Origin of the sequence: Paenibacillus phytohabitans (assembly GCF_013141775.1) — a bacterium.
Classification (GTDB): domain Bacteria; phylum Bacillota; class Bacilli; order Paenibacillales; family Paenibacillaceae; genus Paenibacillus_AQ; species Paenibacillus_AQ phytohabitans.
Genome location: NZ_WHOB01000088.1, coordinates 57,672 through 115,342 on the forward strand (window position 1 = coordinate 57,672; position 57,671 = coordinate 115,342).

Annotated in this window: 37 protein-coding genes (2 of these 37 cut by a window edge); 11 read left to right on the forward strand and 26 right to left on the reverse strand. The window is 52.7% G+C overall.

Annotated features, from left to right (window positions below):
• The 15 genes from GC101_RS28830 to GC101_RS28900 all read right to left on the reverse strand — a co-directional run.
• Positions 1-660, reverse strand: partial view of a glycosyltransferase gene (locus tag GC101_RS28830; protein ID WP_246354564.1) — the 5' portion only. The gene continues 75 nt to the left of window position 1, outside the view; 660 of the gene's 735 nt are visible here — the first part of the coding sequence; the start codon lies at positions 658-660; the stop codon falls past the left edge of the window.
• Positions 641-1,990 (reverse strand): hypothetical protein, encoded by a 1,350-nt coding sequence (locus GC101_RS28835; RefSeq protein WP_171720144.1) that lies wholly within the window; start codon positions 1,988-1,990, stop codon positions 641-643. The genes GC101_RS28830 and GC101_RS28835 overlap by 20 nt, the downstream gene beginning before the upstream one ends.
• Positions 1,987-3,525, reverse strand: a complete 1,539-nt coding sequence (locus GC101_RS28840) for a glycosyltransferase family 2 protein (protein WP_171720145.1) — start codon at positions 3,523-3,525, stop codon at positions 1,987-1,989. Before GC101_RS28840 ends, GC101_RS28835 begins: the two co-directional genes overlap by 4 nt.
• A gap of 136 nt (positions 3,526-3,661) precedes the next feature.
• The gene (locus GC101_RS28845; RefSeq protein ID WP_216626788.1) at positions 3,662-4,552 is read right to left on the reverse strand and encodes a glycoside hydrolase family 43 protein; all 891 of its coding nucleotides are present in this window, start codon (positions 4,550-4,552) and stop codon (positions 3,662-3,664) included.
• A 33-nt stretch (positions 4,553-4,585) separates the two neighbouring features.
• The gene (locus GC101_RS28850) at positions 4,586-6,427 is read right to left on the reverse strand and encodes a glycoside hydrolase family 127 protein (protein WP_171720146.1); all 1,842 of its coding nucleotides are present in this window, start codon (positions 6,425-6,427) and stop codon (positions 4,586-4,588) included.
• 18 nt (positions 6,428-6,445) lie between these two features.
• On the reverse strand, positions 6,446-7,216 hold the full coding sequence (locus GC101_RS28855; protein ID WP_052770361.1) for a carbohydrate ABC transporter permease: 771 nt from the start codon (positions 7,214-7,216) through the stop codon (positions 6,446-6,448).
• 56 nt (positions 7,217-7,272) lie between these two features.
• Positions 7,273-8,160 carry a carbohydrate ABC transporter permease gene (locus GC101_RS28860; RefSeq protein WP_039307163.1) on the reverse strand — a complete coding sequence of 296 codons (888 nt, stop codon included), beginning with the start codon at positions 8,158-8,160 and terminating at the stop codon, positions 7,273-7,275.
• Positions 8,161-8,342: 182 nt separating this feature from the next.
• Complete coding sequence (locus GC101_RS28865) at positions 8,343-9,746, reverse strand: ABC transporter substrate-binding protein (protein WP_171720147.1); 1,404 nt, start codon at positions 9,744-9,746, stop codon at positions 8,343-8,345.
• A 128-nt stretch (positions 9,747-9,874) separates the two neighbouring features.
• The gene (locus GC101_RS28870) at positions 9,875-11,641 is read right to left on the reverse strand and encodes a sensor histidine kinase (RefSeq protein ID WP_171720148.1); all 1,767 of its coding nucleotides are present in this window, start codon (positions 11,639-11,641) and stop codon (positions 9,875-9,877) included.
• Complete coding sequence (locus GC101_RS28875) at positions 11,638-13,233, reverse strand: response regulator (protein WP_171720149.1); 1,596 nt, start codon at positions 13,231-13,233, stop codon at positions 11,638-11,640. Before GC101_RS28875 ends, GC101_RS28870 begins: the two co-directional genes overlap by 4 nt.
• A 589-nt stretch (positions 13,234-13,822) precedes the next feature.
• Positions 13,823-15,085: a sporulation protein YunB gene (gene yunB / locus GC101_RS37000; protein ID WP_171720150.1), complete on the reverse strand. Its 1,263-nt coding sequence runs from the start codon at positions 15,083-15,085 to the stop codon at positions 13,823-13,825.
• Between the two features lie 404 nt (positions 15,086-15,489).
• Entirely contained in the window at positions 15,490-16,101 is a 612-nt protein-coding gene (locus GC101_RS28885) for a TVP38/TMEM64 family protein (protein ID WP_042139861.1), read from the reverse strand.
• Between the two features lie 361 nt (positions 16,102-16,462).
• Positions 16,463-17,347, reverse strand: coding sequence for a glycine betaine ABC transporter substrate-binding protein (locus tag GC101_RS28890; RefSeq protein ID WP_246354565.1), 885 nt, complete (start codon positions 17,345-17,347; stop codon positions 16,463-16,465).
• A gap of 17 nt (positions 17,348-17,364) precedes the next feature.
• The gene (locus GC101_RS28895) at positions 17,365-18,201 is read right to left on the reverse strand and encodes an ABC transporter permease (RefSeq protein ID WP_039305343.1); all 837 of its coding nucleotides are present in this window, start codon (positions 18,199-18,201) and stop codon (positions 17,365-17,367) included.
• Positions 18,198-19,397, reverse strand: coding sequence for a quaternary amine ABC transporter ATP-binding protein (locus tag GC101_RS28900; protein WP_042139862.1), 1,200 nt, complete (start codon positions 19,395-19,397; stop codon positions 18,198-18,200). The genes GC101_RS28895 and GC101_RS28900 overlap by 4 nt, the downstream gene beginning before the upstream one ends.
• A gap of 256 nt (positions 19,398-19,653) precedes the next feature.
• On the opposite strand from GC101_RS28900, the gene GC101_RS28905 reads away from it, so the two are divergent.
• Positions 19,654-20,208 carry a GbsR/MarR family transcriptional regulator gene (locus tag GC101_RS28905; RefSeq protein WP_171720151.1) on the forward strand — a complete coding sequence of 185 codons (555 nt, stop codon included), beginning with the start codon at positions 19,654-19,656 and terminating at the stop codon, positions 20,206-20,208.
• Between the two features lie 99 nt (positions 20,209-20,307).
• Here GC101_RS28905 and GC101_RS28910 read toward each other — a convergent pair whose 3' ends face one another.
• Positions 20,308-25,476 (reverse strand): carbohydrate binding domain-containing protein, encoded by a 5,169-nt coding sequence (locus tag GC101_RS28910; RefSeq protein WP_171720152.1) that lies wholly within the window; start codon positions 25,474-25,476, stop codon positions 20,308-20,310.
• Positions 25,477-25,759: 283 nt separating this feature from the next.
• On the opposite strand from GC101_RS28910, the gene GC101_RS28915 reads away from it, so the two are divergent.
• From GC101_RS28915 to GC101_RS28925, 3 genes are all read left to right on the forward strand, one after another.
• A complete protein-coding gene (locus GC101_RS28915) occupies positions 25,760-26,776 on the forward strand; it encodes a LacI family DNA-binding transcriptional regulator (protein WP_171720207.1) in 1,017 nt (338 codons plus the stop codon).
• A 343-nt stretch (positions 26,777-27,119) separates the two neighbouring features.
• Entirely contained in the window at positions 27,120-27,869 is a 750-nt protein-coding gene (locus GC101_RS28920; RefSeq protein WP_171720153.1) for a helix-turn-helix domain-containing protein, read from the forward strand.
• 120 nt (positions 27,870-27,989) lie between these two features.
• Complete coding sequence (locus GC101_RS28925; protein ID WP_171720208.1) at positions 27,990-28,580, forward strand: chloramphenicol phosphotransferase CPT family protein; 591 nt, start codon at positions 27,990-27,992, stop codon at positions 28,578-28,580.
• 143 nt (positions 28,581-28,723) lie between these two features.
• On the opposite strand, the gene GC101_RS28930 is transcribed toward GC101_RS28925, so the two are convergent.
• Positions 28,724-29,734 (reverse strand): ketoacyl-ACP synthase III, encoded by a 1,011-nt coding sequence (locus tag GC101_RS28930; protein ID WP_171720154.1) that lies wholly within the window; start codon positions 29,732-29,734, stop codon positions 28,724-28,726.
• A 202-nt stretch (positions 29,735-29,936) separates the two neighbouring features.
• Between GC101_RS28930 and GC101_RS28935 the strand changes: the two genes are divergently transcribed.
• From GC101_RS28935 to GC101_RS28945, 3 genes are read left to right on the forward strand one after another with little or no spacing between them, the layout of a single operon-like run.
• The gene (locus GC101_RS28935; RefSeq protein WP_042139865.1) at positions 29,937-30,515 is read left to right on the forward strand and encodes a TetR/AcrR family transcriptional regulator; all 579 of its coding nucleotides are present in this window, start codon (positions 29,937-29,939) and stop codon (positions 30,513-30,515) included.
• A 3-nt stretch (positions 30,516-30,518) separates the two neighbouring features.
• Positions 30,519-31,022 (forward strand): flavodoxin family protein, encoded by a 504-nt coding sequence (locus GC101_RS28940; protein ID WP_171720156.1) that lies wholly within the window; start codon positions 30,519-30,521, stop codon positions 31,020-31,022.
• The gene (locus GC101_RS28945; RefSeq protein ID WP_171720157.1) at positions 31,019-31,672 is read left to right on the forward strand and encodes an NADPH-dependent FMN reductase family protein; all 654 of its coding nucleotides are present in this window, start codon (positions 31,019-31,021) and stop codon (positions 31,670-31,672) included. Before GC101_RS28940 ends, GC101_RS28945 begins: the two co-directional genes overlap by 4 nt.
• 1,086 nt (positions 31,673-32,758) lie before the next feature.
• On the opposite strand, the gene GC101_RS28950 is transcribed toward GC101_RS28945, so the two are convergent.
• From GC101_RS28950 to GC101_RS28970, 5 genes are all read right to left on the reverse strand, one after another.
• Entirely contained in the window at positions 32,759-34,102 is a 1,344-nt protein-coding gene (locus GC101_RS28950; RefSeq protein ID WP_171720158.1) for a glycosyl hydrolase family 28 protein, read from the reverse strand.
• Positions 34,103-34,247: 145 nt separating this feature from the next.
• Complete coding sequence (locus tag GC101_RS28955) at positions 34,248-35,363, reverse strand: glycoside hydrolase family 88/105 protein (protein WP_171720159.1); 1,116 nt, start codon at positions 35,361-35,363, stop codon at positions 34,248-34,250.
• A 46-nt stretch (positions 35,364-35,409) separates the two neighbouring features.
• Positions 35,410-36,285: a carbohydrate ABC transporter permease gene (locus GC101_RS28960; protein WP_171720160.1), complete on the reverse strand. Its 876-nt coding sequence runs from the start codon at positions 36,283-36,285 to the stop codon at positions 35,410-35,412.
• Between the two features lie 21 nt (positions 36,286-36,306).
• Entirely contained in the window at positions 36,307-37,275 is a 969-nt protein-coding gene (locus GC101_RS28965) for an ABC transporter permease (protein ID WP_171720161.1), read from the reverse strand.
• A 116-nt stretch (positions 37,276-37,391) separates the two neighbouring features.
• Entirely contained in the window at positions 37,392-38,951 is a 1,560-nt protein-coding gene (locus GC101_RS28970) for an extracellular solute-binding protein (protein ID WP_171720162.1), read from the reverse strand.
• Positions 38,952-40,000: 1,049 nt separating this feature from the next.
• Between GC101_RS28970 and GC101_RS28975 the strand changes: the two genes are divergently transcribed.
• Positions 40,001-40,780 carry a PhzF family phenazine biosynthesis protein gene (locus tag GC101_RS28975; RefSeq protein ID WP_171720163.1) on the forward strand — a complete coding sequence of 260 codons (780 nt, stop codon included), beginning with the start codon at positions 40,001-40,003 and terminating at the stop codon, positions 40,778-40,780.
• 102 nt (positions 40,781-40,882) lie between these two features.
• Here GC101_RS28975 and GC101_RS28980 read toward each other — a convergent pair whose 3' ends face one another.
• Together GC101_RS28980 and GC101_RS28985 are read right to left on the reverse strand one after the other, a co-directional pair.
• Positions 40,883-42,202, reverse strand: a complete 1,320-nt coding sequence (locus GC101_RS28980; RefSeq protein WP_171720164.1) for a helix-turn-helix domain-containing protein — start codon at positions 42,200-42,202, stop codon at positions 40,883-40,885.
• A 111-nt stretch (positions 42,203-42,313) separates the two neighbouring features.
• On the reverse strand, positions 42,314-43,843 hold the full coding sequence (locus tag GC101_RS28985) for an extracellular solute-binding protein (protein ID WP_171720165.1): 1,530 nt from the start codon (positions 43,841-43,843) through the stop codon (positions 42,314-42,316).
• Positions 43,844-44,028: 185 nt separating this feature from the next.
• Here GC101_RS28985 and GC101_RS28990 point away from each other — a divergent pair, with 185 nt between their 5' ends.
• On the forward strand, positions 44,029-46,368 hold the full coding sequence (locus GC101_RS28990; protein ID WP_171720166.1) for a helix-turn-helix domain-containing protein: 2,340 nt from the start codon (positions 44,029-44,031) through the stop codon (positions 46,366-46,368).
• Here the strand turns inward: GC101_RS28990 and GC101_RS28995 are convergent.
• The gene (locus GC101_RS28995; RefSeq protein WP_171720167.1) at positions 46,343-47,110 is read right to left on the reverse strand and encodes a hypothetical protein; all 768 of its coding nucleotides are present in this window, start codon (positions 47,108-47,110) and stop codon (positions 46,343-46,345) included. The two genes, GC101_RS28990 and GC101_RS28995, sit on opposite strands and share 26 nt — an antisense overlap.
• Positions 47,111-47,209: 99 nt before the next feature.
• On the reverse strand, positions 47,210-49,969 hold the full coding sequence (locus GC101_RS29000; protein WP_171720168.1) for an AfsR/SARP family transcriptional regulator: 2,760 nt from the start codon (positions 49,967-49,969) through the stop codon (positions 47,210-47,212).
• 310 nt (positions 49,970-50,279) lie between these two features.
• Between GC101_RS29000 and GC101_RS29005 the strand changes: the two genes are divergently transcribed.
• Positions 50,280-53,510 carry a S8 family serine peptidase gene (locus tag GC101_RS29005; RefSeq protein ID WP_171720169.1) on the forward strand — a complete coding sequence of 1,077 codons (3,231 nt, stop codon included), beginning with the start codon at positions 50,280-50,282 and terminating at the stop codon, positions 53,508-53,510.
• A 30-nt stretch (positions 53,511-53,540) separates the two neighbouring features.
• Positions 53,541-57,671: the 5' portion of a S8 family serine peptidase gene (locus GC101_RS29010; RefSeq protein ID WP_246354566.1), read on the forward strand. The gene runs 273 nt beyond the window's last position; only the first 4,131 of its 4,404 coding nucleotides appear in the window; it begins with the start codon at positions 53,541-53,543; its stop codon lies beyond the right edge, outside the window.

The window sequence follows — 57,671 nt, forward strand, 5'->3', positions numbered from 1 at the left end:
TTCGGGGTCAAGCTCCATGTAGCGGTCATATTTGCGGCGCAGCTCTTCGGGTTCCAGTGCCCAGCCGTAGTGCTTCACCCGCAGCTCGGCCAGGAAGCCCGGCAGAACCGCATAGGACAACGCCAGCCGGGGGACATGGTGATCCATCCGCGGGGTGTAATAATAGAAGCCGGGCAGATAGCGGACCAGTGTGCGCGTGTGCTTCATGTGGATATTCCAGTGCTCATCTTCCCGGTAATGGGTCGTGCCGCCCCAGAAATCAAACAGCCTGAACGCTACCCAGTCGTAAGCGTCCTGATCGATCAAACGCCGCATTTCCTGCTTGGCCCGGTCTTCATAGAATTCATCCGCATCTACGGACAGCAGCCAATCCGGGCCGGTAGATACCGCCAGATCCCAGAGTGTTTTGCGCAGCTCCCATTCACGGCCGAAGATAGAGTGCTCCAGCGTCACCAGCTTGCTAACCTTGGCAAAAGAGTTGCACAGCCGTACCGTACCATCCGTGCTGCCGTCGTCCACTATTACGATATCGTCGACAAATTCGCTCAACTCTTCCAGCACCTGCTCCAGATAACGGCCGGTTTCATTACGCACCTGCATCATCGCCGTCAGGCGGTTGCCGGATGCCTTGCGCAGCGGTTCATGCATGCTCTTCGCCATCCATTACCCTCCCTCTCAAGCCTTGTACGGCTTCTTCCATATCGGCCATTTCCGCAAACAGCTGTCTGGCTCCCTGGTCCGCTCCCGCCGAACGAAGGAAGCTGCGGATAGCGTCATGCCGCCGGCCATACAGCAAATGCAGTGTCCCTTCAATCACCGGAAGCTGCACTGCATCCTCAAACGCCGGAGCGGTGCCCCCCGCAAGCCCCGGAATCTCAGGAGCCCCTGCTATTCCTGCTATTCCTGCAAATCCGCCCAGCCCAGTATTCTCCGCAGCAGCCGTCCCGTCCGCCTCCATTTCCTCATAGAGCTGCAGCGCCTTCTCCCACTGAAAGGTTCCGATATAATTCAGCAGCAGCCGCTGCCGGGCTTCCGGCCCGGATAACCGGCTCAGAATCTCATTTGCCGCCGCACCATCCTCATTTACCGTGAAAATCTCTGCCCGGAGCAGCTCATGCTCCGCCTCGCCGCCACTCAGCCACTGCCTCATCTGCGCTGCCTTCGCCCTTTCCCCGGCCGTAAACGCCGTGATTTCGTATTGCCGGACGGCATGCTCCAGATTGCCTTTCTTCGCTTCAATCGCCGAGAAGAAACGGTAATGCGAATGCAGACAATCCGTATAATCATGCAGTAGCATCAGCTCGAAGGATTGGGCCAGATACAGCGAAGCGGCTTCATCTCCCCGCAAATATAAATAAGAAGCGGCTAAATAGTGCACCGAAGGCTGGAGGGGCATCTTGGCGCACATGGATATATAGAATGCGGTGCGGTGCCGGCGCTGGATGTCCAGCCAGCCGGCCTCCTCACCCGAAACCACGGGAGGCTGCCATAATTCCGTAAGCGCCCTGTTCCAGATCGCTTCGTAATCGGACAGGAAGAACAATTGCTCTTCCCGGCGGAGCAGTCCGTAGGATAAGGGCTGGTCTCCGCTGAGATACACTATCCCCTTCCGGCGCAGATTCTGCTCCAGATATATCCGTTCTGACGTGGTTCCCGCCAGATCGGCCTTCGCCGCGAGCAGCGCACTGTATTTGTCCCAGAGAACACTATCCTCCCCTTCCGGACAAAGTTCCAGCAGGGCTACAGTATAAGCAGGCTGCAGCGCCAGCACATCCGGGAGCCAATAAGGCGAAGAGACAAGCAGCGTATATTCTTTGGCATTCAGACTGTACAATTCGGCCAGCGTCACGGACCTGATCCCGCTGCTCCGCTGCCGGGCAGGCGTCATCCGTCCGGCAAAACAGACCTCCCCACGGTCCGGGAGCAGCTCCAGCATTCTTTTATACTCATAATCCTCCCAGGAAACACGGCTAAGCACGATATAGTTCATAAGTGTCCCTCCCCCTCCCCGCCGGGGGCTGACGGATGAAGCTTATCCCGGCCGCCTGCCGGCTCACCAGCATAGCCCACCGACAGATCCGGATCAGGAATAAGCGCCAGACTGCGGAAGAAGCCCTCCCGCTTCATAATCCTTCCGGGCGTGATTCCGCTTCTGTGTGCGATGCGTTCCAGTGGAAGATGCTGCGTTGTCCCGCCTGCCCCAGGCCGCTGCCCGGGGTCTTCTGCTGCATAGTCCGCACTGACTACGATATCCGCCCGGCTATGCTGCAGGACTTCCACCAGCTTCTCGATGTAACGGCTGTCATATGCCGCAGAGGCGGATAAATAGACAATGACTTCGCTGCCATAGAGAGCCGAGATATTCTCCAGCGCGTGCAGCCAGGGCTTCTCGCCATGCACAGTAATCACAGCGTCACGCTCATGCACCGGAAATTCGGGAAAAGACTGGCTCCAGCTGTCCCGGACCCACACCCAGCGGATATTGCTGTAGCTCTGGCCTTCCTGCAGCATCTGCTGCCGCTCACGCGAATCCGCTGCCGTCCAGTTTTCTTCGAAATAGACAACAGTAGTCACAAGGGGCGTCTCCGCCGTATGCCGGCCCAGCGGAATTACCGGCTGCGGCAGACAAGCGGACAGATCACCGGGAATCTGGAGCAGACCCGCATCAGCAGGACTGTCCTGCAGATTCCATTTCCGGCGGTATGCCCGCTCCCCCGCTGCTGATGACGCATTGCCTGCGTTAATCACAGCGCCTTCCTCCAGCGGGTGAAGAACATGCACATACACCGGATCACTGAGTGCAAGACTTGCCCCCTGCATCCGGGCCCGCAGACACCAGTCGGCAATGATCAGTCTGCGCTCCGCTAGTGATGAATCGAAGCCTCCTACCCTCAGCAGCAGCTCTCTTGCTATAAGCAGACAGGACCCGCCCAGTACCTCCGCATACCTCCACTCCCCTTGCCTTTTGTCCAGGATGTGGGCTGCATAAGCTGACAGTTCAGAGTATCCGGCAAAATGCAGCTGTTCCTGCCCCTCTCCCCGTTCACTGGAGGAACGGGGAGCCACCACGCCCACCGCTGGATCATCAATAGGCGGCCACAGCAAATTGCCAAGCCAGCCGGGGGACACCATCACACGGTCCTCCAGCAGAACGGCAAAAGAGGTCTCAGCATAAGCCAAGGCCTCATTCACCCTATAATTCCCGGCGGCAAAGGGGAGAAATACCAGATTCGGCTCCCCCGAGAACTGCTCTGACAACCATTGCAGCGGAAATTCAGCAGTCATCGGAACGGCAATCAGCCGCACAGAAGAACCGGAGTGCCGGAGCAGCAGCCGCAGGCACTCTGCCGACCACTGTGCATGCCGCAGCTCTACCACAAGTGTAACGCCTCCCTGCACCGGCAGCGGAAGCAGCCCCTCCCGTTCCAGATAGCTGTATCTTCCCGCCAGACGTTCCGTGCTGACAGCTTTAACAGTATTCATGGTTTCAATTGTATGGATTGCATCCATCGCTTCATAGGACATCCAGACTCACACTCCAATGGTCATAACTGTGCTGTCTATAATGTATGAGCGGGATGGGGCAGGTATCCCTGTTTATGCCGTATTCGGCAGATAGTATCCGCCAAGCGGATACCCACGTCAGCTGCGGCGGTCGCTTTTACCACCCGCTGGTCATCACTACCGGCCTGATTCCGCCGGCATCGAATTCCATTCGGTCAATACATAACATACGGTTGCCCGGCTCCGGGTCTCCGATGATTCTCCGGTGATAGACGATCAGCCATTCATCGCGGTCAGGAAGATGTAAATATCCGTGATGGCCGGGGCCTTCCGCTAGAGGCTCCTGCCTCTCCAGTATGGTTCCTTTGTTATCGAAGGGTCCCAGCGGATTATCGCTTACGCCGTAAGCCACCCGGTAGGTCCCGTTGGTCCACCCGCCCATCGACCACATCAGATAATACAGACCTTCCTTCCTGATCATGCACGGTCCCTCCACATACCCCGGCGGGGTAATGGAGCAGATCATTTGTCCGTCCGGGAAAGGGACAAAGCCCGTCATTTGCTCATTCATCCGGGCCACGTTGCAATGTCCCCAGCCCCCGTAATACAGATAGATTACACCGTCATCATCCTTGAACAGATGAGCGTCAATGGGCTGTGCGCCGTGAATAAACTTGCCGATCAGCGGCCGGTGGAGGTACCCTCTGTAGGGGCCTTCGGGAGCATCCGCAACGGCAATCTCCAGCCCTCCTGCTTCACTGTCCTTCTGGATATCGTTCGAGGCAAAGACAAGATAATGCCGGCCGTTATGCTCAATCTGGGTCGGAGCCCATACCGCTCTCCAGATCCAGGGGAAATCATCCATTTCAATAATGCTCTCATGGACCTTCCAATCGATCAGGTCTTCGGAGCTGAAGGCATCCAGATTCATCTGCCGCGTATATTCCGTAAAGGATCTGGTGGCATAAATATAATGCCTGCCGTGATAGGTCCTGGCTTCGGGGTCTGCATACCAGCCCGGCACGATCGGGTTCGTAATTCCTCGCAAGCGAACCTCCCTCCTTTCTCCGCAACCTGCAAATTAACAGCTGTATAATCCGTTCTCTTCCTGTTCCCGGATCCAGACCTGCATGAAGCCGGACGCTCTGTTGTCCCAGGCGTAATAGGGAATGAACCGGAGCGGCCTGCCCTCTTCATCCCGGCTCTGCAGCACCGTCACCCCGCCCAGCAGCTCCGGCAGATGTTCCACCCAGAACTGCGCCCCGGCCGGAATGGAGCAGGCATCATAGGACAATCCGGGATGATCCGTCTGCTCCAGACAGTACACCACGGGTCCCCGCTGAACGGCAACCCTTCCTCTGTCCGCCTCCACCTCCGGCTTGGCCCGCACAAGATTCACGGGCATATCCAGCTCAAGCACAACCCTATCTCCCGGCGACCAATGCCGGTTAAGCACCAGATACCCCTGATCCGTCAAGGCTCCGGCCCCGCTGATGCTGACGCCGCCAGCCTCCAGCCGGTACCCCCTGCACCATTCCGGCACACGCAGCCGGATGCTGAAGCCGGCACTTGCTGCAGGGTTCACCTCAAGCTCGATCCGGCCATCCCAGGGATACAATGTGCTTTGCTTCAGCCTGACGCCCAGTCCGCTGCCCAGCACAAGCTCTGCCTCGCTGTTCATGTATTGATTGACCACCAGGCCTTCTTCTGCAGACGCATAGACGTATTGGCCCAGGGAAGGCAGGAAGCGGGCCAGATTGGTCGGACAGCAGGAGGTTTCGAACCAGGGCACACGATGATGCCCGCCCTGTGAAGCAAGCGGATTGACATAGAAGTACTTATCCCCGGACAGAGATATTCCGGATAAGGCGCCGTTGTACATTTCACGCTCTACCACATCGGCGTATTTGCCGTCTCCGAACGTCAGGTTCATCCGGTGATTCCAGAACACCATGGCAATGGCGGCGCAGGTCTCGCAATAGGCTGTTTCATTGGGCAGGTCATAATCGAAGGTGAAGCCTTCATTATGCCTGGACGGCCCAATGCCGCCCGTTACATACATGTTGCGCTCCACCGTGTGGGTCCAGACCCGGTGCAGAGCCTCTGCATAAGCGGAATCCCCTGAAGCATGGACAATATCCGCCATTGCCGTGTACATATACATGGCACGGACAGCATGCCCGGTCACCCGCTTAATCTCGCTGACGGGAACATCATCCTGGCAATAGGCCGGCCCCCATTCCGGATTGTCCCAGATCGCGCCCGCGCCATATCCATGGCCGCGCTCCTCCAGCAGCCACAGCGCAAGCTTCCAGTAGCGCTCGGCCCTGGTCACGCGGTACAGCTTCACCAGCGCCAGCTCAATCTCCTGATGCCCTTCCACCCAGTGCCGCTTGCCGGGGCCAAACACCTCATCATAATGATCGGCCAGACGGCAGGCCACCTCCAGCAGCCCGCGCTTGCCGGTCGCTTCATAATAGGCAACCGCCGCCTCAATCAAATGGCCGCCGTTATACATCTCGTGCTTCTCCATATCCGTCCATTTGCCCTGCGGATGCTCCAGTGTGAAGTAAGCACTAAGGTATCCATCCGCTTCCTGCGCTGCCGATATCAGCACGATAATCCGGTCGGCTTCAGCTTCCAGCGCCGCATCCCGCCTGGGCATCAGCGCATAGGCTATGCCTTCAAGCACCTTGTAGACATCCGAGTCATTATAATATTTGCCTTCGTAATGCCCCTCCATCAGGCCCCCGGCCTTGGCGAAGTTATCGATGCGCCCGGTATCCTCACATTTGGACAAGCAGTCCGGCAGAGTGGTCTGCCGGAGCACCTCCAGGCGCGGCCGCCAGAAATGATCATTAATTGTTATACTCGTAAAAGACATACCCTGCCAGGCATGCAGCTTCGCTTGTTGCTCTGCCATTTCCGTTCCCCGCCTCCTTTATCCTTTTAATCCTGTTAAGGTAATGCCCTCCAGAAAGTAACGCTGCCCGGCCAGAAACACAATGACGCAGGGCAGAACGACGGTGGCCGAGGCCGCCATCAGCAGATCCCACTGCGCGGTGTAGGTACCCTGGAACATTTGCAGACCCAGAGCGAGAGTAAAGAGACTGTCGCTTTTCAGGTAAATCAGCGGGCCCATGAAATCGTTCCAGGAGGCCAGAAAGCTGAATAAGGCAACCACGATGATCGCGGAACGGCTTAAGGGAAAGATGAGCCGGGTATAGATTTGCCAGTAATTCGCCCCGTCCACAAAGGCCGCTTCATCAAAGTCTCGCGGAATCGTCAGATAGAATTGCCGGAGCAGGAAGATATTGAAGATTCCGCCGCCGAAATAAGCGGGTACAATCAGCGGATACAGCGTATCGTATAGACCCATCAGCTGCCAGCCGAGAAAGCTCGGGATAATCGTCACCGCCGCCGGCAGCATCATGCTGGTCATCAGGATGGCAAACACCGTATCCCGGCCCTTCCACTGAATCCGTGAGAATCCGAAGGCCCCGATACTGCTGGTAATTACGGTTCCCACAAGCACCGTAACCACGATGATCAGTGTGTTCTTGAAGAAAACATCGAACGGCAGCACCGTAAGCGCCTTATGAAAATTGCTCCACTGAAACGGCTTCGGTATCCATTCGGGAGGCATGGTAAAAATCTGCGATAAATTCATCAGCGAGCTGCGGATCAGCCAGACAAACGGAATGACGAACATGGCAGAGATCAGGATAAGCGCTCCGTAGCTTGCGGTAAGTGATAGCTTCGATGGCCTCAAGCACGGTCCCCCCCTTCGTAATACACCCATGACTTCGAGGTTCTGAAGACGATAAAGGTAAAGAACAGAATAATGATGAACAAGATCCAGGCCAGCGCGGACGCATATCCCATCTCGGCATCCCGGAAGCCCGTTCTCCACAAATAAAATACATAGAACAGACTCCGGTTGTTCGGTCCGCCCTGCGTCAGAATATAAGCTTCGTTGAAGACCTGGAAGGAGCCGATTATGGTCATGATTGTATTGAAAAAAATCGTGGGGGTGACCATCGGAACTGTCACGTGGCTCAGCTTGCGGAACCAGCCGCCTCCATCCACCTCAATCGCTTCGTAATACTGCCGGGGGATACCGGAAAGTCCGGCGAGAAAAATAATCACCGTGCTGCCGATGCCCCATAGCGTGGTAAGAACCACTGACGGGATGACACTGCTCTCCCCGTACAGCCAGTCGCTGGTCGGCAGATGCAGCCGGCTGAGCAGTGAATTGATGAGGCCCAGATCGGGATTGAGCAGCCACATCCAGATCATGGCCGAGGCCACCGCCGGAACAATGCTCGGAAGATAGATAATCGTACGGAAGATGGCTCTTCCCTTTACATTGAGATTGAGCAGAAGCGCGATGCCGAAGGAAATAAGAATAACTGCAGGCACACGCAGCACGACGAAATAAAAGGTGATTCCCAGCGATTTATAGAACAGCTCATCCTCACCTGAGAACAGCCGCACGAAATTATCCAGACCGACAAAAGACGTCTGATCCTTGAACACATTATAGTTGGTCAGGCTGAGCACCAGGCTTGCGATCATGGGACCCAGCGTAAAAATGGCAAACCCAAGTATTGCGGGGGCGGTGAACAGCAGCCCATAGAACATTCCCTTTCGCATACCGGCCTCCAGTCTCGAATTTCGCAAGTAGAAACGGCTTTGCCGTCCTTTAGACGGACGGTACCGTTTCAGCGTGAAATAGAAGGATAATTTAAAGTGTAAGCATATAAATTCTTATATTTGCAAAAAGAACGGCGAACGAGGTATCGGACGCCGCTCCTTAGTACTAGTTTCGCAGTTGGTTATTCCTTGATATCGCGGCGTCCCTTAACTTGGGCCTGGGCCTTTACGGCAATCGAGTCCATCGCTTCCTGGGCGGTTTGCTGGCCGAGCCATACCTTATCCAGGGCAGGATTAACCAGATCCATAATATTGTTGAAATTCTTCACATAGCCGGTCGGCGTCTGATGCCCTTTGGTCAAGATTACATCGACGATGGCTTCTTTATAGCCGGAGGGTCTGGCATCCAGATTCTCCGTCCATTTGGCGAGTAGCGCCGGATCGGTGTACCAGTCCTTGGGAGAAGGCATCCAGGTTCCGGCTGTAAGCATATCAATGGAGGCTTCAGGATCGAGCAGCGCCTTCAGCAGCTCCCAGGTCTCCTGTGGATGCTTGGTGGATTTGAAGATCGAGAACATGCCGCAGACCACGGTGGTTACCGGCTCTTTCATTACAGGCATGACCCCCACGTTAAAGTTGAACTTCGACTGGGCGAGGCCTGCGCTTGCCCATTGCCCGTCCACCGTCATCGCTACCTTCTTGGTCTGGAGAGCTACATTCGTTGCCGGAATATTCTTCGACTGCACGGGTGAAGGGGATACGTGGTGCACATTCATCAGATCGGCTATTTTCTGGAGGGCTTCAACAGCTTCCGGCTGGTTAAGCGCGAAGGTCTTGCCATCCGCCGAGATGAAATCCCCGCCATTTGAATAGATAAAGTTGCTGTATACCCCCCACCAGGTGGAGAGATTTGCGCCATATTGCTTAATTTTTTTGGGATCGAAGTCCGGGTCGGCTGCTGTTTTGCCATTGGTGTCCACAGTCAGCTTCTTGGCAACCTCGACGAATTCATCCCAGGTCCAGGCATCCGCCACATTCGACGGGGGAGGCTCTATTCCGGCTTCCTTGAAGATATCCTCATTGTAGAACAGTCCGAAGGATTCCGGCCCTGGTCCGATTCCAATTACATTGCCCGGCTCCAGTGAATAGGTAATATTGGGAACCAGCGTATCCGGACTGATGTCGGCATCCGTATCGAGAAATTCCTGGAGATTATAGAATTTGCCCTGCTCCGCCATCGGAAAGGCAATCGTACCCGATTCCATCATGGCAATATCCGGAACATCATTTCCGGCGACCATGGTCGTCAGCTTGGTATCATAATCAGCGGCAATATGCTGAAGCTCAACCTTGACATTTGGATGCTTGGCCTCGAAGTTCTGGATGGCTTTTTTGTAAGGAGCCACTTCTTCCGGTGATCCCCATACAGTCATCCGCAGCGTAATGTTCTCCTTCGATCCGGCATTCCCGGAAGGCGTGGAAGTCTCAGGGCTTGCTGTACCCGACTTCGAGCACGCAGACAGCACAGCAGCTAGCATCAGAATCAGAGCCAATGTAATGAAGACCGGTTTTCTTGGTAGCAACATATTCCGAGCCCCTCTCGATTTCTAAGTTCAACGGGTTCATAGCTGCAGTCTATGATGCCTTTATTATAAATTACAGGATAGCGCTTACATAACCCTAATCTCTTTGGATTGGTGGACTGTGATTGGGTTTACAGCGGGAGTGTAATGGCCACCTTTGTTCCTTTTCCCGGAGAAGAGAAGATGGAGATTCCGTACTCGCCGCCATAGGTCATCTGAATGCGGTCAATGGTATTCTTAATGCCCACGGAAGATGCTTTCTGGTGCAAAATCGCATTTACAGTCGCCTGGCTCATGCCACGGCCGTTGTCGGCCACCTCGTAATGCCGGGTTCTGCCGTTAATCCAGCCGCGGATTCCGATGATGCCGCCCGATTCGGTCTGATCGAAGCCATGCAGAATCGCATTTTCCACAAAAGGCTGGAACAGCAGCCGTGGCACATCATATTCGAAGAGCCGCGGGTCCATATCATACTCTACAGTGAACTTGTCCTCGAACCGGATCGACATAATATAGAAATAGTTATTCATCCAGTTCATTTCTTCGGACAAAGGAACGGCGCCCCATGTCTTCCTCGAAGTATAATGCAGCATATTGGACAGGCAGACAAGCATTTTGCTGAGCTCCTGCTGATCATTCTCAATCGCCGTCCAGTTCATCACATTCAGGGTATTGTACAGGAAATGGGGATGCATCTGCATGTTCAGCGCCTGAATCTCGGCTTCCTTTTCCTTCAGCTTGGTCTCGTAATTCTCTGTCACGAGCAGATGAATCCGGTCATTCATCCGGTTAAAGCGCTGCGTTAGAATGCCGAATTCATCGTTGCTTACCACATCCACGCGGGTCTGGAAATCGCCTTCGCCCACCGATCTCATCGCGCTTAACAGCCGCTTGATCGGTTTGGTAATTTTGCCGGCAATGAAAAAAGCGAGGATAAGCGCCACTATCCCCATCACCACGGCCATGACAGTAATGGAAGCGCGGATCACCGGCACAAAGCTGCTCACCAGCCCTGCTTCCGGAATCCACACGACAGACATCCAGCCGGTAACCTCCGAGCGGTCAAAGCAGACGATCACCGCCTCGCCGTCCAGCGTCATTCTCCGCGCCCCGCTTTTCTCCTGCTGCAGCTCGTCCAGCCACGCCTCCTTATAGGTCTGCGCAATAGCCCCCGGCTCACTGCTGGCGACCACCTTATCATGCGGATCGAGCACCATATAGCGCGAGCTTCCCGGTATGCTGTCCTCATACAAGGATTTAAGCACCTCGGATTTGAAGCTAATGGCAAGTACAGGGCGTTCCACCCCGGCATCCATTTTCTCCAGCTTCGTATTGCTAAGATAGGTGAAATCAAGCACGCGTGTGGCCGAGAACAAATAACGGAACTCCAGATTCCCGTCCTGCAGATAAGGCTGGTTGAACATAGATACGAAATCATAGGTAGGAATCCATACCAGCTTCCCCCCTGCCTGCCGGGCCAGATCGTATATATCCGATTGAACCGGGTCTCCTTGCGGCAGCGTTTGTCCGAAGGTAAAGTAGGAGGTCCATAGCTGGTAGGCATAGATATCCTGGTTCTGGGAAAAGGTTTTGCCGAGCACTGCCGTCACCTGCCGGTCCGCTGCAAACAGCTCCACTTGGTTCGCGGGGTCCAGCTGGCTGAAAATGCGGAACAGATCCTTATCGAGAAATAAGGACATGCTGTTCTGGTCCACGATCCGCAGCTTCGTGTCCATGACTTCGTTATTTTTTTTGACAATCTCATACACATTCTTCTGCGCCTGCTCCGTGATAATCTTCAGGCTGGTCCGATAGAACAATGCCCCGAGTACGAGCAGGGGAACCGCGATCAGCAGGATGTAGCTTGCCAGCAGCCGGTAACGGAAGGTGATCTTCATGCCTCCCGTTTCCTTTGCGAAAGTGCGTGCTTATAAGCTTTTGGCGACATGCCATGATATTTCTTGAATACACGGCAAAAATATTTCGTATCCTGAAATCCGCATTCCAGGGAAATTTCGTATACTCTGAACTGCTCCGCTGCAAGCAGCTCTTTGGCCCGCTTCATACGGACCGCCGTCACATGCTCGGAGAAGGTTTTGCCCGTCCTGTTCTTGATCAGCGTACTGAAATAGGAGGGGTTAAAGTGGAAATGCTCGGCTGCCCGTTCCAGGGTAAGGTTCTCTTTCGTATGCCCCTGTATCCAGCCCAGGCATTCCGCGATGACCACCTCACTCTTATCCTGTCTGGATAAGGCCAGGGCTAGATGCGCTTCCCGGAGCGCATGGTTAAGTTTGGTCATTAATTCCTGATATGAACGGCATGAACGGATAAGCATCGTGGCCGTATCGGTCAGCATCTGCCCCGTCTTTTTGTCCAGAATATCCTGATGGTCACTCCGGATCTGCAGCAGCATCAGCGAGGCCTGCTCCTTCAGCAGCATGGGACTGGCCTGTCCGGCATCCGCGAGCTGATAGACGGTCTCAGCGCAGACCTCCTGAACAAGGGCGGCATCGTCCATTTTCAAAGCATCATACAGCCTGCCCCAGTCAGGAGCTCCAGCTCCGGGGGTTGAAATAAGCTCATCCGCAAAAAGCAATCCCTGCCGGAAATCGTAGAAATTGTAGCTGTTGGCCGTCCTGGCTGCAAGATACGACCGCGGCGCTTCGGCAAGCAGGGAATGGCATTGCGGCCCAATCCCGTGGACAAGCTGTCCCGCATGCACCCACTCAGCCGCCAAAGACTGGGCGATGAAGCGGGCCTCCTCCCGCTTGCCTTGGGTAAGCGCTTCCAGCGTAATCAAGGTCACGGCCGCCTGAACGCCGTCCTCCATCATCCCGCTCAAGGGAACGGTTATGGCCTCTCCCCACCGACTCCAGGCCTGCTCCAGAGAGCGGACGAAGGAGCCGCTGTCCTGCTGTTCCCCGCTGTCCCGGCGGTGCTTCAGCTCCGAATATACAGCCACACCGCTCTCCCGCAGCCACTCATAACGGTTCAGCTCCTCCAGCTCCTCCGGGGCCGCACTGCCGTTGAGCCAGGACAGTATCAACCGGCTCAGGTAGGCGGAAGAAGCCAGCTTCAGGCGGTGCTGCAGCTCTTCCTCTTCGCGGTACTGCTGCTGTTCCGCTGTCAGCTGAAGGTCGATCCGGCTTAAGACCTCCGTAATTTTCTCAATCTCCACAGGCTTCAGCAGGTAATCAAAAGCGCCGTGACGAACCGCCTTCTGCGCATACTCGAACAGATTGTAAGCGGATACCATTACAACCCTGGTTTTAATGCCTTCTACCTTAAGCCGTTCCAGAAATTCAAGACCATCCATGCCAGGCATACGGATATCCGTCAATATAGCTTCCGGGCTGTGGGCTTTCACCAATTCCATGGCCGACAAGCCATCCTTCGCCGCCACCACCTGGTCCTCCGGCCGCAGCCGCCCAATCAGATTGACCATCCCTCTGAGATGTCTGGGCTCATCATCCACGATCAATATTCTCACTATGCTCAGCCCCCCAAATTGGTTTGAATTACATAACAGCCGCATCTTTGCCCTAATTATAAAAGCCGTTCCGGCTTATTCATAGTGCATTAATATTGGATTGGTGGACTATTATTGGGAGCGTGCGCGGAGTTCGGGAGAGAAGCTGTTTCTACGCCGCGTTAAGAGAGGCTAACGTTCCGGACACGCAAACAGCAATCTGGTACGATGTTTTCACGTTTCTATGCCGCGTTAAGAGAGGCTAACGTTCCTGTCCGAGCAAATACAGAAGAGCCGCCCATTTCATTGGCGGCTCTTGCTTGCAAATTATAGTCTTTTTCATTATCGCTTCAACGGCCCGCAGGCCCGCATTATCGCTGTCCCTGACCCTTCAAGGTAAGCAGTTGGATTTTCTCCACTTAATCATTCCGGTTTGCTTGCCTTACAGAATTTAATTGGATTTATGACACTTAATCCTGCCTATAACCCCGCCGTCAGCGAATCCGGCTGAAATTAAGTGCCGTTTTTCCAACTAAGTCACCGGGATCAGCGATTCTGCCAACAGCAGATGGAGTTTTTCCACTTATATGTTCTACCAAACTATATCCCATTACTCTCCGCCGCCCGCATTGGCCCCGGCATTTCCGGCGTTTGTGCTTGGCGCAGAGTTGCCGCTCCCGGCCGGTGTGTTATTCTCTCCGCTGTTCGTATTCCCGGCTCCCCCGCTTCCCTCAACAGCTGTACCGTCCACACCGGTGCCGCTCTTCTCTGTGTTCAGCGAAGGCGCCGGAATCGCGATTCCAGGTGCGCTGCTGCCGTTCTCGCCGACAGGCTGGCCCTGATTGTCGTAATAGTACATCGGGACATCGCCGACAACCATCAGGTAAGAGACAGGAATTTCTGTATCCACGATCTGCGGCTCCATATCAAACGGAATGACAACCGCTACCTCGGTAACAATATGAATAAAGACTTCAACGAGAATCATGTTGATGCCGGCATTTTGCTGCCGCGTGTTCAGTTCCACCTTTACCGCGCCCTGCGGTTCGATTTTGATCGGAATATCCGGCCCAAATGAGGCAATCAGCGGACTGCCCAGCGCCTGGCCCAGCGGGATATGCTCCGTCTGGTTATGCAGCTCCTGCAGCGTGGACTGGATGACTTCGGCCGCCTGTGAAGTAATCCGCATATGCTCCTTATAGTTGAGCATGAACCCGGATATTTTGCCGTTCTTATCCGTCTTCCAGTCAATCAGCGCTTCCGCGTTCCCGCCGTCCGCAACCTGGGAAGTAATCGCCTTGTTAATGGATTCCGTAGCGATTTGCTTCACCCGGATCTGCGCCAGATGGAGGATCGGCGGCTTCAAATGCTGCTCCACATAACGCAGCCCCTGAAGCACAGCCAGAATCAGCAGCAGGCTCAGGATGATCCAGAATCTGCCCCGGCGGCGCGGCTTCCGGCCTTTCCCTGCGCCAGCCTCCTGCTTCTTCCGCTCCCGGCCGCGGAACAGGCTGAACCCCCCGCTCCGGCTGGCTTTGCGCCAGACACGGTAGCCCGGAGCGCCTGCTCCTGCACCGGGCGAAGCCGTCTCATAACCCGCTTCCTTCCTGTCCGGACGGATTCCAGACCTCGAAGGCTTCGCCACGAATACACCGCCCCGGCTTGATGCCCCCGCCCCGGACCTGGACGGCTTCGCCGCGAATCTTGCTCCCGAACCCGGCGGCCGGAAGACTGCCTTCGACGGTTTGGCCTTGAACGCCGGGCTGCGCCCGGCCGGTCTCGGCAACCCGCTCCAGCTGAACCTCGGCAGACGCAGACGCCCGAAGATTGATACGCCTGCCCGCCGGTTCCCCCATTTTCTGATTCTGCCCATGCCTTGCAGTCCCTCCCGACATTCCTGCGGTCAAGCCGCCCATGTACTATAGGCTATTCGGGACGAACGCAAAATAACCCCACAATGTGGAAAAGCAGTGAAGACACTTATCCTTTTAACCGAAAATGAGCAGTTCCCGGTGTAACACCGAAGAACTGCTCTACGCTTCTACTTCCTTCTATCCTTTATATAGATTGAACTGGAATTTGAGTTGGAGAAGGGAGTGACGGAGGGGAATTTTGGAACTGTAGGAGCGGAAGCGTCCGCCTTTGTCTACGGATTTCTACCGCTAAAGGCGGTACAAATCAAGAAATCTGTAGACAACAGCGGCCGGAAGTCCAAATATTCACCGCAGTTACGAATACTTCTTTACTTAAAATCTTAAGTTTAATCTATATTGCCTCCTACCCCATCCGCTTACGCTTATCCTCCTGCAGATGCCCCCAGTGACGGCGGACAAAAATAGCGATCAGAATCACCATAAACACCGCATACCACGTAAGGAATCCGTTCCACTCCTCCCGGGGGACAATCAGCGAAGAGCTGATCGTTCCAAACAGCCAGATGTAAGACAGATTCCCAAGCACGGTCCCCCAGATAAAAGCAGCAGGCTTAATCGGAGAAACGGCCGACATCAGATTGATAATATTGCTCGGCACAATCGGAATCGTACGCAGCAGCACCAGGGTCCAGATGCCGTAGCGGTCCAGATACATCTGCCATTTGTCATAGCGCTTCAGCTTATATCCCCATTTCCGGTCAAACCACTCCGAAAGATAGCGCCGGAACAGGAAGTAGACGAGCACCGCACCAATATTACAGGCCAGCCAGCTGACAATCATCCCGCCAATAACATTAAATACAGAGACGTGAAGCACAATCAGGATCGCTAGTGGGAAAAATCCGAATAAACTTTGCAGTACCGCCAGCGGAACGGTAGCGAATAGAATGGAAGGGCCGCTCAATCCAAGACTCTGCAGCAGCCAGTCGATCCAGGCATTAATGGTCTCGGTCACGGAGTTCTCCCCTTTCCTGACTCCTTGCAGCAGCTGTCTCCTGATTTCATACTGAACATAAGGGAATCGCTCATTAACGTTTGTTTCGTGAATCTCAAGTGGAAACGGCGTTGCCGTCCTTTAATAAGGACGGTACCGTTTCAGCGAGAAAGATAAGGAACATTTATTACGCGAAGCATATACATTCTTATCTTTTCAAGAAAAACACCCCTCTCGGGGTGTTTGTTGAATGAGTTTGCTTATGATATGTACATCTAAAGAACAGTCGTTAGCGTACAAGTTAAAGAATTGTAGCCTATGTTCTTTCAATCATAGCACACATCGATCTTCTCTGCCAAATAGCTGATTCGCTGAACAATCTCTACAAATTCACTCCGGTAATCCACTCATTCACCTTGGCTTCATTGTTATCGACCCAATCTTTGGCTGCTTCCTCCGGCGATTGTCCGCCTTGGATCTTGACCATAACCTGAGCCATATCGTCTGCGGTCCATTTGAATTGGCTTAGGAACAGATATACATCGGGCATATCATCCTTCAGACCTTTTCGTACCATAGTATGGATCTGTTCAGCACCGCCGTATACATTCTTGGGATCATCCAGATATTTCAGATCCATATTCGCGAACATCCAGTGCGGAGTCCAGCCGGTAACTACGATCGGTTCATTGTTGTCAAAAGCTTTCTGCAGCTCCTGTGCCATCGCCGCCGAAGAGCTCTCAAGCAGCGTATAATCGCTTAATCCGTACGCTTCAATTGCCGCTTCAGTAGCCGTCATAATTCCGGCACCCGGTTCAATTCCGATAATCATATTATCCAGCGAAGCCGCAACCTCCGCATTGTTCAGATCCTCAATGGAATTGATATCCATATAAGCAGGAACGGCAAGTCCAGTCTTCGTTCCATCCAGATTCACACCGGCATCTACGATATCATTACCGTATTTCTCCAGATAAGAAGCATGGGTGCCCGGCAGCCAAGCGGCTACCATCGCATCCGCACTTCCATCGGCAATCCCTGCCCACATTGGACCGGCATCGACCTGGAGCATTTCTACCGTAACGCCAAGCTTCGATTCCAGTACTTCCTTAACCACGTTCGTGCTGGCAATTTCCGAATCCCAGGCCACATAAGCCAGCTTCACCGAAGAATTATCCTTGGACGAGCACCCGGAAATAACAACAACCATCATCAATAGCATAATCAAGCCAAGCTGGCTCAGTTTCATCGATTTAAATTTACTCATATGAATTAAACACTCCTCTATCCTTGTTGTTTGGGCTTGAACAGCTTCTGGGTCAGACGGTCCAGCAATATCGCAATAATAACAATGGCAATTCCCGCTTCGAAGCCTGCTCCCGTCTTGGCCTGTGATACCGCACGGTACACATAGGCTCCGACACCCTGGGCGCCGATCATGGACGAGATTACGACCATCGACAGTGACAGCATAATGGTCTGGTTAATACCGGCCATAATAGTCGGCAGGGCAATCGGCAGCTGCAGCTTGAACAGCTTCTGTCCTGCTGTCGATCCGAAGGCATCCGCAGCCTCCACCAGCTCCGGCGATACCTGCCGGATACCCAGGTTCGTTAGACGGATGGTTGGCGGGATAGCAAATATAATAGAAGCAATCACCCCGGGCACTACACCCAGAGAGAAGAACGATACCGCAGGCAGCAGATATACGAACGCCGGCATCGTCTGCATAAAGTCAAGTATAGGCGTAGCAATATTCTGGAAGGTCTTGCTCTGCGCACAGAGCACGCCCAGCGGAACCCCGATAATTACAGCCAGTAAGGAAGCCGTCAGCACAAGGGCCAGCGACTGCATTGAGGGGTCCCATAATCCGAGATTATCAATCAGCAGCAGCCCGATCACTGCGAACAATGCCATCCGCCATTTGCCGATCCAATAAGCCAAAGCGGCGATAAGTATGGTCAGCACAATCGCGGGCAGGAATGTTAGCGCCGCATCAATGCCGCTTACCATTCCGCCGATCACAGCATGAATGAGATCGAAGAAGGGGCCGAAATAAGTCGTCAGCCAGTCTTCGAGCCATTCTACGCCCTTTCCGAGCGGTATTTTGGGTAAATTCATGAACCAAGTCCTCCTTCCGGAACCGCATTACCGGCAAGTGCGGACAGCACGGCTCCCTTGATGACAATGCCCTTCAGCTTGTCACCCTCGTCTACTACGGCAACCGGCAGATGCGTCTCCGACATCATCTCGAACAGGTCATTCAGCAGGGTATCCGGCCGTACACGGGGAATCTCCCGCTGCATGACTTCCAGAATGCTCCGGTTCTCTTTCAGTGCCTGTGCCGCATTCTCCGCTGTAATTACACCTTGGAGCTTCATTTCATTATCCGCCACATACAGGCTGGATACTCCGCTGTCCCGCATAAGCTGCAGGGCTACCCGGGGTCCGCGTTCCGGACGGATCATCTCCGGCTGGCGCATGACATGAGCGGCGGTCAGCACCTTGGACAAGTCGACGTCCTCAACGAATCGTTCTACATATTTATTCGCAGGCTGAATGAGGATCTCTTCCGGCGAACCGATCTGGACAATGACGCCGTCCTTCATCAGTGCAATCCGGTCACCAATCCGCAGCGCCTCATCGAGATCATGCGTGATGAATACAATGGTCTTCTTCACTCTGGCCTGCAGCTCCAGCAGCTCCTGCTGCATATCCTTGCGGATCAGCGGATCAAGCGCACTGAAGGCCTCATCCATCAGCAGGATATCCGGATCATTGGCCAGCCCTCTGGCCAGACCGACACGCTGCTGCATGCCGCCGCTCAGCTGATCCGGGCGGTGATGCTCCCAGCCCTTAAGGCCGACCAGCTCGAGTGCCTCCATGGCAAGACGGGTTCGCTTGCTTTTCTCCACACCTTGCACTTCCAGTCCGTATTCAGCATTGGCCAGCACACTGCGGTGTGGGAACAACGCGAACTTTTGAAAGACCATGCCGATATTCTTGCGCCGGAACTCTCTTAGCTGCTCCGGATTCATCTGGACAACATCCTTGCCCTTGAACAATACTTGGCCCCCAGTGGGCTCAATCAGCCGGTTCAATAACCGGACGAGCGTGGACTTACCGCTGCCCGACAATCCCATAATGACAAATATTTCTCCTTCTTCAATGCTGAATTCGGCTTTATTCACGCCAACCGTTAGCTTGGCTTCCCGGGCAATCTTCTCTTTGGACCAGCCTTGTTCTAATAATGGAAGTGCCCGTACCGCATCATGACCGAATACTTTGGTAAGCTGTTTCACCTCTATAATTGCCATGGTGACCTCCTTCTCTCCCCTTAATATTTCAGGTTAGTTCTCCTGACCTAGTGTAACGGACTTGTGAAAAGAGACGCAAAGCGCATATTCGCTTAAAATTTAGTGTACAGTTTTAACTTTACGAACTTTACGTATAGAATACTCTGTTTAACGCCATATTCCGTTCTAGATGAATTCTTTACTTATAGCAGCGGATTTGATTACAATACATTGGAGAGGTTTGTTGCCTGTCAGCCTATTCCTCAGGAGGGACATCATGAATGATTTAGAGGGGCTTCTGCCCGAACAAATAGAGCGAATCAGCAAAGTCCGGGAGCGGGTCATCGATTCCATCGGTAAAAATATGGATTTGTACGGGATTACCCTCTCCATTGGGCATTTATACGGTTACATGTATTTCAATCAGGGTCCGGTTACACTGGACGAACTGAGCAGCACTATGGGTATGAGCAAGACATCGATGAGTACCGGTGTGCGTACGCTGCTGGATCTGAAGATGATCGATAAAGTCTGGGGAAAAGGCACCCGCAAGGATCTGTTCGAGGTGGTCCCCGACTGGCATCAGAACTTCAGTGACTACTTCTCCATTAAATGGAGAAAAGCAGTCGAGGGTAATATGACTGCACTTAACAAATCATTGTCCGAGATCCAGCAGATGAAGCAAGAATATGCGGACGAGCCGGACATCGGACGTCTGCTTTTGACCGATGAGGCCAAAATAGAGGAAGCGATCAAATATTACCGCTGGCTGCTGAAGCTGATCGAAGCGCTGGAGACCGGCAAGATTTTTGAATTGATCCCTAAAGAATAATATCAGCCATATACGTTAATCCTATCCGCACAAATGCAAACGGCCGCGATCCTTAAATTCAAGGATCGCGGCCGTTTATCATTATCTGTTAATGTACCGTTACGGAATATCCACCAGGCTGACATCATCGATATAAATATGGTTGCCGGCCTGGATGGCCGTGTTGGTCTGTGCGTTGTTTCCGTCAATGAGCCCCATAAGGAATACCAGATGTGCACCCGCATCGGTACTGTCATTCATAGTGAAGGTGAAGCTGTACGCCTCCATCTCACCGGTCAGAGCAATGGCTGTCACCGGTAAATACTTGTTGTAATCCGGGCCCAAGTGCTCAACGGCCACTTCAATCAGCCGGTTCACATCCGAACGGGCCTTGAAGGTCAGGGTATAGGTCTTGCCTTGCACAAGCTTCAGGTCTCTGTAATCGACCTGCGCAGCGAAGTTAGCTATTCCGGTGAAATTCAGTAAGACCGCCAGTTCGCCGTTCTGGACTGCGGCTGAGCCAGGTCCGTCGAAGTATTGCGTCCAGCCCTTAATGCCCTGATCCGCATTGAAGGTGCCGTTATCCAGCGTGCCGCTGGCAGGTTCGATGACCGGACCGCCTGTAACCTCTCTTACCACAATATCATCCAGCGAAATGGTGTGCGCAGTACCGTTGGCCGTCCCGTCTTCACCTACGGTTTTGCCGATCAGATAGTTCAGCTTCAGCGGGCTGTCATTCGTAACACTGAACTGCGCGCTGTAAGTCGCCCAGGTTGCGGTGACATCGAACTTCGCTTGAGCTGACTGGGCCGAGGTTTCGCTGTACTCCACAATAATCTGCCGCGCAACCGTAGATTTGGCCTTGAAGCTCAGCTCGTAGGTTTTGCCTGCTTCCAGCTTGATATGCTCCTGATAGAACTGTGTACTCCAGGTATCGCCGCCGGCAGCGGCAATCTCGATCTCCGCGACACCCTCGTTCACCTTAAAGTTTGAGACTCCGCCTCCCCCGGACCATGTCGACCAACCCGAGTCACCGCTTGTGAATGAACCGTTGACCACCAGATTGTTGTCATTGGCCAGAATGGCCTGAACGACACTTGAGCCTACATAACCGTCAGCTTCCACGGTAATCTTATAGCTGCCCTCTGCCGGGAATGCTGCGGCACCGATGATAATCGCGCCGGGCTTCAGACTGTAAAGTTCATCCGCGAGCGTGACACCGTCCACCTTCACGGCATTAATTTTGCCGGACCAGTCTCCCTTCTCTATGAAGGTAAGCTCGATCGGCTGTGACATCCGGTTACCGGTGCTGTCTGCGAGCAGCTCCTGCGGCTTGGCCGGCGCGTCCTTGATCTCGAACTTCACATTGTCGATGATGATGTCATGGCTCTGCGGAACGCTCACACCGCCCACCTTGCCAAGCAGGAATTTCAGCGAAAGCGTATCATTCGTTGCCTGCCGGAATTCGAATCTGTAATGATCTGTTGCCGGTGATACATCGATTGTCTTATCCATTGAAGAGATGTATTTCGCATTCTCCGCCTTCACGCTGATCTGGCGGGCAACGCTGGAGCTGGCATCGAATTCGACCACATAATCGGAGCCGGCAGCCGCCTTCAGCCCATTCTGGAACAGCATGACCGAATATGCCTGGTTACCGGTATTCGTAATGCTGAATTTCGCCGCCCCGTCCACTGCCGCCGCAGTACTCTGCCCGCCGTCTTCCGTAACCAGCCGCTCCCAGCTGTTCAGGCCGAAGCTGAAGTCCCCGTTCAGCAATGGGTAATAGGTCAGGGTAGGGTCATAATAGAAGCTGGTGCGCAGCAGAACGAAATTATCCACATACACGGTTCCGGCAGTCCCGCCAAGCCGCAGGACGAATTGACCCAGATGATCCGTTGCTCCTGCAAGGTTAGTGAACACCGCTTCTACCTGCTGTTTGTCTGCTGTAAGCTGCACGGGCTGTGAAGCATATACCTGCCCGTTATTGCCCTGCAGTTCAATTACTGCCGTCCGTGCGGAGGAGCTCTCGGCTTCAAAAGTCAGCTTATAATCCTGCCCCTGCACCAGGAAGATTCCCTTCTGCAGCAATGCAGCGTCAGCGCTGCCGCCATCCCCGCCTGAAATCTCAAGCTTCAGGACACCCGGGTCTATTACAACCGGAAGCACCGCTGCACCGCCGGCAGCCGTGGTGTGCCAATAGCTCAGCCGGTCCGGCTCGCCCAGATCAAAGCTGCCATTGTAGAGATGGTTGCCGCTGCCCAGCGGCGTTTTGGCACTGTCATGATCGAAGGGGATACTCTCAATCTCTTCGAGCCTGGCATTACCGAGCCATACCGGTGAAGCATTCGTGCCCATATTGAACTCGATCCGCGCTACGTTGTCCGAGCTCTCCTTCATTTGAAACATCGTCTCGAAATGCTGAATCTCCGCTGTCAGATCAGCTTTGAATGCCGGAGAATACGACGGGAATCCCAGCGGCGCCCCGCCTGTCAGGCGGACACTAATATCACGCGCCGTATCCGTCTTGGCATCGAAGCTCAGCTTGTAGTATCTTCCCTTCGCGACTGAGACGATGGCCTGCGGCTGAATCGAATAAGAATTTCCGCCGGCGCTGCTGATGTTCACCTTGAGGAAATTCTGCCCGCCTATCGGCTCAACCGATAGAGCTGCATCCGCTCCTTCATCCTTGTACAATACCCAGTGCGCTGTATTCGGAATGCCCATTCCGGCATCGCCTTCCACTTGTTCGGTGAAGCCGCTGTTATGAATGAAGTTGCCGTCCCCAAGCGGCAGCTTAGCTCCCTCCAGATAAGGCTCCTTCTCAAACTCAACCGGTACCGGTTCCCGGTACTCGCGTCCGGTCAGATCATATATTCTGACATAGTCAATCTCCATGGAACTCGGAAATACTGTATCCTCTGTAGGGTCACCGTCAAAGTTACCGCCTACCGCCAGGTTCATCAGAAGGTGGAATCTCTGGTTGAACGGTGCCGGATACGCATTCATTGCCGGCTGGCCGCTGCTCTTGCTGTACCAGTCATTCTTGGTGGAGAATAAGACTCCATCCACATACCAGCGGATTTCCCCCGGCTCCCACTCGATGGAGTAGGTGTGGTAATCTTCAATCGTGGAATTGCCCGGCAGCACATATTCCTTGCCGGAATAGACATTATCCGGCCACTGGGAACCATAGTGAATGGTTCCGGCAACCACATTCGGCCGGCTGCCCCAGCCTTCCATAATATCCAGCTCTCCGGAGGCAGCCCAATTGCCGTAGGTGTAATCTTCCGGCAGCATCCAGATGGCCGGCCAGATCCCCTTGCCAGTCGGTGCTTTCGCCCGGATCTCGAATTTACCGTACAGTTTGCTGTACAATCCCTTGGTTTTGATCCGTGAGGAGGTATACGATTTACCGCCCACAGCTTCTTTAAGCGCGGTGATGACCAGCTTGCCGTCTTCTTCCTTCACGTTCTTCCTGTCGTTCGTGTAATACTCCAGCTCATTGTTTCCCCAGCCCGGATTGCCGACTATGGTTCCGTCTCCAAGGTCATAAGTCCATTTAGCCGGATCAATGACATTATCATCGAATTCATCATTCCACACGAGACTCCACGGATCGCTGGTTGGTGCCGGAGTTGGTGTGACTTCCGGCAACGGGGTCGATGTAGGCAGCGGACTCGGCGTAATTACCGGTGTTGCCGTCGGTTCGGGCGTCGGCGCTGGTGTTGCCTCCGGCGTCGGCTCCGGCGTCGGCTCCGGCGTAGCTTTCGGCGTCGGCTCCGGCGTAGCTTCCGGTGTTGGCTCCGGCGTTACCACTGGCGTCGGCGCTGGTGTAGCTTCCGGCGTCTGGGTCACAGCCGGTGTAGCCGTAGCGGCAGTCTCTCCGCCGCCGGCGGCAGCAGGAGGCTGGCTGGCCTGCGGAGCAGCCGGATTCAGATTCGTGCTGCTGCCCTGCTTGAGGGCAAAGCCGCCTACAATAACATCATCCGCCTGGTTCAGCACGGTACCGAAGCTGCCACTGCCCTGGATCGCCAAGCCTTTAGCCCCGGCTTTAATGAGCAGCTCGGTCACCTGCGCTTTGTCCATCAGCACAATTGTACCGGAGGCTCCCCAGACCAGCTTAGCGAGCTTGCCGGAGATGTTCAGTGCAATGCGGCTTCCTGCCGGATCTGCGGTGGACACCACTCCATAATTCCCTTTAAGGGTAACCGTCTTCTCCCCGGCTGACAATACAACATTGGTGAATCCTTCTCCGGTGAGATTGCCTTCTTCAAGGATGGCACCAGAGTTCAGCTGTATGGTTCCTGCTGTTGTGGTCCCGCTGGCAACGATGCGGACTGTGCCGCGGGGCTTCGCAACCTGAATAGTGCCAAGGCTGCTGTCCGCAAGGGTCACGCTGTGTTCACCGCCGCCGCGGATAAAGGTTGTGCCTTTTACCTGAACACCTTGAATCCGGATATCACCTTCTCCGATGCCCTCGGTAAGATAGAGATTGCCTTCAATTACACTGTCCTTAAGTGTAGCTCCTTCATGGTTCAGCACCACATTCCCCTGTACCCTTCCCAGCTTCACTTCCCCGCCGGAGGACTGGAGCTCCTGCACCAGCGTATCGGCCATCTTAGCCAGCTCAGCGCGGGTAATATTCCCGTCCGGCTTGAATAAGCCTCCCGGATAGCCTTGAATATAACCGGCTGCAGTCAATGCATCCGCTGCTGAAATGACCTCGCTGGCTGCCCCGGCCAGATCGCTATACACCGGCCCTGCATGATTGACTGTCTCCAGCCGGAAAATCCTCTGCAGCGCCACAACCGCTTCCCCGCGCTTCAGCTTAGCTGCAGGCTGGATATGGTTATCCGCTCCTGCGCTTAGATAACCTGCCGCTACCGCCTTGGCGATATCGTTCCTGTACCAGGCTCCCGCAGGTATATCCGCCGGGAGTGAGGCTGCCGCTTCCTTGTAGCCAAATATGCGGTTGATGATGGCCGCGAATTCTGCCCGCGTCACCTGATGATCCGGCCGGAAGCTGCCGTCCCCGTAACCGGAGATCACACCGCTGCGGCTCCAGCGCTGTATGGCATCCGCCGCCCAATTGTCCGTGCTCACATCAGTAAACGCTTTCATTTCAGCGGCAGCCAAATTCCCGTTCTGCACCGCAGCTGTTGCATTCCCCGCAGCTGCCAGCTTACTCTTCGCAGGCAAGGCGTCTGCAGCTCCGCCGCCCAGCGGTGACAATAGTCCGGTAATGATCACAGCGGCCGCTAACACCGCAGATACATTTCTTTTCATTCCCATTATGCCTCCTCTAGTTTCCAGTATCGCCCGTTCCGCAATCACATGGCCGGGTATTTCACAGCTGCAATAATCGAAATCGGTTTCGATAATATCCATACTTATCCCTTGAGTGCAATAAACCTTTGACTTGTTTCGGCAAGTTGAATAGACTCTAGAAAGAACTATTTCTTAGCAGCAGCCGAGTGTCCGATGAACGGCCCTATAGCCTGAGAAACCCTGGCATACCCGTCTTTTGGCCCTGTTACAACTATTAAGCGGGGGTGACTTTAGCATGCAGATGAATATCAAAAAAATTGCCGAAATGGCCGGGGTCTCTGTATCCACAGTTTCGAAAATAATGAATAATTACAGCGATGTTTCCGAAAAAACGAAGCAAAGAGTGCTGGAGATTATCGAACAAACCGGATATACCCCCTCAAGCTCCGCCAAGACACTGGCTACCAAGAAGTCGAATCTGATCGGGGTTATTTTTGCCGGTGAGCTGAATGTGGAGTTTACCCATCCCTTTTTTGTAGAGGTACTGAATTCCTTCAAGAAGCAGATGGGCGTGCTGGGTTACGACCTGATCTTCTTTTCCAATGAGAAATTCATCAGCAGCGGCGATTATTTCTCGCGTTGCCTGCATTTCCATGTGGATGGCTGCGTCATTATTTCCGGACAACAGATGGAGCCTGCCATACAGGATCTGGATAGGAGCAATATTCCCTGCATCGGCGTTGACCTGGAGCTGACCGGCAAGAAATCCGGCTATGTGATGTCGGATAATTACCAGATTGCCTCCAAAGTGGTGGAGCATTTCTATCTGCTCGGCCACAGGGAGCTTGGCTTCATCGGCAGTACGGCCGATTCGGATATCTCCAACCGGCGCGAAGCGGGCTATGTCAAAGCCATTGCCGGTTTCGGTCTGACGATGAATCCCAATTGGTTCGTGCATGGTGATGATTTCTTCGAGCCCAGCGGCTACGCCGCCATGAAGCAGCTGATCCAGACCGGCAGTCTGCCGCAAGCCATCTTCGCCGCCTCCGATCTGCTCGCCCTGGGAGCGGTCCGCGCCTTGAAGGAGCATGGCCTCCGTGTGCCGGAGGATGTCGCCATCATCGGCTGTGATGATATCGAGGCCTGCCAGTATACCAGTCCGACACTGACTACAATCCGCCAGAACAAGGAACGGCTCGGTGTACTCGCGGCCCATATGCTGTTCGATCTCATTAACAATCAGTCGGAAGGCGGCTCCTTCGTGGTTGAGCCGGCGCTGATCATCCGTGAATCCTGCGGAAGCGGGTTGAACCGCTGAGCTGCGCCTTCTTCCGGGTGCAGCTTACTACCTCCCCTCTGTTTCATCATTCCGTGCTTACCTGAACCATACTGAAACCGCTTTCGATACTATAATCTCTCATTTGATGGGATGGTTCAAGGTACCGTTTTTCTGGTTATGGGGACCATTTTTCGGCTTGGTCCCCATTATTTGTGTTTAAAAGCGAACGGGCAGGATTAAAGTTCAAACTGGACAATTCTACCGGCAGTTGAATAAAGCGCATGTGACCCTTCAACCATCGCTTGATAGGATTGCGTTTGCGAAAATGCTATGCTGTTTTCGACAGTGCGCACTGTACATTTTGTTTCATTGGAGGTATACAATGCTCGACTTGCGTAAAATTGGAGCTTATATTTCGAAGCTTCGCAAAGACCAGGATCTGACCCAATTGGAACTTGCCGATCAACTGAATGTAAGTCATCAGGCGGTATCGAAATGGGAGCGAGGCGAATCGCTACCGGATATCGGAACGCTTCCGCAGTTTGCGAGGTTATTCGGCAAAACGGTAGACGACATTCTAAATGCAGGTGACAACACAGAAAATCGGGAGCATCAGCACCTAGGAACGATCGTTGAGGAGATCGCAGAGAACAGGCCGGACCAAGTTGCAGAGATGGTCAATACCGGTGAGGTGGAGATGGAAGAGCTTGTAGAGTTAGCGCCGTTTGTAAAAGCAAGCGCTCTGCATAAGGTTACAGAACGAGTAGACAGCAGCATCCTTAACTTAGACGTGATCATGCGGCTGGCTCCGTTCCTTGGAACAGGTATACTGGATGAACTGGTTCATCAGGCAGATGAGGGCAGCGTGAGCTGGAATTCCGTTCAGGGGCTGGCACCCTTTATTAGCAGAGAAACGTTAAGCCGCTTGGTAGAGCGGGTTACAGATGGCACCATCGATGCGAACCGGATCATGAGCCTCGCACCTTTTTTGGACAGGGAAAATCTCGAGAAGTTGATTAATGGAGTCGAAGCTGAGCAGCTTAGCCCAGATCTGCTGGCAAGCCTTGCTCCTTTTGTCGATCAAGGGACATTGAGCAGAATGGTGACAATCTTATTGAATAAAGTAAAGTAGACACGTATAGCGGGGACCGGAGAATGGTGATGCCTCACAGCAGAGCCTTATTTTTTCATGAACTTTGTGAATATGACGTTATCTGAAAGTGCGCAAAACTTATATGTGAGGGTGATTCGTTTGAAACAAGGACTTATTGTATTCTTAAACGGAACTTCAAGCTCAGGAAAGACTAGTATTTCTATGGAATTGAAAAAGCAGAAAGAGATTCCTTTTCATCATTTATCCATAGATGATTTTTTTGGTAATTACAATGATTTTATTGATAATAAATTTCCAGATATTGAACCTACAAGAGAAGTGGATAATGTCGGACAAATTCTTTTTGATCCCATAATGTCAGTGTACTATGCAACAATTAAATTATTTTCAGAAATGGGCTTGAATGTCCTCGTCGATACCGTAATCGACAATGACAAGCGGTTTAATGATTACCTTGAGCTATTGTTCGATCATCCTACATTTTTTGTATGCGTGTTATGCTCGAAAGAAGAACTTACAAGAAGAGAGCAACTCAGAGGAGATCGAGAGATTGGACTAGCGAATTCCCAGTACGACACAATATATTCCTTTGATGAATATGACCTTGAAGTAAATACGGAAGAGTTGAGTCCCGCAGAATGCGCCGATAAAATATTAAGTTATATTAAATCCGATCAGGATTACTCAGCATTTAAGAAATTAAGTAAGAGAGAGATTAGCATTTCATAGAAGGCGAAAAACAGCGGCAGTCCAGGACTTTGTTTTCTCGTCCACGGCTGCCGCTGTCTTCCATAGTTGTGGCTAGTCTAATACATATCTCACGACATCTGACGATTTAATGATTCGGAAACCGCCTTGATGCAGAGTGTATATTAAAGAGGTGTTGGGGCAACCACCTGCGGGTCCAGTGACAGGCTGACCAATTGGCCCGCGTGGGTGAGACCTGCACCGAATCCGTACAGCAATATCCGCTGTCCATTCTGCACCTTTCCTTCGCGGATGCCCAGATCGAGGGCAAGCGGAATACTGGCCGCCGAGGTGTTGCCGAAATATTCAAGGCTGTACAGCGCTTGTTCGAACGGGTACTTCAGCCGTTCACAGATCGGTTCAATCATCCGCAGATTGGCGCTGTGCGGGATGAACCAGTCCACTTCCGCAAGATCCGCTCCTGCGTTCTGCAGCACCTGCTGCACCCCCTGCGGAACTGTCCGGACCGCCCACTTGAAGACCTCACGCCCGTTCTGTACCAGCATGCCAGTAGCGGCAAGCTCCACTCCGTTCACCTTGTCCGCCAGCCCCGTGCGGTAGACATGCTGCGCTCCGCTCCCGTCGCTGCCGAGATTGAACCCTAAGAAGTGATCTTTATCCCCGCCGCTCTCCACCAGCACAGCTCCTGCACCATCACCGAACAGAATACTGGTACTGCGGTCAGTGTAATCGGTGATTTTGGACAGCGCGTCAGCGCCGATGACCAGCACTTTATGATGTAGTCCCGAAGACACCAGCGCATGAGCCGTATGCAGAGCATAGACAAACCCCGCACAGGCGGCACTCATATCTATCGCTCCCGAAGTAAGCGGAATGCCGAGACGGTTCTGCACAATGGCTGCCACGGAAGGAAAAGAGAAATCGGGCGTACTGGTAGCCACGAGAACCATATCGACATCCTGTATACTTTTGCCATAACGTTTCATCAGATCCTGCACGGCGGCGGCACATAAATCACTGGTATATTCATCTGCGCGGCTGATTCGGCGCTCCCGGATACCTGTCCGCTGAACAATCCATTCGTCATTGGTATCGACCATTTGCTCCAGATCAGTATTCGTAAGTCTCCGGGACGGCACATAAGAGCCAATCGCTGTAATTCTTGCACCCTTCATGAATATCACCTCATCATTAGTCATAGTATCTGATATTAGTACTTGGTACTAATAATAACTTAAACTGAATTACTTTGCAAAAAAATTACAGGTGAGAATGATTTCCAGATCTCCTGGTGTGATCAATGTATCTTACCATCGTAAAGATTCAGTGCTACAATCTTTACAGTGTAAAGATAACGGAAAGGAAGGCTGCAGGAAAGTGACGGATAAACCCTACCACCACGGCAATTTACGGAGCCAGCTTATAGAAGCAGGCATTAAGCTTATTAACACAGACGGCATCAACAGCTTTTCCCTGCGTAAGGTCGCAGCCGAATGCAAAGTCAGCCACACCGCCCCCTACAGCCATTTTAAAAATATAGATGAGCTGGTATCCGCCATGGGTGAGCATGTCACAGAGCAATTTATGGAGTCCCTGCGTGCATCCGTTCAAGGACAGGAGGACCGCCAGGAAGCGATGTTTCAGCTGGGGCAGGCTTACATTGATTTTTTCATGGAGCATCCGCAATATTTCCAGTTTTTATTCTACCACTCAGGCTTAGTCATTGATTTAGACAACTATAATTCCGACAGTTATCCGCCATTCGTTCTATTCCGGACCACTGCCTATCAATTGTTCACGAGCATCGGACTGCCGGAAGCAGAGTTCTCCCGTCAGTTGATTTCACACTGGGCGATGGTGCACGGTATTGCTTCACTGCTTACCAATAACGGGGTGCGTTATTCGGGGAACTGGCGTGATTTGTTAGCGCTCGAATCTGTAGTTAAGGAGACATGAACCATGAGAATGATTGTGCACGATCTGCAGGAGCAGGAATTCGCAGGATGGGCAGAGGGCGGGCAAGGAGAGCTTACTGTTATCTCGGACAATGGTACCATCCGCCAGTGTATGGGCTGCTTCGGCTGCTGGACCCGGACGCCCGGAGCATGCGTGATACGGGATGGCTATAACAATCTGGGTGAGCTGTTCTCCAAAAGCGATGAACTGATTATCATCAGCAAATGTATGTACGGCAGCTACAGTCCTTTTGTCCTGAATGTGCTGAACCGGAGTATTTCCTACGTCCTCCCCTATTTTGTCACCAAGAATGGAGAAACCCATCACCGCAACCGGTATGATCACCAGTTCGAATTATCGGTGCATTTCTATGGGGACGACATCACCGAGGCTGAAAAAGACACAGCCAGATCGCTGGTCGCCGCGAACAGCCTGAATTTGTATTCTGCAGGAAACCATGTGTACTTCCATGACAGCCTGCACAGCATTAAGGAGGCGATCCAATGAACATCGCCATGATCAACGGCAGCCCCAAGCCCGTTAACAGTAACTCAGGTATTTTGTTGAAAATGCTCGAGCCGCTTATCCGCACGGGGAATGAACTAACCTACTATAATCCGAACAAAAGACCGCTCACCCCTGCGCAATACAGCGAATTGTGCCGTATGGATGTGCTGGTGATTGCCTTCCCGCTCTATGTAGATGCCATCCCTTCACACTTGTTCAGGCTGCTGGCCACCCTCGAGGAATACCTTAAATCAGAGCAGGAGCAAGAACAGGAAGAACAGGATATCTACGTCTATGCTATGATCAACAATGGCTTTTATGAGGGCAGTCAGAATCACATTGCTCTGGATATCCTTAAACACTGGTGCACACGGACCGGTGTTCATTTCGGGCAGGCGCTGGGTCAAGGTGCCGGTGAAATGCTGGGCTCCCTGGAGAAGGTCCCTCCCGGCAAGGGTCCGCTTAAGAACCTGGGAAAAGCAATGCACAGCATGGCCGCTAATATCCAATCCAGAAGCGCAGATGATTCTATGCTGTTCAGCCCCAACTTCCCGCGCTTCGCCTGGAAATTCGCCGCGACCCACTCCTTCTGGAATGCTACCGCCAAGAAGAACGGCTTGAAGAGAAAAGATATACTCAGAAGGCTGTAAAATATACTGAACGCACGCCAGTACAAGTATTGATCGTAATGGTTGTTACGCCGGGCCTTGCGCCATACGTTCCGGGTCGCCGCCCGGCAGCAAAAGTTGCTATATAAGCTGAACTTAAGAATGACAGTTAGCCGATTAACACCCCTGTGCCGAGCAAGGAATTCGCAATAGAGCAGCGCAATAGAGCAGCGCAATACAGCAGGATAGATTAGATTCTTAAGTTCATTCTATAACTCTAGCTGACGTCCGCCTGCGGAGGCCGATGTAAATGAGGGTACTTTGACGTTGATCCGAATGCGGTTGCAAATACGGTTGCGAATGCGGACACGGTTGCAGATACATCTGCCTATAAAAGTACAAATGTTGTACGTATTACAACTCGGATACATAAATACCGGGATATTCGTAAGGATTGTTGTAGGAAATACAACAATCCTTCTGCTAAACCGCTTGAAGCAGGGGAAATGCTGCCTTTTGTACAACAATTCCGGATTTAACCCGCTATCACGAGGGAATTGTTGTATTTCGTGCAAAATTTCAGCTAACTATATTGAACTTAAAAACTGACTGGGGATTACGCTGCACACTCCGGGTTACCGCCCAACAGCAAATGCGGATGTTAGCCTGTGTTGCAGACGATTGCGCCGCAAAGCAGCTCCTCTAGAGTTAAGGAGTGCGGATGCACATTGCTGAATAGTTGTATTTCGTGCAGTTAAAAGACGGCGAAAAACCGGAAAAGCAGGAATAACTGTATTCTGTACAATTAAAATAGAGAAAAGTGTCTCTTTATAGCATAGGAGAGTTAAATAAGTGTATAGAGTGCAATTAAACCTCCCCTCGGGCAATAATTGATCATTTTAGTTGTACAAAATACAGTTATATAGAACTGGAGTGAGCGTCCAGCAGCAGACAACCTGCAACTTGCTTCCAGTGCAGCGGATGGTACAGCAGCGCTACACTGATCATACATACAAGAAGAGCCCAGTCCCCTAACAGGACCAGGCTCTTGTGTATATAGTTTTTTCACTAAGGTCAGAGAGTATCATCCGCTCTTCCCCCCATATTCCGCCCAATTGATGCCCGACTTCATTTCCCCGCCAGTTCCACCGTAACCTGCTCCACCAGCTTCTCCGGCTTCGCTGTGTTCCGCGACCGGCAGTTGAGAAACTCCACATCTTCCCCGTTCTCAACGTAAAAGGCCGGTCCTTCGTGATTCTCAATACTGACCTGCTGAAATTGCACATCGCGGACATTGCCCAGGTAGAATCCCCGGCGCTGCATGTTCTCGATGCCTGTCATCATATCAGGATGGCCGGGCACTGCATCTTTCGCCATCGAAATATCAATATTAGTGAAGGTGATTTCCGATACATACTGCTCGGCAAGCCCGTACAGGAATCCCGCCGCAGCGTGGACATTACGCGCTGTAATATTGGCATAATGAATCCGCCGGAACTGCGGCGTCTCCTCCGTTACCGGATATGGGTTCTTGTCCCAAACATACTTCTCCTTGCCCCGCGGCCCGCAGAAATAATACAGGTTAAGCGTGAAGGGACAGATCACATCCTCCATCACAATGTTGCTGACACGGATATCTTCAATGATCCCGCCGCGCCCTCTCCGCGATTTCATGCGGATGCCGCGGTCCGTCTGCTTGAACACACAATTGCTGATCGTCACGCCCCGGATATCGCCGCTCATCTCACTGCCCAGCACCACCGCACCGTGGCCGTGGACCATGACGCAGTTCGTAATCGTGATATTCTCGCAGGGAATCCGCTCCTTGGTGTCCTCGGTGCCTGCCTTAATGGCAATGCAGTCATCGCCCACATCGATATGGCAGTTGCTGATGCGGACATCACGGCAGGACTCAGGATTAATGCCATCCGTGTTCGGCGAATCCGCCGGATTCAGAATCGACAGATTATCGATCATCACATTGCTGCAGCCGATCGGATTCACGGTCCAGCTGGGTGAGTTGATCAGCTGGACATCCCTGATCGTTACCCGGCTGCAGTTATCGAAGCCGATTAATCTCGGGCGGGGATACTCCAGCTCTTCCGGGTGGTTCCGGTGCTTCTCCCACCAGGGCGCACCGTTTCCATTAATGGTTCCGCTGCCTGTGATGGAGACGTTGGTCAGATCCGCTCCATATATGCAGGCCGCGTGCACCTCCTGCTTCACCCCTTCCCACCGTGATACCACGGCCGGGTAATCCTCCGGATCGGTACTGAAGGACAATACCGCTCCTGCACTTAAATGCAGCTGAATGTTGCTGCGCAGGCGCACTGCACCTGTCACAAATGTACCGGCCGGAACATACACCGTGCCTCCGCCGGCGCTGTACGCTGCCCAGATGGCGTCCGCAATCGCTGCCGTTGCCGGAACCCCGCTATCCCGGAGCGCTCCGTAATCCGCAATATTAAACACTGCGCGCCTCCTTTCTACTAATCCACTGCTGGTCCAGGTAATCCACTGCCGGTCCAGGCAGCCTCAAGCTTTGCTGCGCTTTCCGCCGGATACAGCCACTTCAAACTCCACTACGATTCTGCCGAACCGCCAGCCTCAGGCTCTGCTACACTTTGGCCGGGTACAACGCCTGCATCTCCACACAGGCCATCACCAGCGCCCCTACTCCGTGCAGGTCATTGCTGACCTTCGGGCGGGTTACATAGTTACGGTAATCCCCTGCTGAGGTCCCGATGCAGATATCCGGCAGAATCAGCCGGTCCTGCTCATCCCACTCCAGCACCTGAATTAAGCCTTCGTAGCCTTTCCGTGCCGCCGCTGCAGCTGCAGCTTCAGCCTCCGCCGATAGAATGCCCAGCTTCACCGCTTTGGCAATCGTGTAGACGAACAGGCAGGAGCCGGAGGTCTCCAGCCAGTTATCCGGCTCATTTCCCTTATCGACCACCTGATACCAGAGACCGCTCTGCGGGTCCTGATAGCGGATCAGCGCCTGCACGAAGCCGCTCAGCTCGGTTGCCAGCTCCGCGCGCCCCGGATCCTTCTCCGGCAGCTCATCCATAAACTGCGAGAGCGCCAGCCCGTACCAGCCAAGCGACCGGCTCCAGAACTCCGGCGAGCAGCCGGTTTCCGGATTCGCCCATGGCATACGGCGGCTCTCATCCCAGGCATGGTAGAGCAGGCCGGTAGTCTCGTCTTTCATATATTTGCGCATCAGCCGCTCCTGGTGCAGCACCGCTGCACGCAAGTCTTCTTCACCATAAGCGTTCGCATATTTCAGAGAGAAGACTCCGGCCATATACAGCCCGTCGAGCCACATCTGATTCGCATATTTGTCCTTATGCCAATAGCCGCCTTCGGAGGTTCTGTTCAGCGTCCGCAGCAGATTCCTGAGCTTAGCCGCAGCCTCCCGGTACTTCAGCTTGCCGGTCCGTTCATGCAGCGTGAAGAGCAGCAGCCCCGCTTGTACGGCATCCAGCTCATCCCGGGCAAAATAGAAATTGCCGTATTCATCTACCAGATCATCCACATACTGCTGGATGTATTCGATATAGCGGTCCTCTTGGACAGCCTCCCACAGCAGCTCCATCCCGCATAGAAACACGCCTTGGTGATAATGCCAGCGGTGCGCAGGCGGAAGCTCCCCCGCTTGATACGTATCCATCAAAGAATCACAGGCCTTTTGCGCCCATTCTAAAGGTGTTTGCGGCAGACTGCCTATCATTGTTATACCCCTTTCATATTTCAGAATACCCGGCCTGCCCTCAGCATCAGCCCTTCATCGAGCCCAGCATCGCGCCTTTGGCGAAATGCTTCTGCAGGAACGGATACACCATCAGAATCGGCAGCGTTGCTACCACGATAACAGCCATTTTGATCGTCTGATCCGGCGGCGGAACCGTGCCATCGAGTGTTGCACTGTGATCCATCCCGCTCGCCAGGACGACAATCTGTCTCAGCAGGACCTGAATCGGCCACTTGGCGCTGTTATCCAGATACAGAATGGCGCTCATATAAGTGTTCCAGTAGGTCACGGCGTAGAACAGGGAGATGGTCGCAATCGCCGGCAGCGACAAAGGCAATACGATTTTGAACAGAATGCCGAAGTCGTTACAACCGTCGATTTTGGCCGATTCCTCCAGCCCTTCAGGAATATTCTGAAAGAAGTTCTTCAGGATAATCATATTGAAGGCACTGATCGCCGACGGGAGAATTAATGCTGAATACGAGTCAATCAGGCCCAGCTCTTTGACCACCAGGAACGTCGGAATCATTCCGCCGTGGAACAGCATCGTGAACACCACCAGGAAGTTAAACACCCGGCGTCCGTCCAGATCCCTGCGGGAGAGACCATAAGCCATCAGCGACGTAATGAACATACTGAACAAAGTCCCTATAAGCGTTACCCCGATCGACACACCTAGGGCTCTGAAGATCGTATTCGTTGAGAAAATAAATTTGTAAGCCTCCAGGCTCCACACTTTCGGAATCAGTACAAATTTGTTAGCGGCCAGCTCAGCGCTGGTTGTGAAGGAGCCTGCTACTACATGGACAAACGGAAGCACCGTTATCAGAGCGATGAGTGCAAGCAGTGTAAAGTTGACAGCGGAGAATATTCTGCCGCTAATCGTACGGTCTTCTACCATTTCAATTCCTCCCGCGGCATTTTAATAAACGCCTTCTTCTCCTATTTTCTTGGATACCTTGTTGACGGTCATCACCATGATCAGACCCACGATCGACTTGAAGAAGCCGATGGCTGTACTATAGCTGAACTGCCCTTGCCGCAGCCCGGCGGTGTAGACATACGTATCGATAATTTCCGCAACTTCCCGGTTCATGGAATTGAGCAGCAGATAGACGTGTTCGAATCCAAGATCGAGAACGGAACCGATTTTCAGAATAAACAGGGTAATGATAACTCCGCGGATCGCCGGCAGTGTAATATGCCAGACTTGTCTGAGCCTTCCGGCTCCGTCCATACGCGAAGCTTCATAGAGCCCGGGATCGATCGCAGCGATAGAAGCCAGATAGATAATCGTTCCCCAGCCCGCTTCCCGCCAGATGACCTGAATGATGTACATCGGTCTGAACCAGCCGGGACTCAGCAGGAAATTGATTTTGGAGAATCCGAAGTAGGCCAGCAGTTCGTTGATAATCCCCCCGTCCATCGTCACCATGACGAAGGAAATCGAAACGACGATAACCCAGGACATGAAGTGAGGCAGGTAGACCAGGGTCTGGAAGAATCTTTTGAAGAAAGTGCCTCTGAGTTCATTGAGCATTAATGCGAGAATAATCGGAATCGGAAAATAAATCAGAATATTCATCCCGAACAGAATCAGGGTATTCCCCAGAATGTTCAGGAAATCGGGTTCGGTGAACAGCCGGCTGAAATGCTTCATTCCAACCCACTCGCTCCCCGAAATCCCTTGATAAGGCTTGTAATCCTGGAAGGAGATAATCAGTCCGTACATCGGCAAATATTTGAAGATAATGAAATACAGCACTCCGGGGATCAGCATCACATAGAGTAGCTTGTTTCTCCACAGCCTTTTCTTAAGCTCACTGCTGCTCTTATAGCTCTTAGGCTTTGGTTCGGGAACTACGCGGGGCTGGGCGGTAACTTCCTGCATGATTCTCTTCCTTTCTCTGTAAATTCTTCTATATTTGAAAAAAAGGCTGCCGAAGCGCTAAGCCAAGCAGCCTTCTTTCATGTGTTCAGAGCGCAGTCAGAGCTGCGGCGTTCTGCTTATTTTTTGTACGCGGCATTGTATTCTTCGATGATTTGAGCCCCGCCCCGGCTCTTCCAGCTCTCGACTTCTTTCTCGAAACCGGCTTTATCGAGCTGGCCATACATGTATTTATAAGTGGCATCCGTAATGATCTGCTGAAGCTCAACACCCTTGGACGTATAGGTTGCCGAATCCAGCGCCGCCGTAGGATCTGCGACCCCAACCTTCACATTCTCCAGCACCAGCTCTTCCGCATGAATGCGGCCCGGCAGCACGTTCAGACTCTGGTACATGCCGTTCGTTTCGTATTCGCCGATTACGCTGTCCTTGAATCCTTTGACTTCACGTTCGATCAGCTCTTTATTATCTGTTGCTTTGGCTTTGCCGTCTTCCACGGTATAGTGTGTTCCTTCAATCCCCCAGTACATCAGGTTGGAGACTTCAGGAGTCATCATGTAATCAAAGAACTTCAGAATCTTCTTCAGCTCTGCTTCATCCTTAACCGCTGATTTCGGGAACAGCACTACGTTGTTATAGCCGGGAATCATCCACTGGGCGAACTTGCCGTCAGGTCCGGCCACCATACTGTGTGTGTCCAGCACAGCATCCGGAACGTTCTTGATCAGGTCCTTGTTCAGGGAATCGATATCCTGCATGGAACCGCCGATATATAGTCCTGCTTTGCCACTGGTGAACATATTTACCGCATCCGTTTTACTGGTTGCTGCAAAGTCCTGGTTCATGTATCCGCCGTCACGCAGGTTTTTGAAGAAATCCATAGTGTCAAAGTACTGCGGGAAGGTGAATTCCGGTGCCAGCTGGCCGTCCTTCTCCGCCCAGTTGTTCGGTGTGCCGAACCAGGAAGAGACGGTTTTGAACGCACCGTACACCAGCTCATTGCGGTCAACCACCCCGATCGTGTCTTTTACACCGTTGCCGTCAGGGTCCTGCTCCGTGAAGGCTTTAGCCATTGCGAACAGTTCCTCGGTATTGGCCGGTGCTGCGAGTCCCAGCTTATCCGCCCAGTCCTTCCGGTAGATAATCCCCTGGCGGGCCAGCGGACGGCCGATATACAGGGTATACAGCTTGCCGTCTACCTTGGTGTTATTGAGGATTTCCGGTTTCAGCTTGTTCAGGTTGGGGAATTCGCTGAGGAGCGGCCCGATCTCCCAGAACTGTCCGTCCTTGATCGCTTCCTTCATCTGCAGGAAGGTCGTCTGATTCTTCAGATAGGTAACCTGCGGCAGTGAGCCTGTGGCGAAGGAGGAGTTCAGCTTCTCTTCATAGGTATCCGCCGGGAAAAACTGATAAGTCAGCTTCGTATTCGTTAATTTCTCCACTTCCGTCTTGATCGTGTCCGGTGGAGTATCTGTCGTGTTCAGCGGGAGCATGATTTTGATCTCTGTCGGCTTCTCCGGTTCTGCTGCCGGCTCTGTAGCCGCTGCCGTGTTGGTTCCGGTGCTTGCACCTGGATCTTTGGTTGCCGCCGCCTCATTATTGTTGTTGCCGCCGCATGCGGACAGCATGCTGAGTGTCAGCAGCGAGCTGAGGAGCAGGGTGAAGGATTTTTTCGTCATTCCTTTTTGACCTCCGTTTAACTTGTATTGGTTACAAGCCTCACATTACAGTCCACGGAGGATTACGAATACAATCATTTACTCATAAAGGCGCGCTGGGGCTGGGGGTGTGGGTTAATGATTATCGTGTGATGGGGGGAGGGGGATATACATTGGGAAAACCACTTGGGAGCGGCGGCGGGCGGGACTGCGTGAGCTTTGGACTTCCGGCCGCTGTTAGGTTTGGATTTCTTGATTCGGACCGCTGCTTGCGGTAGAAATCCAAACCTAAAGGCGGACGCTATCGCTCCTACAGTTCCAAACCTCCCTCCGTCCCTTTCTGCCGCTCCACGGGTGGGCCCTTTCAATGTATATCCTTGAAAGGGGAAGCAAAGTGCATGTCCCGCCGCTTCGCTCGCGGCGGGGCTGGGATTTGAGTGCTGAGGGTAGAACCTATGGAGCTGGGAATAGATCGGCAGGGCTGGGGAGCGGCGGCGGGCGGGACTTGATTAAGAACTGGAAATAGTGTGTTAAGGACGGGGATGAAGGAGCGCCGGGGTTATGATTAGAGCTGCAGAGGGGAACGGGAGGTGAGCAAACACATTATTACTCAAAAATCCTGCACCAAATACAACATTTCCTTCAATAAACTGGCCGAATTTCAAAATTGTTGTACAGAATGCAGCATTTCTCCTCCAACTGGCGGCACAGCGGGGAAATTCTTGTATTTCGTACAACAATCCTTCGGATTACCCGGATATCTGTGAACCAAAGTTGTATTTCGTACAACAATTTTGTGGATACAGAGTGAACTTAGCTGCAATTGGCGCACTTACCACCCATTCTCACCCTCTTCAACTAACGAAACAACGCCCCTCGCCAATCAGCAACCCGAGCAACCCAAGAACTTCTTCGACTGGGCAGTTGTACAGCGGCACAATGGAGTGATGAGAATATCGTCTGCCGCTTGCGTGTTGGATTAGATTCTTCATCGCTTTTATAGTACAGAGTCGTAAACTATACGAGTATACAGTAAAATGATAGGTAATTTAGTTTTTGGAGGCGGGTATATGAAATATTATGTTGTGGATGCATTTGCGGAGAAATTATTCGAAGGTAATCCCGCGGGAGTATGTATTATGAAGGGCTGGCTTCCGGATGAGACAATGCAGCAAATTGCTGCTGAGAATAATCTCTCGGAAACAGCTTTTGCCGTCAAGGAGGGGGACCATTACCGGTTACGCTGGTTTACTCCGGCTGATGAGATTGAACTCTGTGGCCATGCTACTCTCGCAACAGCTTATGTCCTGGCTAACTTTTATGAAACTGATGCAGCAAGCTTTAAATTTCAGACGATGAGCGGTGAACTGGTTGTTCTAAGAAAAGGGGAGTATTACGAGCTGGATTTCCCCAGCAGGATGCCGGAGCCTTGGACATTAACCAGTCAAATGGTTGAAGCTCTCGGCATTCAGCCGGTAGAGACTTATTTAGGCAGAGATTTAATGTTCGTGCTGGAAAAAGAAGAAGATGTGCTTAACGCTGCTCCTGATTTCTCTAAACTGCGGCAGCTTCCCGATGGACTCGGGGTCTCGATCACGGCCAGAAGCGAAACCTATGATTTTGCTTCCCGCAGCTTTTTTCCTAAGCTGAATGTGAATGAGGACCCTGTATGCGGCTCTGCTCACTGTAATTTCATCCCCTATTGGGCAGCGCGGCTTGGTAAGGACGAATTAGTAGCCCGGCAACTCTCCAAACGCGGAGGAACATTATATTGTATAAATGACGGGGATCGTGTAAAAATAAGCGGCTCTGCAGTTTTATATGCTGTTGCTGAGCTTCAGATCGGTTAAGAAAAAACAGTTTTTCACAGTTAAGCCCCACTGCGGGCTTCTGCGGCGGGGCTGGTGATGAAACTTAAAGAGAGCATTACGGAAAGCGTAGCCTTTCAACTGCTATCCCGCACTGCTACCGGACTGCTTGAGGATTTTGGTCAATGCGCCGAGAATCTTATACTTTTCATCATTGATCCCCTGATACTTCTTAACCGATTTAGAGAGAAATTCCAAGCCGCTGTCATATTCCCCTTTAACCAGAAAATAATTGGCCAGTTCCAGCAACAGATTCGCCTGCCGGTCCAACACTAATTTCCGGGAATATCTCCCCTGGACCAGATCATTAACACTCTCTTCGATTTCCTGATTAAACTGCTGCAAGGTATCGTCAACATTAAGGTTATATTTATTGGCGGCCTTCAGAATATATAATAATCCGGTTAGTCTTTCTTCTCGCTGAGAGTCGATGTAAGCAGCATATTGCCCGATTACCGTAGAGTCCCCGCTCAGCAGCCTGGTCAAACAAACATTTGCTTTGGACCACTCTATAAACAGGTTCTTCCAATGCTCTACCTCATCTCCCTGCTCCTTTACCCAGCTCAGATCTGCATATGCATGGATGTAGGCTAAGGCCTGCTCATAATCACCATACTCATCACACACATTAGCGCGAAGCAGGTTACTGTACGCTATATAGAAAAACAAGGGTCTCCCGGGATGTTTGACCCGCTCGGATGTTCTCCGTCCTGAACTGCACTTCATATCATATTGAATTCTGGCCTTATGGCCCATTTTGGCGGCAAATTCCTCAACCTTGTCCCAGCGCTGCAAGGAACGGTATGTATTGGCAAGCTCTTTGAGTGCATCCAGCTGGTCCACTTCATCCAACCGCTCAACGAAGGGCTCGAACCGGTTAGCTATCCGCAGGTTCTTGTCTTGATCATCACTGATTGAAATCATAAATAACCTGTACTGGCATAGCGCCAGCCGTTCCGAATGCTGGAAGCGTTCGCCTTCGGCGACAATCTCATAGATTGCGGCGGCTGCCTCCATTTTCCCGGCAGTGAACAGTTCCTCCGCCGTATCAAACAACAGGGGGGCGTACATCAGGTTGTCCATAATATGGCGGGCGGTTCTCTGAATGCTGTCCAGCTTGTCCAGATCTGCACAGCGGAGCAGCAGCGGGCCAATTCTGCGCCAATCTGAAGAACCTTCGATAATATAATTATCGATATACAAGTCATAGAAGAAGCCTTCCTCCCGCCCCATCGCCCGGGTGATCCGGTCAAGCTGCTGCATCGCAATGGGCCGGTGCCCATGAACGATATTACTGAGTGTCCCGGAATGAAGCTGGGAATGCCTGGCGAATTGGGTTATCGTCAAAGCTTCTCTTTTCAAGTAATCTTCCAGTTCTGATAATATCGTGTTCATTGTCCTCAATTCATAACCACCTTTCTAACCATATTTGCGATAACTGATAATACCTTGTTCGTTATACAAAATATACCAGTTAGAAGTAGGGTGGACAAGCTTAATATGTACTTTTACCAATTATTCCTCACTAGCCCGCGCCTTAGCCTCCGCCTCCGTATATTCCTGGATGATCATACTGCCGCCGCTGGTCTGCCATTTCTCGACCTCTCCGGCGAACCCGTCCGCATCGATATTGCCCAGAATATAATTGTAGGTAGCATCTACGATAATGGCTGACAGCTCGGCGTTCTTCTCATCATAGGTAGCGGAGGTTAAACGTACTGCCGGGTCATCGACCAGGAACTGCTCATTATCCTGGCTCAGCTGGTCGGCAAGGGCCGTCAGCTGCTCCTTCTGCGCTACCTCCATAATGTTCTTGTTACCGATATCTGCAATCATCAGGGAATAGAGCGGATTCACCTCAAATACACGCAGCTGGGAGGTTTCCTCTGGAAGGATCACCTTCCCCTCCCCATCAAGCTGATAATGCCGGCCCTCGAATCCGTACACCATCAGGTTGGCTACATCCTTATCCATCGTACGGTCAAAGAACCCGAGCACCTGCTTCAGTTCCTGCTCTGTGGCAATGGCTTTTTTGGAGAAAAGATACAGGCCGTTGTACTTGGGAATCGACCATACCTTGTACCCGTCCGGCCCCTTAATCCGGTTAATCAGGGTAAGCTCCGCCTGGGGATTAATTGCCTTGGCCTCAATCGAGAGCCGCTGCACGTCTGTCATGCTCCCGATGAATATCCCTGCCGTCCCGCGGATGAACTTATCCCGCTGTACATCCTTGCTCGTCAGGGCGAAATCCTGGTTGATAATCCCCTCGTTATATAATTTGCGCATGAAATTCATCGTGTCCATGTATTCAGAGGTGGCGAATTCCGGAATAAACCGGTTGTTCTCAATCTTCCAGTTATTCGGCGTGCCGAAATAGGAGCTTAACGTCTTAAATACCCCGTACACCAGGTCATTGCGGTCTACCAGTCCGAGGGTATCGGCTTTGCCGTTCCCGTCCGGATCATTATAGGTGAACTGCTTCATCACCTCGTACAGCTCATCCAGTGTCCCCGGCGGGCTCAGGTGCAGATGCTCCAGCCAGTCCTTACGGATAATAATCCCCTGCCTGGAAGCGGGTCTTTCCGTATAGAGGCCATAAATCCCCCCGTCCACCGTGGTCTGCTTAAGGATAGAAGCATCCAGCTGGCGCAGATTCGGGAACTCCTCCAAGTACGGTCCAATCTCCCAAAAAGCGTCGGAACGGATCATATTCTTGACCGGATTATAATCGGTGAATTTCACAAATGTAACTTTGCCGAGGGCACCGGTGGTCAGCGCCGTATTCATTTTGTCCGTGTACACGCCCTCCGGCACCCAGGTAATATTCAGCTGCGTCCCGGTCAATCTCTCAATCTCGGCGATAAGATCCTTGGAAGGGGTCTGCGGGAAATGCAGCGGCGCAAGAATTGAGATGGACGGCTTCTCTCCGGCAGTATCTGAAAGGGAAGATTGCCCCTCACTGCAAGCACTTAATAAACCGAACGAGAGTAGTAGAATAGAGCAGCATATAAGAGTCACCTGCCTGCCTGCCAATCCTTTGAACATTTCATAACCTCCTAAAATCGAAATATTTATATACAATAAGGCCCTATTTATTGAATAATTTAGCATGTGTAGTGATTATTAGAGAAAATGATTATTGCGGCACCAGATGATTATTGTTATTATCCTTCGTGATGCATACACTTAAAGCAGTGATTACGACTACTCATACAAAGGTGCTGAATCTAGTGAAATCCTTAAGCTTTCTAAGTAAATTAACGATGTTCGCGTTTGCAATCAGCATCCTGCCGGTGCTGTTCATTGGTTCTTTCTCTTATTTCACATCCTCCAAAGAAATTCAAAAAAATGTTAACGAAAGCAAAATGGAACTTATTTTACAAATTACCTCAAATGTAGAACATAAGCTTACCACTGTCAACCAGACCTTGAACCAGGTAGTGAACTCATCTGTGCTGAAAAAAGCGCTCAATAATCCGCTAAATGTAACCGATTTCATTTTATATAATGACATAAGAAACGAAATCCGCAACATGCAATCTTTCGATACGAAGCTGGAGGATGTCATTCTATTAAATCAGCGGCAGAACTGGATGATCAAGAATTCCGGGCTCTACCGCCTGAATGAATACCAGAATTACGAGCAGCTCACGAACCTGATGAATATTCAAGGCACATCGTCCTGGGTGCTGAATCCCTCCTCCCTGTTCTACAGCGAAGAGAGTATTAACGTTACCGGGTGCAATTACAGCATCAGCCTGATTAAGAAGCTCCCAACCACCAAGCTCCAGAAATACGGGCTCGCTATGGCCAATATTCCCGCCTGCAGTCTCCAGGACTTCATCAACTCCGATGTGCAGCCGCTGGACAGCATTATTATGCTGGACGAATCCGGACGGATTCTGCTCCATCCTGACCGTACCCTGATCGGCCAGCCCGCCGAAGCAGGGGGATTCACGGGCTTCCAGCGGATTGCCGCAGCAGCCGAGCCCTCAGGGCAATTCAAGACCGAAATCAACAAAGAAGATTATTCCATAACCTATATGCGCTCCCAGCTTAACGGCTGGATCTACCTGTCGGTAACTTCCATTGAGAGTCTGACCCGCGAATCCGGCAAAATCGGCACCTATACGGTATTTGTCTGTACGTTCATGCTGCTGCTGTCTGTACTGCTGGCGTGGCTGGGCTCCCGGCGTATGTACACTCCGATCGAACGGCTGCTTAATCAGATGGGGCAACGCCGCCCCGGCCTGCGGGCCAGGCATACGGATGAATTCCAGCTCATCGGCGAGCAGGTGCATTCCCTGTTCCAATCCAAATCACAGCTGGAGAAAGAGGTCAGCCAGCACATCGGGCAGGTGCGGACCTTCTTCCTGATTCAGGCCTTTCAGGGCAATCTGAGGAAACGTGAGCTGCTGGAGGAACTGGAGCAATACGGGTACCGCAAGCAGGTGGAGGAATGGAAGACAATGGCTGTCATTACGCTGAGCATCGACTTCTCCGAGGAGAGCAGCTATGAGAAAAAGGATCTCAATCTGCTGTTATTCGCGGCGCATAATATGATTGAGGAATTGGTATCGGCGGATAACAGGCTGACCCCTGTGATGATGGGGCATGCCCTGGCGACCGTAATTGGCAGCAGTGACGGCAATACGGAATCTTTTCACCGTACGCTCTATGCCTTGACGGAGAAGCTGCAGCAGGAGATTAATAATTACCTGAAGCTGCAGGTCAGCATCGGGCTTAGTCTGCCGTTCCACTCTTTTGATAAAATGTCCATTGCCTACAGGGAAGGCCTGGAAGCCTTGAAGCACCGGATCACGCTCGGCAAAGGCATCATCATCCAGTACGAGAACATTAACTCCGGCAAGCATTATCTCAATCTGAACTACCCTACCCATACCGAAAATGACCTGATGGATGCCATCAAGCTGGCTGACAGCGACAAAGCGAAGGAACTGCTGCATAAGCTGTTCAAGTGTATTTTTGCGCTAGGGCTCTCACCGCAGGAATACCAGATTCCGCTGACACGGCTGCTGAACAATACGCTCATTATGATGCAGGAATCGGGGATTACGCTGAATCAGATCTATCATGCCAACGGTTCATTGTTCGAAGAGCTGACCGATCTGCATATTGTTGCGGAGATTGAAGACTGGTTCTGGACCATCGTCATCCAGCCGGTCATCGTCATCTTCCACAGCAGGCAGAATGCCCAGTATCATAACATCTCCGAGAAGCTGATCGACATCGTCCAGCATGAGTATGACAAGGATCTGACGCTGGAGGAATGTGCTTCCCGGCTGCATTATAACGCCAACTATATCAGCAGTGTGTTCCGTAAGGAGACCCAGTATTACTTCAGTGACTACCTTACAATGTACCGCTTCAAAATGGCCAAGAAATGGCTGGAGGAAACCGATATGCCGGTGAAGGATATCGCCTCACGCCTCAGATACAACAACTCGCAGAACTTCATCCGCTCGTTCCGCAAGCAGGAGGGGATGACACCCGGCCAGTACCGCGACAACTTCAGCTCGAAGCCTAAGGCTGTGCCCGATGATTATTAAGCGTAGGGTCCTCAGGCGCGGATTTGAGCTTGCGTGATTTTCTTGAGCGGATAAAGAACGTTATAAGTACGGCCAGAATCAGCAGGAGGCCGCCGCCAGCGATGGCAATATTCCGGATATCCGGCACGTATACAGCCAGACGCAGCGGCTCGGAATCCGCAAGTGAAATATGCCAGGTTAAGGTATTGCCGTCTTGTTCCGCCGCATTATTAGGTCCGTACAGATCATAGGGAATCGTTAATTTGAAATCAACGGAGAAGGTACCCATCAGCAGCCGCACAAGGGATTTAGGCACGCTTAAGCTGCCGATGCCATCAATAATTTCATCCGAATAGGCGTTCAGCTTAGGCTGGGCCACTACATCGTACCGGGTATACAGCCACCTGTTTGTCTGCCCGACCTCCGCCTCCACAATATCGAGACTACTGCCGCTGGACTGCAGCTCCTCGATCGAGGCATAGGATTTCCGAAACTGATATTCTGTAGATTTACCGCTTGCCGTTTTGTTCAGCTCAATCCCTGCGGCCGCAAGCCGCGTGGTCAGGAGCTCCTCTATTTTACCGCTGACCAGCTTCTCCGCCCGGGAATCCAGCAGCAGGCTGAAGGCCAGATCGAGAGAACCGTTCTTCTTCACCGTCATATGGGCCGTTCCCTGCGCGCAGCCCGTGAGCAGCAGCACAAGCATCATCATCATTAGCACTGTCTTAACTTTGAATCCGTTCAAGCCTCGTACTTTCAACAACTGTCCCTCCATCCGCTGCCTGTTCGCTAGAATATCTTAGAGTCAGCTTACCACAAATTCAGCTTCCATTGAATGTTACCCTCTGAACCTCCCTCTCTTTCATTCCGCCCACTCCTGGGGCATTTGCTTCATTCGTTCAGCTACCTTCGCAGCGTAGGTGTGCAGGTTGAAGTGCTGCAGCATTTTGAAATACGCCTGAAAGGTTTTCAGATTATACGGATCTTTCATACATAGTTTCTCATAATACTCCATACTCCGGTAGTAATCGCCTTGAGCGGCGAAGTACTCGGCCAGCCTGTTCAGAATTTGCATATATTTGATCGCGATGCGCTCACGTTCCCCTTCAATAAAAGACTCGTATCTGTATTCCTCCAGCAGATCCCCTCGGTACAGCTGCTCCGCCCGGATCAGCTCCTCCATATTCCCGGTCTCCAGCTTAACCTCCAGGAAGGCAGCCAGATCCAGATCTATGAGACTGGTATTCAGAGAATACAAGCCATCGACATTCTTGATATAACGCGAATTCCGGCCCGGATTGCCTCCCGGCTCCAGCGTGCTTCTGAGTACAGACAATGCCACATAGAGCTGATTCTGCGCAGAGCCGAGTGATTTATTCTGAAACAGCTCTTCGATGATGATATCCTGCGGCGTTCTTCCCTTATGGTTCACGATCAGGAAGAGCAGCAGTCTTAAGCTGGCTTTGCGCCGTACCACAATGGGCTGATCATTGAAGCTGATACTGAGCGGACCGAGCACTCCGATCTGCAGCAGCGGTGCGGCCTCCGCTTCCATTAATATTGCAGTTCCACCCCGCTGCTCCTGCTTATAGCGGTCAGCAATGAAGGGATAGCCGTTCTTCTCACAGACTTCATTCAGCTCCAGCCACTTCACATCTGCCGCCCCGGTCGCCTGCTGCTTCAGCAGCAGGGCATACTGCGCAGCGAGTACATGCGCGAACAGGAATTTGAACGAATGCAGCACCTGATAGGCGATTTCGAGGCAGGGTCCGGCTTCCTGCAGACGGCCTGCACTCACATAGGCTCTGGCCAGATAGATATTGGACAAGCCGACATCACGGTCAAATCCGAAATTCTCGGCAAGCCGGACCGTTTGCTGCGCCCATTCAATAGCCTGCGGGACATCGTGGACGAGATTGTAGAGCTTGCATCTGCTACAGAAGAGGAAGAACTGGAGTGCATCATCATTGCCCGGACTGCGCTCCAGGGCTTTCTCCAGATATTCAACAGCTTCAGGTGCCCCGTCTTCAATGAGTGTGTCTGCTATTCCGCTTAATGCATAGGGAAGGAATTGCAGATCCCCTTCCGATTCTGCCAGGAACAGGCAGCGCTGCGCACAGGCCTTAGCCTCTGCGGTCTGCCCCAGATTCAGCAGCAAATCCGCCTGAAAATTAAGGCTGAGCATGATCATCGGCGGATCCTCCACCTGTTCGAAAGTCTGCAGTGCAGCTTCCGACAGTGCCTTGGCTCGTCCGAGGTCTCCCGTCAGCTTATAGATACCGGCCAATTGCTGGCGGATCAGAGCGGCCCACATCAGCTGCTGCCGTTCATCCAGGCTGGCCAGGTTCTGCTCCAGCTGCCCGATCAGTTGATGCAGAACATACAACGGGATGCAGCGGTACAGAAAGATGGAGGATTCGATATAATGGTGGTCAAAAAATTCCTCCAGCCAGCTCTGCAGCAGCACCATGAATTCCTGAGGCTGATAGCGGACCTGAAGCACCCGCATCAGTCTGCCGGCATTCACGAAATCCCTCCCCAGGATGGAATGGGCAAAGGCCGGGAAAAATTGATGCTTCTCCTCATAGATGCCGCTCAGCTTCAAATGATCCTGATTAATCCCGCTGCGGCTGTTTTCTGTGCGGTGGCGCTCGAGCAGGAAAGAACGGAATAATTTATGATACCGGAAGGTCTGTTCATTCGGATTAACGCTGAAGGTGAACCGCTTGATCAGGAGCGCCGGGACCTCTTCATCCGCCAGGTCCAGATACTGCCGGATGACGGACGGGTCCAGCTCTCTCATGATACTGGTCTTGAGCAGAAAGGTCCGCAGCGCCGGGGTCTGCAAATTCAGCACTTCCCTGTCCATATAATCGTAAAGATGCGGAATTCTGGACAGCTTAGGCAGAATGCGGTCACGTTCCTCTACCGATTTGCCTTGGACCGCATCACGGATCAGCTCCAGGCTGGCCGGCCAGCCTTCGGTGGTATGAAGGATATATTCAATCTCCCGGGCTTCCAGCGGTGCGGATGGCATATCCAGAAAGAATGCAGTGATCTCCTCCTGTGTAAAGGCCAGCTCCGACTTGCTGATATTGAAGTAATTCCGGCGTAATTTATAGGAAGCATAAGGCAGGGACGGCAGCAGCTGTCCGATCAGAACAAAGCGGATCCCCGGCGGAGTTTCGTTAAGCAGTCTCTCCAGCAGCTCAAGGATTTCCTGAACCGGATGGATGACATGGGCATGATCGAGAATGATGTACAGCTCTTCCGGCCAATTAGAGAGCATATGCAGCAGCTCTTCCGTGCCCGCATGAATAAACTTGGGCAGACGGTGGCTGTCAAGCCGCTGCTTCAGCTGTTTGCCAAGTGCAGCCAGCAAATGAGAAATGAAGATTCCGGCGGAACTGTCGCTGTCATGCAGCTGGTACCAGACGGCCGGCAAGCCCCTGTCCAGCATATAACTGGAGAGCAAAGCCGTTTTGCCATAACCCGGTTCCGCAACCACCGTGATCAGCTTCACCTGACGGTTACGGTCCAGAAGCTCATACAGACGGGGACGGGGGATATAAAACGGACTGTCCGGTATGCTGATCCTGCTATTGTTCTCATGTATGTTCAATCAGTTTCCACCTCGCTGCATCGCATATTTTGACATCATTCCCCAGTAACCCTTCAGGTGCATAACGCAATCTATCTAACGTTAGAAAGATTGACATCATTATACCTCACTACTCTATTTATTTTTTAAAATTATGAATATTCCCCTCTTACAGAGCAATTAAAGACGCTTTCATCGGCCTTACGGATCATTTCTGTAAGATCACAGTAAGGTCAGCCTACTATCATATATCACATGTCATATATGTTGACTCAGGAAATCCAAATCTCCAGCAGAAGTACATTTCTTGTTCAATCAGGAGGGTAAAAACTTGAGAAAAGAATGGTTAAGCAAGTCTGTTATGATCATGGCCTTCACATCACTCTTGATTGGCCCGCTCGGCAACGCCTTCGCTGCCCAGGAGCCCTCAGGCAAAACGCGCAAAAGCGAATGGTCCGCAGACACGGCTCCGCAGGCAAAGGTGGTACAGATCAAGCCGTCTGCCGGCAGCTCAGCTGCCGGAGCAGAAACGAAAGCAATTCCTGCCGGAGAAGCTGCTTATGACAGCAGCACGATTATCGTGAAGTATAAGGCCGGATTCACCTCACCTTCCAGCTCCATTCTGGATTCCGGCATTCTTCAGAGCAGTATTAAGCTCTCCGGCATTCATGCAGAAGCTCTAAGCGTGCCTGCCTCTGCCGACATCGGTCCATTGATTACCGAACTGAACAAAGACCCCAATGTCCTCTATGCTGAGCCTGACTACAAGCTGTATCCGGCAGCGGCCGGCACACTTCCGGACGACACCTATTTCGACAGACAATGGGCACTGCTCAACACGGGACAGGATCCCGCAAATACAGATCAGCCCGGCTTACCCGGAATCGACATTAAGGCCACCGAAGCCTGGAACATTACGCAAGGCAGCAGCGATCTGATTGTCGCGGTCATCGATACGGGCATGGCTGCCGGTCATCCCGATCTGGCGGACAATATCTGGACCAATAAGAAGGATTATGCCGATAACGGCAAGGATGATGACAACAACGGCTATATTGACGATGTTCACGGCTGGAACTTCATCGATCAGTCGAATCAGCTCTATGATGCCGTGGATGGGGACTGGCACGGAACTGCCGTTGCCGGGATTATCGCCGCCTCCTCGAATAACGGCATCGGCGTATCGGGCATCGCCCCCAAGGTGAAGATTATGCCGCTCAAGTTCATGAAAGGCGAATACGGAACCGTGCTCGCACTGATCGAAGCCATCCAGTATGCCGAGAAGAACGGAGCCAAGATTGCCAATATCAGTGCTGAGACCTACAGCTACAGCCAGGCGCTCAAAGATGTGATTGATGCCTCCAAAATGCTCATAGTTGCCCCTTCCGGCAACTATAGCGTGAACACGGATGCTACGCCTGCTTATCCGGCTGCCTTTGACAGCCCGAACATCCTCTCCGTTACGGCAGTGGATAATACCGGAAATTTGGCCTCCATGTCCAATATCGGCGCGGAATCGGTGGACGTTGCAGCGCCTGGCGACCTGAACTGGACAACGGCACCTGTAGTCAATGCAGGTCTGGCCGCCCAGATTGACGACGGCACCTCCAAAATTATTTTTAACGGGATTGCTTTTGAGAACATCCTGGACGATGAGGATGCTGACCAGAATTACCGCCAGGAGGCTTTTGACAAAGCTATGGATTATCTGGGTGCGCCGAAGGATGACGCCTCTGCGAGAATACTGCTCGTACAGGATGACGGCTCCAATATCGAACCTTATCCAAGCACCCCGAAGCTGTCCAAGTACACGGATCTGCTTGAGGATTATACCGGATTCGACGAAGCGGTGGACATTGTGCAGACTGCTCCGAACGGCGGAGACGGCCCTTCTGCAGAGCTAATGCAGCAATATGATGTAGTCATCTGGTTCACAGGCACCGCAGCCAGGAACAATCTTAAGAATATTACGGACAACGATCAGGCCGGGCTGAAGGAGTATCTGCAGGCTGGAGGAAACCTCCTGCTTACGGGATCTCATTCCTTGAATGCAATGGAAGAATCCGACTTTACGAGCGATGTCCTGCATCTGTACTTCGTGGAGGAATATTTCTATTCGAACGTACTCGGAGTTTCCGGAACGATCTATGATGGCGTACGGTATCCGCTGGATGAAGACAAGGACAGCTACAACTGGGTCATTTCCAGAGATCCGAAGATTGCCGCCATTAACCTTGAGAATATTACAAAAGCACCGAACAGCACTTATACCTATAACTATACTCAGGGTACCTCCTACGCTGCCGCCCACGCTTCCGGTGTCGCCGCACTGGTGCTCAGCCAGGAGCCGTCGCTCAGCCCGCTCGCCGTTAAGCAGCGGATCATGAGCAGCGGCACACGCCTCAGCTCACTTACAGGCCGTATAGCCAGCGGAGCCATGATCAACGCCTATCAGGCGCTGACAGATGATGATATTCCCGGCACCCCTTACGCCGGCAGCAGCATCACTAACCGCCTGGATGAAGCTGCGGACGTAAATGATGTCTATTCCATCGAGCTCCATGCCGGTGAGAATATCAGCCTGGCCCTGACCGGTGATGCAGGAACAGACTTCGATCTGTATCTGTATTCTCCTGAAGCGGCAACCGTTCAGCTTAACGACAATATCCTGGCTTACTCGGAGAATAAAGGTACCTCTTCCGAAGCTATAGATTTCACAGTGAACGAGAGCGGAACCTACTATCTGGACGTGTATGCCTACAAGGGCAGCGGCAGCTATACGCTTGGTGTTGCCACAGATAACCTGGCAGGCAGCTATGAAGATACCAGCAGCCCGCTGATCTTCACCGGCCCTTGGGCACAGGTCAGCAGCAGCGCCTATTCCGGAACAATTGCCACACAGATTAATGCGAAGGGCAAGGTCGAGTTCGCCTTCGTAGGCAGCTATATCAGCTGGACCGGCTCCAAGAATGACAAGCAGGGCATCGCCAATGTCTATATTGACGGGATCAAGGCGGCATCCCCTTCACTGTTCAGCAAGACCTCCCTGGACAAGCAGCTAATCTATGAAAAAATCGTGCCTTACGGGCAGCACACCTTCACCATTGAATGGACGGGCAAGACCGATTCAAATGCCAAAAAGAGCGGAACCGCGTTCATCAATGTCGATGCCCTCACAGTAGCTCATCTTATTCAGGAGGACAATGCTACTACCTCTTACAGCGGTGCCTGGAAAACCAACTTCAGCCTGAAGCATTTCGGCGGAATTGCGAAATATGCAGACGGCCCTGAAGCCTATGCCCAGTTCAAATTCGAAGGCACACAGGTACAGGTACTGGCGTACACCGGACCTAACCGCGGTATAGCAGATATTCTCATTGATGATAAGCCGGTAGCTTCCGTTGACTTATACAGCGCAGTGCCGCAATTCCGGGCGGTGATCTTCGAAGCGGCAGCCTTGCCTGCGGGCAAGCATACCCTGCGTGTCGTCCACACCGGGGAGAAGAATACGGCTTCCAGCGGCACCTATATTTCGGTGGATGCCATCTCTATCCCGCAGTAAACATCTTCTATAGAAATGGGGAATCAGACATTGGCTAAATCATTCATCAAACAATCGGTTGCGCTCTTCACTTCCGTCCTTCTGCTGGCTGCTCCGCTCGGCAGTCCGGCAGGGGCAGCCGGGACATCGCCGGCTTCAGAGGCACTTGCCGGTCTGCTCAATCCGGCACAGCCGCTTATCTCTCCTGCACTGTCTGCTACTCTTACAGCAGCGGGCAGCTCGGTACAAGCTCTTACAGCCGCTCCTGCAGTTGTAGACGGGAATATTGATACTGCTTCTTCCGCCAAAATAAGTGTAATCATCCAGCTGACCGGACAGCCCGTATCCGAAGCCAAACGCTCAGCCAGCGTGTCCAGACGCTCCTTCTCCGTACAATCGGCTGAACAGTCCGTCATGTCGGAGCAGACCGTCTTCAAGAATACCGCCAGCTCCAAAGGTATTCCGCTGAAGGTTAACTACCAGTACAACACCGTACTCAACGGGATGGAGGTTACAGTCAGCGCCAATCAGATTCCGCAGCTGGCCAAGCTGGCCGGGGTCAAGTCCATCAGTCTGAACAGCACCTATTATCCTATTCCGCTGATTGATTCTCCTTCTACTGCGAACAGCCCCGGCAGCAGCTTCGAAATCGATCCGCTTGCCCAGATCGGGGCAGACACTGCCTGGCAGAGCGGTTTTACCGGCAAAGGCGTGAAGGTCGGCGTCATTGATACCGGGGTTGATTATAAGCACCCTGATTTGAAGAATGCCTATAAAGGCGGCTACGATTCCTTCTACCAGGATAATGATCCTTATGAAGAGCCTCCGGCCATCTTCGGCTTCGAAGGCACCAGCCATGGCACCCATGTAGCCGGAACCATTGTAGGGCGGGGAGAGAATCCCACCTCCGAGGTCGTCCAGAAAGGCGTTGCCTACGAGGCTGACCTCTATGCCTATAAGGTACTGGGTGCAACCGCGAAGGAAGACGGAACCTATCAGACCTCCGGTACCTCGGCCCAGGTCATCGACGGCATCGAGCATGCTGTTAAGGACGGAATGGATGTCATCAACCTGTCACTCGGCTCTGACCTGGAGAAAGGTCCGGATTCACCGGATTCCATCGCCGTGAACAATGCCGTGCTCTCCGGTGTCGTGGCCGTTATCGCGAACGGCAATGCCGGCAGTGACGGCAAATACTATTATTCCATGGGCTCGCCGGCCAGCTCGCAGCTAGCCATTTCCGTTGCTGCCGCTACAAGCACCAGCATCCACTACAGTGCCAATTTCAGCGCCCAGCTGACGGACACCGTGACAGAGGAAGTGTACTCGGTGACCGATACTGTGTACTCTGATCTTCTCGGCTGGAGCTATAACGGTGCGAATTTCAGTGATCTGCTGGGAACCGGACCGCTGGACGCTGTATATGCGGGACTTGGTGATTACAGCGACTATAACGAAACCGGAGATGTTACGGATAAGGTCGTAGTGGTTTCCCGCGGCAATCTTACATTCGTAGATAAGGTCGCTATTGCCAAGGAAAAGGGAGCAAAGGCTCTGATTATCTTCAACGGCAATTCGCTGGACGGGTCTGAAGAAGCCGATCTCTCCGTCAGTATTCCCGGACGCGATGGCCCGTTAGGCGAGATTGCCTTCCTCGGCGATGATTATGCCCATATTCCTACCTTCGACATGCCGGGCATGGAGGGACGGGCGCTGGCCCGGGAGATTCTCGCGAACCCGGACAAACCGCTGCATATCACCTTCGGCAAGGATTATCCGATGACCGTAGCGGCTGGCGACACCATCGCCGACTTCAGCTCACGCGGACCGAATTCCGATGATAATTACGGCATCAAGCCGGATATCAGTGCGCCGGGCGTGAATATCCTCTCCACCCTGCCGGAATATGCTGCGCTCTACGGTGATCAGGAGTATGCCTATTATTTCGATAAAGGAGATCCCAGCTACGATCTGGCCTATCACCGTTCCAGCGGAACCAGCATGGCCTCCCCGCATATCGCGGGTCTGGCAGCGCTTATGACACAGGCCCATCCAGACTGGACACCGCTCGATATCCGGGCTGCACTGGCCAACACGGCGGATGTGATCTCCGACACCGGCGGTACACAATACGATGTGTACTCCCAGGGTTCAGGCCGGGCTGATGTAGCCAGCGCTCTGCTTACACCGGCTGTAGTGGAAGCCCTCGATCCGATTACCATCTATGACGAGCAAATGAATGCAACCGTGATGGAGAGCGAGGCCAGCAATCTAAGCTTCGGAGCCATTCAGCCGGGTGCTGCGCCGCTATCCAAGCCGCTGCGGGTGAAGAACTTCTCCGATGATGCGGTGACCTATACTGCTTCGGTAGTGATGCATGCAAGCGTGACATCCGATCCTTCCGATCCGGTTGCCACTCCGGATGTGAGCAGCATAGAAATGACGCTTGGCGGACTAGAGGGAGATGCTACAATCACCGCCGCCCCAGGCTCCAGCACGCCCTTCACCCTTTCGGCTCAAGCGGCTGAGGGCGCAGCTCACGGAGTATATGAAGGAGAAATCCTGCTGCAGAGTCCGGGACTTCCTCCGCTTCATCTGCCATTTGTCATCCATGTGGGAACCGGCGTTGCCGATAATGACTTCGGTCTGATTGATGGTGCGCTGACGAACAAAAGAATCTCACCGGCTGCTCCGGCCGACTTGTCCGTCACGCTGGCCAATAATCACACCAACTTCATGGTTGTTGAGGTTAACGGCCTGAGCGAAGGCTACATCGGGCGGATCTCCGACTGGTATGAATTAAACGAGGAGACCCAGCAGCTGTCTACACTTCCTGCAGGACGGGTGACCTTCGAGAATCTCGACGGCAGCTATTCGGACGGAACCGTAGATGAGTATGGAAATTACGTCATCAGGCAATTGGAGCCGGGGCAATATAAGCTCGGCATATATGCAGTGCAGTATGACGAGAAATTTAATGTCGCAGATGTTCAGCTTGTAAATATGACGTTCTATGCGGTGGGAGATGACGAAGACATCACCGGACCAACCCAGCCTACGCCTGATCCGGGCAGCGGCGGAGGAACGGCTACTCCAACGCCGGTTCCTACTGCAAGCCCTGTTCCTACACCAACGCCTGCATCAGGCAATGGCGGCGGTGGCGGCGGATTGGCCGCTTCACCAACACCAGCGCCAGCGCCAACGCCAACCTCAACCCCAGCCTCAAGCCAAAGTCCGGCAACCTCTGCCGAACAGCTGGCGGCTGTAGTTGAGCCAGGGCAAACCGTTGCTGGTCTTACAGGTGCTGCTGCTCTGGAAGGAAATCAGACAGTGGTCTCCATTGACACTGCCGCGCTTCAGAAGGCACTGGATGCTGCAGCTGCAGCGGCCGTCTACAGCATAACTGCTGCGGAGAACAGCAGCGCGGGGGCCAGCCTGAAGCTGACTGCTGAGCAAGTGAAGCTGCTGCAGTCCGCACCTGCGGGCAGTTCCCTGGCCTTCACATGGAAGGGGGCATCCGTAGCCTTACCGTTGTCTGCCCTGTCAGGACTGGGCGCTAATGCCGGTCTGACCATCACGATTGCGCCATCAACGGACAGCAGAGCAATATTCACCGCCGGTTACCCGGGCGCAGCAATTCTTGGAACGCCTTATACCTTCGAAGCCGTCTCCACAGTGGCAGGCGTCTCCTCCAAGGTAACGTTCGCACCTGATCAGATCGTCCACCGGGCCTTCCTGCTGGATAAAGGTATCGATGCCACGAATGCAGGCGCACTTTATACAGAGGGAGACGCTGTGTATCCCGTGCCTGCACAGTTCAAGACCATGACGGATGGATCAACCTTAGTCAAGATCAGCCGTCCGGGCTTCTCGACTTATGCAGCAGCCACAAGGCAGATTACCTTCAAGGATACCGGTTCCTCCTGGGCGAAGAGCGAAATCCAGACCCTGGCCGGCAGGTTCATCCTGAACGGAACTTCAGCAGATACATTCTCGCCGAAGAGTCCCGTTACCCGCGCACAATTCGCCTCCATGCTCGTGACGGCCATCGGCCTGGATAAGCAGCCAGGGACGAATGCCTTCACGGATATTAAGGGAAGTGAATGGTATGCGCAGGATGTGAATGCAGCCTACAAGTCCGGCCTCGTTACCGGCTATGACGGAAGCTTCAGACCGGGCGAT

Bases quoted from the DNA above. Each gene is read 5' to 3' on its own strand.
- GC101_RS28965 (WP_171720161.1), bottom strand. From the start codon at position 37,275: ATGCAGGAAGTTACCGCCCAGCCCCGCGTAGTTCCCGAACCAAAGCCT.
- GC101_RS28940 (WP_171720156.1), top strand. From the start codon at position 30,519: ATGAGAATGATTGTGCACGATCTGCAGGAGCAGGAATTCGCAGGATGG.
- GC101_RS28870 (WP_171720148.1), bottom strand. From the start codon at position 11,641: ATGAAGATCACCTTCCGTTACCGGCTGCTGGCAAGCTACATCCTGCTG.
- GC101_RS28860 (WP_039307163.1), bottom strand. From the start codon at position 8,160: ATGCGAAAGGGAATGTTCTATGGGCTGCTGTTCACCGCCCCCGCAATA.
- GC101_RS28835 (WP_171720144.1), bottom strand. From the start codon at position 1,990: ATGAACTATATCGTGCTTAGCCGTGTTTCCTGGGAGGATTATGAGTAT.
- GC101_RS28915 (WP_171720207.1), top strand. From the start codon at position 25,760: ATGAATATCAAAAAAATTGCCGAAATGGCCGGGGTCTCTGTATCCACA.
- GC101_RS28890 (WP_246354565.1), bottom strand. From the start codon at position 17,347: ATGAGTAAATTTAAATCGATGAAACTGAGCCAGCTTGGCTTGATTATG.
- GC101_RS28955 (WP_171720159.1), bottom strand. From the start codon at position 35,363: ATGATAGGCAGTCTGCCGCAAACACCTTTAGAATGGGCGCAAAAGGCC.
- GC101_RS28930 (WP_171720154.1), bottom strand. From the start codon at position 29,734: ATGAAGGGTGCAAGAATTACAGCGATTGGCTCTTATGTGCCGTCCCGG.
- GC101_RS28840 (WP_171720145.1), bottom strand. From the start codon at position 3,525: ATGTCCTATGAAGCGATGGATGCAATCCATACAATTGAAACCATGAAT.
- GC101_RS28985 (WP_171720165.1), bottom strand. From the start codon at position 43,843: ATGTTCAAAGGATTGGCAGGCAGGCAGGTGACTCTTATATGCTGCTCT.
- GC101_RS28975 (WP_171720163.1), top strand. From the start codon at position 40,001: ATGAAATATTATGTTGTGGATGCATTTGCGGAGAAATTATTCGAAGGT.
- yunB (WP_171720150.1), bottom strand. From the start codon at position 15,085: ATGGGCAGAATCAGAAAATGGGGGAACCGGCGGGCAGGCGTATCAATC.
- GC101_RS28910 (WP_171720152.1), bottom strand. From the start codon at position 25,476: ATGAAAAGAAATGTATCTGCGGTGTTAGCGGCCGCTGTGATCATTACC.
- GC101_RS28970 (WP_171720162.1), bottom strand. From the start codon at position 38,951: ATGACGAAAAAATCCTTCACCCTGCTCCTCAGCTCGCTGCTGACACTC.
- GC101_RS28945 (WP_171720157.1), top strand. From the start codon at position 31,019: ATGAACATCGCCATGATCAACGGCAGCCCCAAGCCCGTTAACAGTAAC.
- GC101_RS28850 (WP_171720146.1), bottom strand. From the start codon at position 6,427: ATGGCAGAGCAACAAGCGAAGCTGCATGCCTGGCAGGGTATGTCTTTT.
- GC101_RS28920 (WP_171720153.1), top strand. From the start codon at position 27,120: ATGCTCGACTTGCGTAAAATTGGAGCTTATATTTCGAAGCTTCGCAAA.
- GC101_RS28855 (WP_052770361.1), bottom strand. From the start codon at position 7,216: ATGTTCGTCATTCCGTTTGTCTGGCTGATCCGCAGCTCGCTGATGAAT.
- GC101_RS28900 (WP_042139862.1), bottom strand. From the start codon at position 19,397: ATGGCAATTATAGAGGTGAAACAGCTTACCAAAGTATTCGGTCATGAT.
- GC101_RS28895 (WP_039305343.1), bottom strand. From the start codon at position 18,201: ATGAATTTACCCAAAATACCGCTCGGAAAGGGCGTAGAATGGCTCGAA.
- GC101_RS28865 (WP_171720147.1), bottom strand. From the start codon at position 9,746: ATGTTGCTACCAAGAAAACCGGTCTTCATTACATTGGCTCTGATTCTG.
- GC101_RS28960 (WP_171720160.1), bottom strand. From the start codon at position 36,285: ATGGTAGAAGACCGTACGATTAGCGGCAGAATATTCTCCGCTGTCAAC.
- GC101_RS28905 (WP_171720151.1), top strand. From the start codon at position 19,654: ATGAATGATTTAGAGGGGCTTCTGCCCGAACAAATAGAGCGAATCAGC.